This window comes from Streptomyces sp. AC602_WCS936 (assembly GCF_019049125.1).
Classification (GTDB): Bacteria; Actinomycetota; Actinomycetes; order Streptomycetales; family Streptomycetaceae; genus Streptomyces.
In genome coordinates this window covers 114008-171195 of the sequence record NZ_JAGMUF010000120.1, presented here as the reverse complement: position 1 = coordinate 171195, position 57188 = coordinate 114008, and the positions used below count along the sequence as shown (strand labels likewise).

General features: G+C 71.3%; 51 protein-coding genes and 1 pseudogene (1 of these 52 cut by a window edge). 36 read left to right on the top strand and 16 right to left on the bottom strand.

Annotated features, from left to right (window positions below; translation table 11 throughout):
• Positions 1 to 193 precede the first annotated feature (193 nt).
• Complete coding sequence (locus KUM03_RS33185; protein ID WP_217254279.1) at positions 194 to 619, top strand: Rieske (2Fe-2S) protein; 426 nt, start codon at positions 194 to 196, stop codon at positions 617 to 619.
• A gap of 44 nt (positions 620 to 663) precedes the next feature.
• Here KUM03_RS33185 and KUM03_RS33180 read toward each other — a convergent pair whose 3' ends face one another.
• The gene (locus KUM03_RS33180; protein WP_217254278.1) at positions 664 to 1614 is read right to left on the bottom strand and encodes a hypothetical protein; all 951 of its coding nucleotides are present in this window, start codon (positions 1612 to 1614) and stop codon (positions 664 to 666) included.
• Positions 1615 to 2011: 397 nt separating this feature from the next.
• Between KUM03_RS33180 and uvrC the strand changes: the two genes are divergently transcribed.
• The 11 genes and pseudogenes from uvrC (at position 2012) to pgi (ending at position 17122) form a co-directional block, all read left to right on the top strand.
• Positions 2012 to 4159, top strand: coding sequence for an excinuclease ABC subunit UvrC (uvrC, locus tag KUM03_RS33175; RefSeq protein ID WP_217254277.1), 2148 nt, complete (start codon positions 2012 to 2014; stop codon positions 4157 to 4159).
• Complete coding sequence (rapZ, locus tag KUM03_RS33170) at positions 4156 to 5172, top strand: RNase adapter RapZ (RefSeq protein WP_217254276.1); 1017 nt, start codon at positions 4156 to 4158, stop codon at positions 5170 to 5172. The genes uvrC and rapZ overlap by 4 nt, the downstream gene beginning before the upstream one ends.
• Entirely contained in the window at positions 5169 to 6260 is a 1092-nt protein-coding gene (gene yvcK, locus KUM03_RS33165; RefSeq protein WP_217254275.1) for a uridine diphosphate-N-acetylglucosamine-binding protein YvcK, read from the top strand. Before rapZ ends, yvcK begins: the two co-directional genes overlap by 4 nt.
• The gene (gene whiA, locus KUM03_RS33160) at positions 6251 to 7243 is read left to right on the top strand and encodes a DNA-binding protein WhiA (RefSeq protein WP_217254274.1); all 993 of its coding nucleotides are present in this window, start codon (positions 6251 to 6253) and stop codon (positions 7241 to 7243) included. The genes yvcK and whiA overlap by 10 nt, the downstream gene beginning before the upstream one ends.
• An 886-nt stretch (positions 7244 to 8129) precedes the next feature.
• A pseudogene (locus KUM03_RS33155) lies at positions 8130 to 11092 on the top strand (M14 family zinc carboxypeptidase).
• A 227-nt stretch (positions 11093 to 11319) separates the two neighbouring features.
• Positions 11320 to 12327 (top strand): type I glyceraldehyde-3-phosphate dehydrogenase, encoded by a 1008-nt coding sequence (gene gap, locus KUM03_RS33150; protein WP_073721661.1) that lies wholly within the window; start codon positions 11320 to 11322, stop codon positions 12325 to 12327.
• Between the two features lie 142 nt (positions 12328 to 12469).
• Complete coding sequence (gene pgk / locus KUM03_RS33145) at positions 12470 to 13687, top strand: phosphoglycerate kinase (protein WP_217254273.1); 1218 nt, start codon at positions 12470 to 12472, stop codon at positions 13685 to 13687.
• A 5-nt stretch (positions 13688 to 13692) separates the two neighbouring features.
• On the top strand, positions 13693 to 14469 hold the full coding sequence (tpiA, locus tag KUM03_RS33140) for a triose-phosphate isomerase (protein WP_217254272.1): 777 nt from the start codon (positions 13693 to 13695) through the stop codon (positions 14467 to 14469).
• Positions 14470 to 14601: 132 nt separating this feature from the next.
• Positions 14602 to 14832: a preprotein translocase subunit SecG gene (gene secG / locus KUM03_RS33135; protein WP_055416354.1), complete on the top strand. Its 231-nt coding sequence runs from the start codon at positions 14602 to 14604 to the stop codon at positions 14830 to 14832.
• 247 nt (positions 14833 to 15079) lie between these two features.
• A complete protein-coding gene (locus tag KUM03_RS33130; protein WP_007448238.1) occupies positions 15080 to 15367 on the top strand; it encodes an RNA polymerase-binding protein RbpA in 288 nt (95 codons plus the stop codon).
• A 102-nt stretch (positions 15368 to 15469) separates the two neighbouring features.
• On the top strand, positions 15470 to 17122 hold the full coding sequence (gene pgi / locus KUM03_RS33125; protein WP_217254271.1) for a glucose-6-phosphate isomerase: 1653 nt from the start codon (positions 15470 to 15472) through the stop codon (positions 17120 to 17122).
• 34 nt (positions 17123 to 17156) lie between these two features.
• On the opposite strand, the gene KUM03_RS38735 is transcribed toward pgi, so the two are convergent.
• From KUM03_RS38735 to KUM03_RS33105, 3 genes are read right to left on the bottom strand one after another with little or no spacing between them, the layout of a single operon-like run.
• On the bottom strand, positions 17157 to 20030 hold the full coding sequence (locus KUM03_RS38735; RefSeq protein WP_308406470.1) for an FtsX-like permease family protein: 2874 nt from the start codon (positions 20028 to 20030) through the stop codon (positions 17157 to 17159).
• Positions 20031 to 20090: 60 nt separating this feature from the next.
• Positions 20091 to 20858, bottom strand: coding sequence for an ABC transporter ATP-binding protein (locus KUM03_RS33110; protein WP_217254270.1), 768 nt, complete (start codon positions 20856 to 20858; stop codon positions 20091 to 20093).
• Positions 20855 to 21370 (bottom strand): PadR family transcriptional regulator, encoded by a 516-nt coding sequence (locus KUM03_RS33105; RefSeq protein WP_073721647.1) that lies wholly within the window; start codon positions 21368 to 21370, stop codon positions 20855 to 20857. The genes KUM03_RS33110 and KUM03_RS33105 overlap by 4 nt, the downstream gene beginning before the upstream one ends.
• 107 nt (positions 21371 to 21477) lie before the next feature.
• Here KUM03_RS33105 and KUM03_RS33100 point away from each other — a divergent pair, with 107 nt between their 5' ends.
• The 5 genes from KUM03_RS33100 to KUM03_RS33080 all read left to right on the top strand — a co-directional run bounded on the left by KUM03_RS33100 (position 21478) and on the right by KUM03_RS33080 (position 28134).
• Positions 21478 to 22743 carry an ABC transporter substrate-binding protein gene (locus KUM03_RS33100; protein WP_217254269.1) on the top strand — a complete coding sequence of 422 codons (1266 nt, stop codon included), beginning with the start codon at positions 21478 to 21480 and terminating at the stop codon, positions 22741 to 22743.
• Positions 22744 to 22912: 169 nt separating this feature from the next.
• A complete protein-coding gene (locus tag KUM03_RS33095) occupies positions 22913 to 24538 on the top strand; it encodes a glycoside hydrolase family 13 protein (RefSeq protein WP_217254268.1) in 1626 nt (541 codons plus the stop codon).
• 47 nt (positions 24539 to 24585) lie between these two features.
• Positions 24586 to 25917: an ABC transporter substrate-binding protein gene (locus KUM03_RS33090; protein ID WP_217254267.1), complete on the top strand. Its 1332-nt coding sequence runs from the start codon at positions 24586 to 24588 to the stop codon at positions 25915 to 25917.
• A 13-nt stretch (positions 25918 to 25930) separates the two neighbouring features.
• Positions 25931 to 27298: an ABC transporter permease subunit gene (locus KUM03_RS33085; protein ID WP_217254266.1), complete on the top strand. Its 1368-nt coding sequence runs from the start codon at positions 25931 to 25933 to the stop codon at positions 27296 to 27298.
• Positions 27295 to 28134, top strand: coding sequence for a carbohydrate ABC transporter permease (locus KUM03_RS33080; protein WP_217254265.1), 840 nt, complete (start codon positions 27295 to 27297; stop codon positions 28132 to 28134). The genes KUM03_RS33085 and KUM03_RS33080 overlap by 4 nt, the downstream gene beginning before the upstream one ends.
• A 132-nt stretch (positions 28135 to 28266) precedes the next feature.
• On the opposite strand, the gene pgl is transcribed toward KUM03_RS33080, so the two are convergent.
• Genes pgl through tkt form a run of 5 tightly spaced genes read right to left on the bottom strand, consistent with a single transcriptional unit; the run spans position 28267 to position 34874 of the window.
• Positions 28267 to 29049, bottom strand: a complete 783-nt coding sequence (pgl, locus tag KUM03_RS33075) for a 6-phosphogluconolactonase (RefSeq protein WP_217254264.1) — start codon at positions 29047 to 29049, stop codon at positions 28267 to 28269.
• The gene (gene opcA / locus KUM03_RS33070; protein ID WP_217254263.1) at positions 29046 to 30110 is read right to left on the bottom strand and encodes a glucose-6-phosphate dehydrogenase assembly protein OpcA; all 1065 of its coding nucleotides are present in this window, start codon (positions 30108 to 30110) and stop codon (positions 29046 to 29048) included. The genes pgl and opcA overlap by 4 nt, the downstream gene beginning before the upstream one ends.
• Positions 30107 to 31630: a glucose-6-phosphate dehydrogenase gene (gene zwf, locus KUM03_RS33065; protein ID WP_217254262.1), complete on the bottom strand. Its 1524-nt coding sequence runs from the start codon at positions 31628 to 31630 to the stop codon at positions 30107 to 30109. The genes opcA and zwf overlap by 4 nt, the downstream gene beginning before the upstream one ends.
• Before the next feature lie 3 nt (positions 31631 to 31633).
• A complete protein-coding gene (gene tal, locus KUM03_RS33060; RefSeq protein WP_217254261.1) occupies positions 31634 to 32752 on the bottom strand; it encodes a transaldolase in 1119 nt (372 codons plus the stop codon).
• Between the two features lie 34 nt (positions 32753 to 32786).
• Positions 32787 to 34874 (bottom strand): transketolase, encoded by a 2088-nt coding sequence (gene tkt, locus KUM03_RS33055; RefSeq protein ID WP_217254260.1) that lies wholly within the window; start codon positions 34872 to 34874, stop codon positions 32787 to 32789.
• Positions 34875 to 35250: 376 nt separating this feature from the next.
• Between tkt and KUM03_RS33050 the strand changes: the two genes are divergently transcribed.
• From KUM03_RS33050 to KUM03_RS33040, 3 genes are all read left to right on the top strand, one after another.
• Positions 35251 to 36204: a heme o synthase gene (locus tag KUM03_RS33050; protein ID WP_217254290.1), complete on the top strand. Its 954-nt coding sequence runs from the start codon at positions 35251 to 35253 to the stop codon at positions 36202 to 36204.
• Between the two features lie 86 nt (positions 36205 to 36290).
• Positions 36291 to 36638, top strand: coding sequence for a hypothetical protein (locus KUM03_RS33045; protein ID WP_217254259.1), 348 nt, complete (start codon positions 36291 to 36293; stop codon positions 36636 to 36638).
• Positions 36639 to 36720: 82 nt separating this feature from the next.
• Positions 36721 to 37830 carry an amidohydrolase family protein gene (locus KUM03_RS33040; protein WP_217254258.1) on the top strand — a complete coding sequence of 370 codons (1110 nt, stop codon included), beginning with the start codon at positions 36721 to 36723 and terminating at the stop codon, positions 37828 to 37830.
• 117 nt (positions 37831 to 37947) lie between these two features.
• On the opposite strand, the gene KUM03_RS33035 is transcribed toward KUM03_RS33040, so the two are convergent.
• The 4 genes from KUM03_RS33035 to KUM03_RS33020 form a co-directional block, all read right to left on the bottom strand.
• Positions 37948 to 38964: a heme A synthase gene (locus KUM03_RS33035; RefSeq protein ID WP_254400232.1), complete on the bottom strand. Its 1017-nt coding sequence runs from the start codon at positions 38962 to 38964 to the stop codon at positions 37948 to 37950.
• A 55-nt stretch (positions 38965 to 39019) separates the two neighbouring features.
• Entirely contained in the window at positions 39020 to 39793 is a 774-nt protein-coding gene (locus KUM03_RS33030; protein ID WP_217254256.1) for an ABC transporter permease, read from the bottom strand.
• Positions 39790 to 40713 (bottom strand): ABC transporter ATP-binding protein, encoded by a 924-nt coding sequence (locus KUM03_RS33025; RefSeq protein WP_217254255.1) that lies wholly within the window; start codon positions 40711 to 40713, stop codon positions 39790 to 39792. The genes KUM03_RS33030 and KUM03_RS33025 overlap by 4 nt, the downstream gene beginning before the upstream one ends.
• 295 nt (positions 40714 to 41008) lie before the next feature.
• A complete protein-coding gene (locus tag KUM03_RS33020; protein WP_217254254.1) occupies positions 41009 to 41797 on the bottom strand; it encodes an aminoglycoside N(3)-acetyltransferase in 789 nt (262 codons plus the stop codon).
• 160 nt (positions 41798 to 41957) lie between these two features.
• On the opposite strand from KUM03_RS33020, the gene KUM03_RS33015 reads away from it, so the two are divergent.
• The 11 genes from KUM03_RS33015 (at position 41958) to dapD (ending at position 50574) form a co-directional block, all read left to right on the top strand.
• On the top strand, positions 41958 to 42719 hold the full coding sequence (locus tag KUM03_RS33015; RefSeq protein ID WP_217254253.1) for a metalloregulator ArsR/SmtB family transcription factor: 762 nt from the start codon (positions 41958 to 41960) through the stop codon (positions 42717 to 42719).
• Positions 42716 to 44137: a Fe-S cluster assembly protein SufB gene (gene sufB / locus KUM03_RS33010; RefSeq protein ID WP_007448284.1), complete on the top strand. Its 1422-nt coding sequence runs from the start codon at positions 42716 to 42718 to the stop codon at positions 44135 to 44137. The genes KUM03_RS33015 and sufB overlap by 4 nt, the downstream gene beginning before the upstream one ends.
• 59 nt (positions 44138 to 44196) lie before the next feature.
• Positions 44197 to 45381 carry a Fe-S cluster assembly protein SufD gene (gene sufD / locus KUM03_RS33005; protein WP_217254252.1) on the top strand — a complete coding sequence of 395 codons (1185 nt, stop codon included), beginning with the start codon at positions 44197 to 44199 and terminating at the stop codon, positions 45379 to 45381.
• Complete coding sequence (locus KUM03_RS33000; protein WP_073721582.1) at positions 45378 to 45695, top strand: non-heme iron oxygenase ferredoxin subunit; 318 nt, start codon at positions 45378 to 45380, stop codon at positions 45693 to 45695. Before sufD ends, KUM03_RS33000 begins: the two co-directional genes overlap by 4 nt.
• 7 nt (positions 45696 to 45702) lie before the next feature.
• Entirely contained in the window at positions 45703 to 46467 is a 765-nt protein-coding gene (gene sufC / locus KUM03_RS32995; RefSeq protein ID WP_217254251.1) for a Fe-S cluster assembly ATPase SufC, read from the top strand.
• The gene (locus KUM03_RS32990; protein WP_217254250.1) at positions 46464 to 47720 is read left to right on the top strand and encodes a cysteine desulfurase; all 1257 of its coding nucleotides are present in this window, start codon (positions 46464 to 46466) and stop codon (positions 47718 to 47720) included. The genes sufC and KUM03_RS32990 overlap by 4 nt, the downstream gene beginning before the upstream one ends.
• A gap of 17 nt (positions 47721 to 47737) precedes the next feature.
• Positions 47738 to 48208, top strand: coding sequence for a Fe-S cluster assembly sulfur transfer protein SufU (gene sufU, locus KUM03_RS32985; RefSeq protein WP_019329253.1), 471 nt, complete (start codon positions 47738 to 47740; stop codon positions 48206 to 48208).
• Positions 48205 to 48537: a metal-sulfur cluster assembly factor gene (locus tag KUM03_RS32980; RefSeq protein WP_007448279.1), complete on the top strand. Its 333-nt coding sequence runs from the start codon at positions 48205 to 48207 to the stop codon at positions 48535 to 48537. Before sufU ends, KUM03_RS32980 begins: the two co-directional genes overlap by 4 nt.
• Before the next feature lie 95 nt (positions 48538 to 48632).
• Positions 48633 to 48953 (top strand): multidrug efflux SMR transporter, encoded by a 321-nt coding sequence (locus tag KUM03_RS32975; RefSeq protein WP_217254249.1) that lies wholly within the window; start codon positions 48633 to 48635, stop codon positions 48951 to 48953.
• A complete protein-coding gene (locus KUM03_RS32970; protein ID WP_217254248.1) occupies positions 48953 to 49531 on the top strand; it encodes a TetR/AcrR family transcriptional regulator in 579 nt (192 codons plus the stop codon). Before KUM03_RS32975 ends, KUM03_RS32970 begins: the two co-directional genes overlap by 1 nt.
• 53 nt (positions 49532 to 49584) lie before the next feature.
• Positions 49585 to 50574, top strand: coding sequence for a 2,3,4,5-tetrahydropyridine-2,6-dicarboxylate N-succinyltransferase (gene dapD, locus KUM03_RS32965; protein ID WP_217254247.1), 990 nt, complete (start codon positions 49585 to 49587; stop codon positions 50572 to 50574).
• Between the two features lie 72 nt (positions 50575 to 50646).
• On the opposite strand, the gene KUM03_RS32960 is transcribed toward dapD, so the two are convergent.
• A complete protein-coding gene (locus KUM03_RS32960; protein WP_217254246.1) occupies positions 50647 to 50835 on the bottom strand; it encodes a hypothetical protein in 189 nt (62 codons plus the stop codon).
• 171 nt (positions 50836 to 51006) lie between these two features.
• Here KUM03_RS32960 and KUM03_RS32955 point away from each other — a divergent pair, with 171 nt between their 5' ends.
• The gene (locus KUM03_RS32955; RefSeq protein ID WP_217254245.1) at positions 51007 to 51237 is read left to right on the top strand and encodes a hypothetical protein; all 231 of its coding nucleotides are present in this window, start codon (positions 51007 to 51009) and stop codon (positions 51235 to 51237) included.
• Here KUM03_RS32955 and dapA read toward each other — a convergent pair.
• Positions 51222 to 52142, bottom strand: a complete 921-nt coding sequence (gene dapA / locus KUM03_RS32950; RefSeq protein ID WP_217254244.1) for a 4-hydroxy-tetrahydrodipicolinate synthase — start codon at positions 52140 to 52142, stop codon at positions 51222 to 51224. The genes KUM03_RS32955 and dapA overlap by 16 nt on opposite strands.
• 156 nt (positions 52143 to 52298) lie before the next feature.
• Between dapA and KUM03_RS32945 the strand changes: the two genes are divergently transcribed.
• The 3 genes from KUM03_RS32945 to KUM03_RS32935 all read left to right on the top strand — a co-directional run bounded on the left by KUM03_RS32945 (position 52299) and on the right by KUM03_RS32935 (position 54119).
• Complete coding sequence (locus tag KUM03_RS32945; RefSeq protein WP_217254243.1) at positions 52299 to 52721, top strand: phage holin family protein; 423 nt, start codon at positions 52299 to 52301, stop codon at positions 52719 to 52721.
• A complete protein-coding gene (locus KUM03_RS32940) occupies positions 52718 to 53278 on the top strand; it encodes a DUF3618 domain-containing protein (protein ID WP_217254242.1) in 561 nt (186 codons plus the stop codon). Before KUM03_RS32945 ends, KUM03_RS32940 begins: the two co-directional genes overlap by 4 nt.
• A 136-nt stretch (positions 53279 to 53414) precedes the next feature.
• Complete coding sequence (locus KUM03_RS32935) at positions 53415 to 54119, top strand: antibiotic biosynthesis monooxygenase family protein (protein WP_217254241.1); 705 nt, start codon at positions 53415 to 53417, stop codon at positions 54117 to 54119.
• Between the two features lie 22 nt (positions 54120 to 54141).
• Here the strand turns inward: KUM03_RS32935 and KUM03_RS32930 are convergent, their stop codons facing one another.
• On the bottom strand, positions 54142 to 55971 hold the full coding sequence (locus KUM03_RS32930; protein WP_217254240.1) for an endonuclease/exonuclease/phosphatase family protein: 1830 nt from the start codon (positions 55969 to 55971) through the stop codon (positions 54142 to 54144).
• A 287-nt stretch (positions 55972 to 56258) separates the two neighbouring features.
• On the opposite strand from KUM03_RS32930, the gene KUM03_RS32925 reads away from it, so the two are divergent.
• Positions 56259 to 57188: the 5' portion of a hypothetical protein gene (locus tag KUM03_RS32925; RefSeq protein ID WP_217254239.1), read on the top strand. The gene runs 498 nt beyond the window's last position; the window shows 930 of its 1428 coding nt (coding positions 1-930); the start codon lies at positions 56259 to 56261; its stop codon lies off the right edge, out of view.

Genomic DNA, 57188 nt, shown 5'->3' with positions numbered 1-57188 from the left:
CACACCGCACCGCGCGCGTACTGGCCGGGACCGTACCGCATCCCCAGCGGGCACGTAAACGCTTGCGCAATCGCTTGCGGGACCCGCTCCGAGGGCCGCCGGACCCGCGCCACGTCCGCGCCACCCACCCTGCGGCGCGGCCCCGGCCGCCGGATATCGTCGCCCTGCACACCCTCTGACCAGTGGAGCCCGCATGCCCGGCCGTCCCGCCCCGAGCCGCCGTACCGTCCTGCGTACGGCGGCCCTCACGCCCGTCGCCGGACTCGGCGCGGCCGCCTGCTCACCGGGCGACGACGGTGCCGCGCCCGCCCGGCCGACCGCACCCGTCGACCTCGGCGCGGACGGGGCGGTCGCCAAGGGGGCGACGAAGCTGGACCGGGATCACAACGTGGTGGTCAGCCGGGCCGAGGACGGCTCCCTGAAGGCGTTCAGCACGGTGTGCACGCACGCGGGGTGCCCCATCAGGAAGCTGGAGGGGACGAAACTCGTCTGCCCCTGTCACGGCAGCGAGTTCGACGCCCGGACCGGCGAGGTGCTGCACGCCCCGGCGACCGTGCCGCTCATCGAGCTGCCGGTCGAGGTGAAGCAGGGCCGGATCGTCGCGAGCCCCGGAACCTGACCGGTCGGGACCGCGGCCGCCCGTTCACTCCCGGTCCCGCCCGATCACTCCCAGTCCCACCCGATCCCCAGCAATCCCGACCGCATCCGCGGTTCCACGAGGTGCACCGAATGGTGCCGCCCGCTGAGGACGAGCTCCTGCCGGCCGCCGCGCGGAGCCGCCGGCGAGTGCTGCGTGAACCGGTGGCAGCGCACCGGCAGGGCCGCCGCGTCGAACCGCACCTGGAGGGCGTACTGCCCGCCCGCCGCGCCGAACCCGCGGACGTACTCGCGGCTCACCCCCGCCGTGCCGTCCTCGACGCCGTAGCGGAAGAGATGGGTGTCGCCGGTCCGCAGACGCGTGTCGAAGAGCAGCTCGGTCACCAGCACACCGGTGTCGTGGTGGGTGCGGACCCGTCCCGTGCGGCAGTTCTCCAGCGCGTGGACGGCCATCCGCGCGGGAGCGCATCCCGGGTCGCCGTGGTGGACGGCGACGAAGCGGTCGACGCCGTCGCGGTGGGCGCGGACGATGTGGTGCGACTCGCGGGCGGCGAGCTCGCGGCGGGCCCCGATCCGGATCCGTTCGTGGTGGCCGAGGACGTGCACCCCGCCGTCCGCCGAGGGATGGTCCAGATCGGCCAGCAGCCGCTCCAGGACGCCGGAGGCCTCCACGTGGGCGCGGTAGGAGCGGGCGGCGGGCCGCCGGTCCGAAGGGTCCTCCTCGGCCTCGGCCAGCAGGCGTATCAGCGACTCCTCGGGGAGCTGGAGTATCTCCTCCAGGGCCCGCACGGCCCGCAGCGACTCCGGGCGCTGCGGGCGCCGGGCGCCCTGCTGCCAGTAGCTGAGGCTCGTGACGCCCACCTTCACCCCGTGGCGCGACAGATGGTGCTGCACGCGCTGCAGCGGCAGTCCGCGAGCGGCGATCGCGGCGCGCAGGGCCACGTGGAAGGGGCCACCGCGCAGGGCCGAGTCGAGTTCCGCGGTGGCGACGTCCAGGTGCTGGGTGGCGTGCGGCATGCAGGGGCCTTTCTGTGAAGGACACGACGGCTGGTCAGACCGTTCGACGCGGATCGACCGGGGCCGCCCCCCGGCCGCGGCGCAGGGGTCTGCACATCCGTACGCCGCGCTTCAGGGCCCCGAGTCCCCCCGCATTGAAGCGTGTTGGCCTGGTCCCGACAACACCTGGAGCCCGACCGTGACGCGCTCCTGGCCGAGAACGCACGGGCCGGGCGTCCCAAGGGCACCCGGCGTGACCGGCCGGCCCCGGACCGTCTCTCCCCGGCCGTGCGCCGGGGCCTCCACGTGCCCCCGCGAACGGTGTCCACAGGCCCCGGCGAAGGGTTGTCCACAGGTCTCCCGGCCCGTCGTCCACAGCCCCGCCGGAGTGTCGGTCCCCGCCAGTAGGGTGTGAGTCATGGCCGACCCCTCCAGCTACCGCCCCAGGCCGGGTGAGATCCCGGACTCCCCGGGGGTGTACAGGTTCCGTGACGAGCACCGCCGGGTGATCTACGTCGGAAAGGCGAAGAGCCTGCGCCAGCGCCTGGCGAACTACTTCCAGGACCTGGCGAACCTGCACCCCCGCACCCGCACCATGGTCACCACGGCCGCCTCCGTGGAGTGGACGGTGGTGTCCACGGAGGTCGAGGCGCTGCAGCTGGAGTACTCCTGGATCAAGGAGTACGACCCCCGGTTCAACGTCAAGTACCGCGACGACAAGAGCTACCCGTACCTCGCGGTGACGATGAACGAGCAGTTCCCGCGCGTGCAGGTGATGCGCGGCCACAAGAAGAAGGGCGTGCGCTACTTCGGGCCGTACGGACACGCCTGGGCGATCCGCGACACGGTCGACCTCCTGCTGCGCGTCTTCCCGGTGCGCACCTGCTCCGCCGGAGTCTTCAAGAACGCGGCCCGCACCGGCCGCCCCTGCCTGCTCGGCTACATCGGCAAGTGCTCCGCGCCCTGCGTGGAGCGGATCTCCCCCGAGGACCACCGGGAGCTCGCCGAGGAGTTCTGCGACTTCATGGCCGGCCGCACCGGCACCTACCTGCGCCGTCTGGAGCGGCAGATGGCCGACGCGGCCGAGGACATGGAGTACGAGCGGGCGGCACGCCTGCGCGACGACATCGGCGCCCTGAAAAAGGCCATGGAGAAGAGCGCGGTCGTGCTCGCCGACGCGACCGACGCCGACCTGATCGCGGTCGCCGAGGACGAGCTGGAGGCGGCCGTCCAGATCTTCCACGTGCGCGGCGGACGGGTGCGCGGCCAGCGCGGCTGGGTCACCGACAAGGTCGAGGAGATCACCACCGGCGCCCTCGTCGAGCACGCCCTCCAGCAGCTCTACGGCGAGGAGACAGGGGACGCCGTCCCCAAGGAGGTCCTGGTCCCCGCCCTGCCCGACCCGGTGGAGCCGGTCCAGCAGTGGCTGGCCGAGCGCCGGGGCTCGGGCGTCTCGCTGCGCATCCCGCAGCGCGGCGACAAGAAGGCACTGATGGAGACCGTCCAGCGCAACGCCCAGCAGGCGCTCGTCCTGCACAAGACCAAGCGCGCCTCCGACCTGACCACGCGCTCGCGCGCGCTGGAGGAGATCGCCGAGGCCCTGGACCTGGACAGCGCCCCGCTGCGCATCGAGTGCTACGACATCTCGCACCTCCAGGGCGACGACGTCGTGGCCTCCATGGTCGTCTTCGAGGACGGGCTGGCCCGGAAGAGCGAATACCGCCGGTTCCAGATCAAGGGCTTCGCGGGACAGGACGACGTCCGTTCCATGCACGAGGTCATCACCCGCCGCTTCCGCCGCTACCTCGCCGAGAAGGAGAAGACCGGCGAGTGGGCCGACGGCCCGGACGCGGACGCGGCGGAAGCAGGTGGTGCCGAGCGGCGCGCCGACGGCCGGTCGCTCACGGACGGCCAGGCCGTCCCGGACGACGGTGAAACCCTCGTGGACGGCCCCGCCCTCAAGGACGACGACGGCCGCCCCAAGCGCTTCGCCTATCCGCCCCAGCTCGTCGTCGTGGACGGCGGCCAGCCGCAGGTCGCGGCGGCCCAGCGGGCGCTGGACGAGCTGGGGATCGACGACATCGCCGTCTGCGGCCTCGCCAAACGCCTGGAGGAGGTATGGCTGCCCGGCGACGACGACCCGGTCGTCCTGCCCCGCACCAGCGAGGGTCTGTACCTGCTCCAGCGGGTCCGTGACGAGGCCCACCGCTTCGCGATCACCTACCAGCGCGCCAAGCGCGCCAAGCGCTTCCGCTCGAGCCCCCTGGACGACGTGCCCGGACTGGGGGAGACCCGCAAGCAGGCGCTGATCAAGCACTTCGGTTCGGTGAAGAAGCTCAGGTCGGCGACGATCGACCAGATCTGCGAGGTGCCCGGCATAGGCCGCAAGACGGCGGAGACCGTCGCCGTGGCCCTCGCCCGGGCCACTCCGGCCGCGCCCGCCGTGAACACGGCGACCGGAGAGATCATGGATGACGAGGACGGGGCACCCGAGACGACGGCGGATGCCCCGGGGGAGCCCGTGTCCGCGGGTACCCCGGACGAACGACGGGGGCAGGAGAGATGACCGAGCACGAGGCACAGCCCACAGCGGGACGAGAACAGGCCCACGGCACGGCCGGCGAGGACGCGGACCCGCGGACGGCCGGACCGGACCCGCGCCAGAACGACGGAGCACAGGTGAGTACGGGCAAGGAAACAGCCGGGGCGCACGAGGCGGCCATCCCCGAGCTGGTGATCATCTCCGGCATGTCCGGGGCCGGCCGCTCGACGGCCGCCAAGTGTCTGGAGGACCTCGGCTGGTTCGTGGTCGACAACCTGCCGCCCGCGCTGATCCCCACCATGGTGGAGCTCGGCGCCCGCTCGCAGGGCAACGTGGCGCGCATCGCGGTCGTCGTCGACGTCCGCGGCCGGCGCTTCTTCGACAACCTCCGCGAATCACTCGCGGACCTCGACGCCCGCGGCGTCACCCGCAGGGTCGTCTTCCTGGAGTCCTCCGACGACGCCCTGGTGCGCCGCTTCGAGTCGGTGCGCCGCCCGCACCCCCTCCAGGGCGACGGCCGGATCGTGGACGGCATCGCCGCCGAGCGGGAGCTGCTGCGCGAGCTGCGCGGCGACGCCGACCTGGTGATCGACACCTCCAGCCTCAACGTGCACGAGCTGCGCGCCAAGATGGACGCCCAGTTCGCCGGCGACGAGGAGCCCGAGCTGCGGGCCACCGTCATGTCCTTCGGCTTCAAGTACGGCCTCCCGGTCGACGCCGACCTGGTCGTGGACATGCGCTTCCTGCCCAACCCGCACTGGGTACCGGAGCTGCGCCCGTTCACCGGCCTGAACGAGGAGGTCTCCTCCTACGTCCTGAACCAGCCCGGGGCCAAGGAGTTCCTCGACCGCTACACCGAGCTGCTCCAGATGATCGCCGCGGGTTACCGTCGGGAGGGCAAGCGCTATGTGACCGTCGCCGTCGGCTGCACCGGCGGCAAGCACCGGTCCGTGGCCATGTCGGAGAAGCTCGCCGCCCGGCTCGCCGCCGAGGGCGTGGAGACGGTGGTCGTCCACCGGGACATGGGACGGGAATGACAGGACGTACTCCGCGGCTGAGCAGGCTGCGCCGGGTGGTGCCCGAAGGGCGCGGTGGCAGACCCGCCGATGCCCGCGCCGCCCGGCCCGAGCAGGCGCGCGGCGGCAAGCCGCGCCGCCGGGGCACCCAGCCGAAGGTCGTCGCCCTCGGCGGCGGCATGGGCCTGTCCGCCTCGCTGGCCGCACTGCGCCGGATCACCGGCGACCTCACCGCCGTCGTCACCGTGGCCGACGACGGCGGTTCCAGCGGGCGCCTCCGTGACGAGCTGGGTGTCCTGCCGCCCGGCGACCTGCGCAAGGCGCTGGCCGCGCTGTGCGGCGACGACGACTGGGGCCAGACCTGGGCCCGCGTCATCCAGCATCGCTTCCAGTCCCAGGGCGACCTGCACGAACACGCGGTCGGCAATCTGCTGATCGTCGCCCTGTGGGAGCAGCTCGGCGACCACGTCCAGGCCCTCGACCTGGTCGGCAAGCTGCTCGGCGCGCACGGACGGGTGCTGCCCATGTCCGCCGTGCCGCTGGAGCTCCAGGCCCTGGTCAAGGGGCACGACCAGGAGCGGCCCGACGAGGTGGACACCGTGCGGGGTCAGGCGACGGTGGCGCTGACGCCCGGCGAGGTGCAGTCCGTGCACCTGGTGCCGAACGACCCGCCGGCCGTCCCCGAGGCGGTGGACGCCGTCCTGGACGCGGACTGGGTGGTGCTGGGCCCCGGCTCATGGTTCTCCTCGGTCATCCCGCACCTGCTCGTGCCCGACCTGCTGGACGCGCTCGTCGAGACGAAGGCGCGCCGGGTGCTCTCCCTGAACCTCGCGCCGCAGCCCGGGGAAACCGAGGGCTTCTCACCGCAGCGTCATTTGGAGGTTTTGGGACGACACGCCCCTAAACTCGCCCTGGACGTGGTGCTGGCCGACGAGGCCGCCGTGCCCGACCGTGACTCGCTCACCGATGCCGCGAAACGGTTCGGCGCCGCGGTCGAGCTGGCTCCGGTCGCCCGGACCGACGGGACCCCGAGGCACGACCCGGAGCAGCTGGCCGCCGCGTACGACCGTATTTTTCGGATGCATGGAAGGATCGGCCCATGGCGATGACGGCAGCGGTGAAGGACGAGATCTCCCGGCTCCCCGTCACCCGGACCTGCTGCAGGAAGGCGGAGGTCTCCGCCCTCCTGCGGTTCGCCGGCGGCCTTCACCTGGTGAGCGGGCGCATCGTGATTGAGGCGGAGCTGGACACGGCGAATGCGGCGCGCCGGCTCAAGCGGGACATCCTGGAGATCTTCGGGCACAGTTCCGAGCTGATCGTGATGGCGCCCGGCGGGCTGCGCCGCGGTTCGCGTTACGTCGTTCGGGTGGTCGCGGGTGGTGACCAGCTCGCCCGGCAGACCGGCCTGGTCGACGGGCGGGGCCGGCCGATCCGCGGTCTGCCGCCGCAGGTGGTCTCGGGGGCCACCTGCGACGCGGAGGCCGCCTGGCGGGGTGCGTTCCTGGCGCACGGTTCGCTCACCGAGCCCGGCCGGTCCTCCTCCCTGGAGGTCACCTGCCCGGGCCCCGAGGCCGCGCTCGCCCTGGTCGGCGCCGCCCGCCGGCTGTCGATCGCCGCCAAGGCCCGCGAGGTGCGCGGCGTGGACCGGGTCGTGGTCCGCGACGGCGACGCGATCGGTGCCCTCCTCACCCGGCTCGGCGCCCACGACTCGGTGCTGGCCTGGGAGGAGCGGCGGATGCGCCGCGAGGTCCGGGCCACCGCCAACCGCCTCGCCAACTTCGACGACGCCAACCTGCGCCGCTCGGCCCGCGCGGCCGTCGCCGCCGGGGCCCGGGTCCAGCGGGCCCTGGAGATCCTCGCCGACGACGTCCCGGAGCACCTCGCGGCCGCGGGCCGGCTGCGGATGGAGCACAAGCAGGCCTCGCTGGAGGAGCTGGGCGCCCTCGCCGACCCGCCGCTGACCAAGGACGCGGTCGCCGGCCGCATCCGCCGCCTGCTGGCCATGGCCGACAAGCGGGCCTCGGACCTCGGCATCCCCGGCACGGACGCCAACCTCGGCGAGGAGGAGCTGGCCGACAACCTCGTCGGCTGACCGAACGCGCAGGGCCTGTCGGCTGACCGGGTTCGCAAGCCGGCTGGCTGACGGGGCCCGCAGGCCCGCTGGCTGGCCGGGTTCGCAAGTCTGTCGGCTGACGGGGCACGCAAGCCTGTTGGCTGACCGAACGCGCAGAGCCTGTCGGCTGACCGGGTTCGCAAGCCGGTTGGCTGACGGGGTCCGCAGGCCCGCCGGCTGGCCGGGTTCGCAAGTCTGTCGGCTGACGGGGCACGCAAGCCTGTTGGCTGACCGGACGTGCAGAGCCTGTCGGCTGACCGGGTTCGCAAGCCGGTTGGCTGACGGGGTCCGCAGGCCCGCCGGCTGGCTGGGTTCGCAAGTCTGTCGGCTGACGGGGCACGCAAGTCCGTCGGTCGACCGGGTTCGCAAGCCGGTTGGCTGACGGGGTCCGCAGGCCCGCCGGCTGACCGGGGCCGCAAACCTGTCGGCTGACGGGGCACGCAAGTCCGTCGGTCGACCGGGTCCGCAAACCGGTTGGCTGATCGGGCCCGCAAGCCCGCCGACTGATCGGGCCCGCAAGTCCGCCGGCTGACCGGGCCGCAAGCTCCTCGGCTGACCGGGCCCGCAAGCCCGTCAGCCGACCGGGCCCGCAAGCCCCTCGCCCAACCCGGCAGGCAAGCCCCGCGCTCAACCCGGCAGGCAAGCCCGCCGACCGACCGAACACGCAACGGCCCACCGCACCCCCCCGCCCCGTCACGCGCGAGCCGTCAACCAGCTGGTGCGGGCGCCCACTTGGGTGACCCGTACCGGCTTTCGCGTGTCCTTCCCGCGCTCTTGACTCGATCATGAGCTGTCATGAGCCTGGCATCTGTTCGCTGCTGTGGCGAACCCAGGCCTGTCGGACAGGCCCCACCTAGGGGGGTTCATGAGACGAAGAGCGAGATCGATCCTCGCTGTCGGCGCGCTCCTGATCGGCGGAGCGAGCTTCGCACCCATCGCCCAGGCACAACCCTCGGACACCGCGGACACCAACGCGAACGAGGCCAACGAGGTCAAGGTCTTCCGCGCCGACGTCACCCAGGAGCAGGTACCCCTGCTGCTGGCCGCCGGTCAGGACGGCCACGAACTCGGTGAGCAGGTCCCCGACAAGGGCACCGCCACCGTAGAGGTCTACCTCACCGACCAGCAGGCCGGAAAGCTGGAGAAACAGGGCGTCGACCTCAAGGAGCACACCCTCTCCACCCGGGCCGAGAAGCGGGTCGAGGACGCCGCCGAGGGCGTCTTCCGCCCCTACAGCGGCAGCGGCGGCCTCAAGGAGGAGATCCTCCGCACCGCGCAGGAACACCCCCGCCTCACCAAGGTCGTCTCCATCGGCAAGACGGTGAACGGCCAGGACATCCTCGCCCTCAAGCTCACCAAGCACGCGGACAAGACCCGCGACGGCTCCAAGCCCGCCGTCCTCTACATGTCCAACCAGCACGCACGCGAGTGGATCACCCCGGAGATGACCCGGCGGCTGATGCACCACTACCTGGACAACTACAAGAAGGACCGGCGGATCAAGAAGCTGGTCGACCGCACCGAACTGTGGTTCCTGCTGTCGGCCAACCCTGACGGCTACGACTACACGTTCCAGGACGACGACAACCGCCTGTGGCGCAAGAACCTGCGCGACAACAACGGCGACGGCACCATCGGCACCGGCGACGGCGTCGACCTCAACCGCAACTTCGCCTACAAGTGGGGCTACGACGACGAGGGCTCGTCCCCGAACCCCACCAGCCAGACCTACCGCGGCGCCGGCCCGAACTCCGAGCCCGAGACCAAGGCCCTGGACCGCTTCCAGAAGCGGGTCGGCTTCGCCTACGGCATCAACTACCACTCCGCCGCCGAGCTCCTCCTCTACGGCGTCGGCTGGCAGGTCGCCACCCACACCCCGGACGACGTCCTCTACAAGGCGCTCGCCGGCACGCCCGAGAACTCGGCGATCCCGGGCTACCGCCCGCAGGTCTCCTCGGAGCTGTACACCACCAACGGCGAGGCGGACGGCCACGCGGCCAACGTCAACGGCGTAGCGATGTTCACCCCGGAGATGTCGACCTGCCAGACCATCTCCGACCAGTACCCGGACGACGAGTGGAACGCGGCCGACTGCCAGTCCGGCTTCAACTTCCCCGACGACGAGAAGCTGATCCAGGAGGAGTTCGAGAAGAACATCCCCTTCGCGCTCTCCGTCGCCGAGTCCGCCGCGCACCCCGACCGGCCGTCGTCGTCCGTCGGCATCGAGGCCGCCGACTTCACCCCGGCTCCCTTCACCACCTCCTACTCGCGCGGCGCCGACCAGGAGGTCTCCGTCGTCGTACGCAAGTCGGTGCGCGACAAGGAGCTGAAGTACCGCGTCAACGGCGGACGCGTTCACGACATGGCGCTCAAGCCCTGGCGCGGCGGCGAGACGTACGGCGGTGAGGACAACCTGTACTTCGACGAGTACCGCGCCAAGGTCAAGGACGGCGACCGCGGCGACAAGGTCGAGGTCTGGTTCACCGGCGAGACGAAGCGCGGCAAGCGGACCGAGAGCGAGCACTTCACGTACACGATCGCCGAGCGGCCCCGCGCGGACGTCCTCGTCGTCGCCGAGGAGGGCGCGAAGGCCACGCAGACCAAGACTTACACGGACGCCCTCAAGGCCAACGGCAAGCGGGCGGCCGTCTGGGACGTCGCCACCCAGGGCGCGCCGGATGCGCTCGGCGTCCTCGGCCACTTCGACACCGTCGTCCACTACACCGGCGCGGCGAACCCGGGCAACGCCACCCAGCTCCAGCTCCGCGCCTACCTCAACGAGGGCGGCAGGCTGATCGAGGCGGGCGAGCGGGCAGGCGGCAGCGTCGACCTCGGCGACGGCACGCTGTCGAATGACTTCAGCCAGTACTACCTGGGTGCCTACACCCGCACCTCGACCCCCGGAGCCACCGGATTCACCGGCTCCGGCAAGCTCGGCGGCACCACCGGCACGCTCGGCGGCGCCCCCGGCAACCCGCTGGACGCCGCCGGTACCTACAGCGTCACCTCGGACCAGTTGTCGCCCGACACCTACCCCCAGTTCGCCAGCGCGGGCGCGGGCAAGTTCGCCGGGACGGTCAACCCGTACGGGCCCTACGCGGGCGAGTGGATGGCCGCCGCCGTCCACACCGACGACGCCTACAAGCGCCTCACCCGCACCATCGACCTCACCGGCGTCACCGCCGCCGACCGTCCCACGCTCCGCACCCAGCTCCTGTGGGACACCGAACGCGGCTACGACCACACCTCGTCGAGGCCCACACCACCGGCGCCGACGACTGGACCACGCTCCCCGAGGCCGGCGGCGCGACCGGCACCGCCGTACCGTCCGAGTGCGGGGCCGGCTTCTACATGGGCGAGCACCCCTGGCTGGAGCACTACCTCACCCTGTCCGACGACGGCTGCACCGCCACCGGCACCACCGGGCAGTGGAACAGCCTCACCGGCTCCTCCGGAGGGTGGCGGCAGGTCGAGTTCGACCTGAGCGCCTACGCCGGGAAGTCCGTCGAGGTGTCGATCGCCTACGTCACCGACCCCGGCAGCGGCGGACGCGGCGTCCTCGCCGACGAGGCCTCGCTGGTCGTCGGCGGCACGGCGACGCAGACCGAGGGCTTCGAGACCTCGCTCGGCGCCTGGCAGGTGGCCGGACCGCCGGCCGGCAGCCCCGCCGTACTGAAGGACTGGACCCGCACCGGCACCCTGTTCCAGACCTACGGCGCCATCACCACGGACGACACCGTGCTGCTCGGTTTCGGCCTGGAGCACCTCACCGAACCGGCCGCCCGGACGGCACTGGTCCGGCAGGCGCTGCGTGCCCTGGACGAGTGAAAACCGGGACGCGGGGGACTGACCCGGTGTAGCTAAATCGGGTGATCGGTCCCCGTCACCCCGGGCGGCCCGTACCCCTACTGGCGGGTACGGGCCGCCCTGCCGGGAATGGGGCGTCTCGATGTCACCCCCGAGGCCCCGGAGAGGTAGGGTCGGTGGTGGTCGGGGACATCCCAAATACAGCTCGCCGGCACATCGGGTCGGCGTACCAACGAGGAGATCGGTTCGTGACGATCCGCGTAGGCATCAACGGCTTTGGCCGCATCGGTCGTAACTACTTCCGCGCGCTGCTGGAGCAGGGTGCAGACATCGAGATCGTGGCTGTCAACGACCTGGGTGACACCGCGACCACCGCCCACCTGCTGAAGTACGACACCATCCTCGGGCGCCTCCCGTACGAGGTCTCGCACACCGAGGACACCATCACCGTCGGCGACAAGACCATCAAGGTCCTCGCCGAGCGCAACCCGGCCGACATCCCGTGGGGCGAGCTGGGCGTCGACGTCGTCATCGAGTCGACCGGCATCTTCACGAAGAAGGCCGACGCCGAGAAGCACATCGCGGGCGGCGCGAAGAAGGTCCTCATCTCGGCCCCGGCCAAGGACGAGGACGTCACCATCGTGATGGGCGTCAACCAGGACAAGTACGACCCGGCGAACCACCACGTCATCTCCAACGCCTCCTGCACCACCAACTGCGTGGCGCCGATGGCCAAGGTCCTCGACGAGAACTTCGGCATCGTCAAGGGCCTGATGACGACGGTCCACGCGTACACGAACGACCAGCGCATCCTGGACTTCCCGCACAAGGACCTGCGCCGCGCCCGTGCCGCCGCGGAGAACATCATCCCGACCACCACGGGCGCCGCCAAGGCCACCGCGCTGGTCCTCCCGCAGCTCAAGGGCAAGCTGGACGGCATCGCCATGCGCGTCCCGGTCCCGACCGGCTCGGTCACCGACCTCGTCCTGGAGCTCGGCCGCGAGGTCACCAAGGAAGAGGTCAACGCCGCCTTCCAGAAGGCCGCCGAGGGCGAGCTCAAGGGCATCCTGGAGTACACCGAGGACGCGATCGTCTCCTCGGACATCGTCAACGCCCCGGCGTCCTGCACCTTCGACTCGTCCCTGACCATGGTCCAGGACGGCAAGAACGTGAAGGTCATCGGCTGGTACGACAACGAGTGGGGCTACTCCAACCGCCTCGTCGACCTCACGGTCTTCGTCGGCAACCAGCTCTGATCCAGCCGGACCCAACAGGCACCTCGCATGCGACAGCAGGGCTCGGGCAGCGCAAGGGCGCGCTGCCCGGGCCCTGCGTCGCGTCCGCGGCTGCCCGCCCTCGTAGGATCACGAGCGATCCGAGAACCCAGGAGCCCACTGCATGAAGACGATCGACGAACTGCTCTCCGAAGGCGTCACCGGCAAGCGCGTCTTCGTCCGCGCCGACCTCAACGTGCCGCTCGACGGCACCACCATCACCGACGACGGCCGCATCCGCGCCGTGGTGCCCACCGTCAAGGCCCTGGCCGACGCGGGCGCGCGCGTGATCGTCGCCTCGCACCTGGGCCGCCCCAAGGGCGCCCCGGACCCGGTCTTCTCCCTCGCCCCGGCCGCCGCCCGCCTCGGTGAGCTGCTCGGCGAGGGCACCGCCGTCGCCTTCGCCGAGGACACGGTCGGCACCGCCGCCGAGTCCACGGTCGCCGGCCTCGCGGACGGTCAGGTCGCGGTCATCGAGAACCTGCGCTTCAACGCCGGCGAGACCAGCAAGGACGACGCCGAGCGCGCCGCCTTCGCCGACAGGCTGGCCGGCCTCGCGGACGTGTACGTCGGCGACGGCTTCGGTGCCGTGCACCGCAAGCACGCGTCGGTCTACGACCTGCCGAAGAAGCTCCCGCACTACGCCGGCTACCTCATCGCCACCGAGGTCGGCGTCCTGAAGAAGCTCACCGACGACGTCCAGCGTCCCTACGTGGTCGCCCTCGGCGGCGCCAAGGTCTCCGACAAGCTCGCAGTCATCGACCAGCTGCTCGGCAAGGCCGACCGGCTCCTCATCGGCGGCGGCATGGCGTACACCTTCCTCAAGGCCAAGGGCCACGAGGTCGGCATCTCCCTCCTCCAGGAGGACCAGATCCCGGTCGTCAAGGAGTACATGGAGCGCGCCGAGAAGAACGGCGTCGAGCTGGTCCTCCCCGTCGACGTGCTGGTCTCGTCCGAGTTCCCGGACCTGAAGACCAAGGCCCCGGCCAACCCCACCACCGTCGCCGCGGACGCCATCCCCGCCGACCAGGAGGGTCTGGACATCGGTCCCGAGACCCGCAAGCTGTACGCCTCGAAGCTCGCCGACGCCGCCACCGTCTTCTGGAACGGCCCGATGGGCGTCTTCGAGCACCCCGACTACGCCGAGGGCACCAAGGCGGTCGCCCAGGCCCTCGTCGACGCCCCGGGCTTCACCGTGGTCGGCGGCGGCGACTCCGCCGCGGCCGTCCGCACGCTCGGCTTCGACGAGAACGCATTCGGCCACATCTCGACCGGCGGCGGCGCCTCCCTCGAATACCTCGAGGGCAAGACGCTCCCCGGCCTCGCCGCACTGGAGGACTGACCCCGATGACCACCCGCACGCCGCTGATGGCGGGCAACTGGAAGATGAACCTCAACCACCTCGAGGCCATCGCCCACGTCCAGAAGCTCGCCTTCGCCCTCGCGGACAAGGACTACGACGCCGTCGAGGTCGCCGTCCTCGTCCCCTTCACCGACCTGCGCTCGGTGCAGACCCTGGTCGAGCACGACAAGCTGAAGATCAAGTACGGCGCCCAGGACGTCTCCGCCCAGGACGGCGGCGCCTACACCGGCGAGATCTCCGGCCCGATGCTGGCCAAGCTCCGCTGCACCTACGTCGCCATCGGCCACTCCGAGCGCCGGCAGTACCACGCCGAGACCGACGAGCTGGTCAACGCCAAGGTCAAGGCCGCCTACAAGCACGGCCTGACCCCGATCATGTGCGTCGGCGAGGAGCTGGAGGTCCGCGAGGCGGGCAACCACGTCGCCCACACCCTCGCCCAGGTCGAGGGCGGCCTGAAGGACCTCCCGGCCGAGCAGGCCGAGACGATCGTGATCGCCTACGAGCCCGTGTGGGCCATCGGCACCGGCAAGGTCTGCGGCGCGGAGGACGCCCAGGAGGTCTGCGCGGCCATCCGTGGCAAGCTCGCCGAGCTGTACTCCGAGGAGCTGGCCGACAAGGTCCGCATCCAGTACGGCGGCTCGGTCAAGTCCGGCAACGTCGCCGAGATCATGTCGCAGGCCGACATCGACGGCGCGCTGGTCGGAGGGGCCTCGCTGGACTCGGACGAGTTCGTCAAGATCGTCCGCTTCCGCGACCAGTAGAACCGCCGGTCACATCGACCGGTGAGTATGCGCTAGCGGCGATACGTCGTACCCTTGCGGGGGCATGGTGGCCTGCTGTCACCGTGCCCCCGTCGTTCATCCGAAGCCGAGGAAGTTGGTCCAGCCGTGGTTATGGGGTTCTCGATCGCCCTGATCGTCTTCAGCCTGTTGCTGATGCTGCTGGTGCTGATGCACAAGGGGAAGGGCGGCGGCCTCTCCGACATGTTCGGTGGCGGCATGCAGTCGTCCGTCGGCGGCTCCTCGGTCGCCGAGCGCAACCTCGACCGGATCACCGTGGTGGTCGGTCTGCTGTGGTTCGCGTGCATCATGGTGCTCGGCCTGCTGATGAAGGCGAACAACTGACACGTCACGCACTCGATCACGTAAAGCCCCATGTTCGGTACGCGCCGCAAGGCGCCGCCTATCATGGGGCTTGCGTCTGAGCGCTGGAGCTTGTAACTCCAATCACTGGACGCGCGTTGGGCCTTACGTAGACTGAGGCGCTCGCAGCGAAGCGAAACGCCGACTCGCTTCGCGGCACCATCACGCAGGGAGTTACACCGTGGCAAGTGGCAACGCGATCCGGGGAAGCCGGGTCGGGGCGGGGCCGATGGGCGAGGCCGAGCGCGGCGAGTCCGCGCCGCGTCTGCGCATCTCCTTCTGGTGCTCCAACGGACACGAGACACAGCCGAGCTTCGCGAGCGACGCACAGGTCCCCGAGACCTGGGACTGCCCGCGCTGCGGCTTCCCCGCCGGACAGGACCGGGACAACCCGCCGGACCCGCCGCGCACCGAGCCCTACAAGACGCACCTCGCGTACGTGCGCGAGCGTCGCAGCGACGCGGACGGCGAGGCGATCCTCGCGGAGGCGCTCGCCAAACTGCGGGGCGAGATCTAGCCCCCGTCGCTGTCGGTCTTCTTCCGTACTGACCGTACTGATCAATTAGGTTGGACCAGCCGGGACAGCTGGGACACCCAAGGAAGAAGGCTGACGTCCGACATGAACGCAGACGGCCGTACCAGGCTCGACCAGACGCCCGAATGGACCGCGCTGGCCAAGCACCGCGACCAGCTCGGCGAGGTGCGGCTGCGCGAACTCTTCGCCGCCGACCCGGACCGCGGCACCGGCTGCACGCTCCGGGTGGGAGACCTGTACGTCGACTACTCCAAGCACCTCGTCACCGACGAGACCCTGCGGCTGCTGCGAGAGCTGGCCGCCGCCACCGACGTCTTCGGCCTGCGCGACGCGATGTTCCGCGGCGAGAAGATCAACACCACCGAGGACCGGGCGGTCCTGCACACCGCGCTGCGCGCCCCGCGGGACGCGGTGATCGAGGTCGACGGCGAGAACATCGTCCCCAAGGTGCACGCGGTGCTGGACAAGATGGCCGCCTTCGCGGACCGGATCCGCTCCGGCGAGTGGACCGGCCACACCGGCAAGCGCATCCGCAACGTCGTCAACATCGGCATCGGCGGCTCCGACCTCGGTCCGGCGATGGCGTACGAGGCGCTGCGCGCCTTCACCGACCGGGACCTGACGGTCCGTTTCGTCTCCAACGTCGACGGCGCCGACCTGCACGAGGCGACCCGTGACCTGGACCCGGCCGAGACGCTGTTCGTCATCGCCTCCAAGACCTTCACCACCATCGAGACGGTCACCAACGCCACCTCCGCCCGGACCTGGCTGCTGAACGCCCTCGGTGACAATGCCGCGGTCGCCAGGCACTTCGTCGCCCTGTCGACGAACGCCGGGAAGGTCGCCGAGTTCGGTATCGACACGGCCAACATGTTCGAGTTCTGGGACTGGGTCGGCGGCCGGTACTCGTACGACTCGGCGATCGGGCTGTCCCTGATGATCGCCATCGGCCCGGGCCGCTTCCGCGAGATGCTCGACGGCTTCCACCTCGTCGACGAGCACTTCCGCACCGCCCCCGCCGAGTCCAACGTGCCCCTGCTGATGGGGCTGCTGGGCATCTGGTACGGCAACTTCCTGGGCGCCCAGTCGCACGCCGTACTGCCGTACAGCCACTACCTGTCGCGGTTCACCGCCTACCTCCAGCAACTCGACATGGAGTCCAACGGCAAGTACGTCGGCCGGGACGGACGCGAGGTGGAGTGGCAGACCGGCCCGGTCGTGTGGGGCACGCCCGGCACCAACGGTCAGCACGCCTACTACCAGTTGATCCACCAGGGCACGAAGCTGATCCCGGCGGACTTCATCGGCTTCGCCCAGCCGGTCGCCGAGCTCAGCGACGAGCTGAAGGCCCAGCACGACCTGCTGATGGCCAACTTCTTCGCCCAGACCCAGGCGCTGGCCTTCGGCAAGACGCCCGACGAGGTGCGCGCCGAGGGCGTCCCGGAGGAGCTCGTCCCGCACAAGACGTTCAAGGGCGACCATCCGACGACCACGATCCTCGCCCGCGAGCTGACCCCGTCGGTGCTCGGACAGCTCGTCGCCCTCTACGAGCACAAGGTGTTCGTCCAGGGCGCCGTCTGGAACATCGACTCCTTCGACCAGTGGGGCGTCGAACTGGGCAAGGTGCTTGCCAAGCGCGTCGAGCCGGCGCTCACCGAGGGTGCCGGGGTCCCCGGCCTGGACGCCTCCACCAAGGCGCTGGTCGCCGCCTACCGGGAGCTGCGCGGCCGGCAGTGAGCGGAGCGCGTGCGCGGTGGCCCGGCCCCTCCGGTCAGGCCACCGCGCTGAGCGTGTCCGCGAGACGGCGCCGGGCCGCACGGGCCGACGGCACCGCGGCCAGCGCCGCCGCACCGAGCACGGCAGCCGCACCCACCAGCACCAGGAGCACGGGGGAGGGGGCCCGGGCGATCCCCGCGCCGATGCCGCTGGAGGCGCCCTGGGCGTCGATCAGCCAGTGGGCGAGCGGCAGCCCGAGGGCGGCGGCCAGGAGCACGGCCGCCAGGGCGGTGCACCCGGTGGCCGTGACCGTGATGCCGGTGATCTGGCGCGGGGACAGTCCGATCGCCTTGAGGGCGAGCAGGTCCCGTTCGCTCTCCCGGACGGTGCCGCCGATCGCGGTGAGCAATTCGATCAGCCCGACGAGGGCGAGGACGGCGATCAGCCCGAGGACCACTCCGCGCAGCGGGGACAGCCCGTCGGCCGGGTTCGCCACGGCGTGCACGTCGAGCCGTCCGTGCCCGGCCTCGGCGAGCCGGCCGGCGACCTCGTCCGGGTCGGCGCCGGCGTGCAGGCGCAGCTGGTAGAGGGCCGGTTCGAGCCGCGGGTCGTTCTCCCGGAGGGTGTCCAGGGACGTCGAGATGACCCGGCCCGCGTTCTCCGGCTCGATGCTGCGGCCCACGATGTGCAGGATCTGCGGCCGGTCCCCGACGGTCATCCGCACCCAGTCGCCGACCCCGACCTCCAGCAGGTCCAGCAGCCCCTGCCCGGCTACCGCCTCGTCCGGCCCGTGCGCGCGGCGGCCCTCGGCCAGCGCGTACGGGTAGGGGGCCTCGCGGGTGCCGAGCCCGCGCAGCGCGATCGTCGCGGTCTGGCCCGGCACCAGGGCGGCCACCTCGACGCCCGGGTAGGCGGCGGCGACCCCGGGGTCGCGTTCCAGCAGGGCCCGGATGCCGGCCGTACCGGCACCGGCCTCGGCGCGGACGGTGAGCGCGGTCGGCAGGCCGATCTGCTCGGGGCGGTCGTGGAAGCGGTCGATGGTGGTCCACGCGCTCATCGCGACCACGATCAGCAGCAGCGGCAGCGTGAGGCGCGCGACCGTGGCGAACGAGCGCGGGCGGCGGGCGAACGCCTTGTGCCAGCCGAGCACGAGCGCGGGCGGCACCCGCACCTCCAGCTCGCGCGTGCCGGATGCCCACTCGCCGGCCGCCCCGCGGCGACCGGTGCCGGCTCCTCGGCTGCCCGGGCCCCTGGCCTCGGCACGGCTCGGGCCGTCGACCTCTCCGGCCTCCGGGCCGTTGCCGCCTCCGCTGCCCGAGGGGCCGGCGTCCCCGTGGCCCGGGGTGCCGGGCTTGGTTGGGGTGGGTGTGCTGGGGGCTGTGGTGGTCCGGGCGTCGGGCTCTCCGGCCCCCGGGCCGTTGCTGCCTCCGCTGCCCGAGGGGCCGGCGTCCCCGTGGCCCGGGGTGGCGGGCTTGGTCGGGGTGGGCGTGCTGGGGGCTGTGGTGGTTCGGGCGTCGGGTTCTCCGGCCCTCGGGCCGTTGCTGCCTCCGCTGCCCGAGGGGCCGGCGTCCCCGTGGCCCGGGGTGGCGGGCTTCGTCGGGGCGGGCGTGCCGGAGGCCGCGGTGGTCCGGACGTCGAGCTCCCCGGCACCCCGGTCCCCGGCACTCCGGTCCCCGGCACTCCGGTCCCCGGCACCCCGGTCACCTCGCCCCCGTACCCGCACCGGCACCGGCACCGGCACCGGCACCCGGAACACCCGCAGCCCCAGCACCCGTCGAGCCGCCCTCGACAGCCCGCCGCCCTGCGCCGCAGCCGGGCGTGGCACCGGAACCGGCGGTACCCGGCCCGCCCGCCACGCCGCGAGGCCGGTGGTGGCGCCGATGAACAGGACCACGCACGCCGGTACGGCGAACAGCGCGACGGTGTGCCCGGGCAGCCCCTGCCACACGCCGAGCGCGTCCCCGAGCCGCCCCGGGACCCGGCTGCCGAGGGCCTGGGTGAGCCCGGCGGCGGCCACCGCGCCGAGCAGCGCGTACGCCAGGTGCTGGAGCAGGAAGACCCGCACCACCTGGCCCGGCGTGAAGCCGATCGCCTTCAGCACCGAGATGTCCCGCAGATGACCGCGGATACGGGTGCCGATCGCCCCGTGCACCGCCAGCCCCGCGGCCAGCAGCGCACCCAGCCCGAACAGACCGAGCACCTGACCGAGCAGCCGGTTGTCGCCCTGCGCCTCCGCACGGGCCTGCTCCCAGGTGGAGACCTGCCCGATCGCACCGGCGCCCAGCACGGTCACCGCCCGCTGCACGGCGTAGTCCGTCTCCCCGGGATCGGTCAGCCGCAGCCCGATCACCTGCCCGCCCGGGTCGGGCACCGCGTCCGGCGGCGCCCACACCAGGCCCGGCTGCTCGCCCGGCCGGTAGCGGCGTTCGGGGCTGTCGGCGATGCCGAGCACCGTGAGGGTGCGCGCCGTGCCGGGCAGGGTGAGGGTGTCGCCGGGCTGGGCCAGCAGCGCGCGGGCGAGGCGGCTCTCCAGGACCACCCCGTCGGGATCGGCCGGGTCGAGCCAGTGCCCTGCGGTGATCAGTGGCCGCCCCACGTCGGGCTGCTCGGCGGTGCCGCGCAGCTCGACGGAGGCGCGGGTGCCGCGTACGGCGACGGTGGTGGAGGCGGTGGGGTAGGGGCCGGCGACGGACTGGACGCCGTCCAGCGCGGCCAGCTCCCCGGTGTCGGCGGCGCGGTCGGTGTGCAGCCAGACGTGCGCGCCGCGGGCCTCGGTGAAGACCCGCTGCCACGGGTTGGTCGCGTACCCGAACAGGGCCGTGGCCAGCAGCAGCGAGGCGACGATCCCGGCGGTGGCGAGGACGAGGAACAGCGCCTCGCCCCGGTGCGTGCGCAGATCGGAGTGGGCCCAGCGCAGGGTGGCTCGCACGGGCCTCAGCCCTCCGGTGAGCGGTGCACGCGGTGCACGCGGTGGTCGTACGCCCGCATGTCAGTCCCTGAGTTCCAGCACGGCGGACGCCCCCGGGCGGCGGCGCGGCGGCGCACCCGCGTCCAGTTCGGCGTCGTCGGCTATCCGCCCGTCGAAGAAGCTGATCACCCGGTCCGCGGCGCTCGCGAGCCGTGCGTCATGCGTGACCAGCAGGATCGTCTGGCCCCGCTGGTGGAAGCGGGACAGCAGCCGCATCACCTCGCGGGTGCCCTTGCTGTCCAGGCTGCCCGCGGGCTCGTCCGCCAGCAGCAGCGGCGGATGGTTCACCAGGGCCCGCGCCAGCGCCACCCGCTGCTGCTCGCCGCCGGACAGCTCACCGGGCATGCTGCGCTCCTTGCCCGTCAGGCCCAGCTCGGCCAGCAGCTCCTCCCGCTCGGCGCGCGCCCGCTTCGGCGGCAGCCCGGCGAGCAGGGCGGGCAGCTCGACGTTGTCGGCGACGGACAGGTCGGAGACCAGGTTGAAGAACTGGAAGACGATCCCGATCCGCTTCCTGCGCTCGACCGCCCAGCGTTTCTCGCTGTACGCGTCCGTGCACGCCCCGTCCAGCCAGAGGCGGCCGGAGTCCGGCCGCTGGAGCCCGCCGAGCAGATGCAGCAGCGTCGACTTCCCGGCACCGGACGGCCCGGTGATCGCCACGAACTCGCCCCGCCGCACGCACAGGTCGACCCCGCGCACGGCGTGCGCCGGGGCGCCCTCGCCGTGGTGCGTCTTGACCAGGCCCTCGGCGCGCAGCACGGGAGCGGGATCGGCACTCGTACCAGCGCTCACTCCAGCTCCTCCAGCTCTTCCTGGCACCGTTCCAGCCAGTCGAGGTCGGCCTGCAGGTGCAGCATCGCGCCCTCGATGAGGAGGTGGGCGACGCGGTTGTCCCGGTCTTCGGCGGCGGCCAGCTTCGACAGCTGCCGCATGGTGTTCAGGTACTGCCGCCGCTGCTTGTTGATCAGGGCGATCTGGTCGGCGAGCCCGGTCTGCGGAGCCAGGGCGAGCTTCATGAAGAACTCGTCCCGCACCCGCGGCTCGTCCGCCGTCTCCTCGTACCAGGCCCGCAGCTCCTCGCGCCCGGCCTCGGTGAGGTGGTAGACCTTCTTGTTGGGCCGGCTCGACTGCTCGATGTCCTCGCCCTCGATCAGTCCCGTCTTCTCGAGACGGCCGAGGGTGACGTAGATCTGGCCGACGTTCGGCTGAGGGTACGCGGAGCCCAGCAGTTGCTCAAGGTCCTGCTTCAGCTCGTAGCCGTGGGCCGGGCCGCGGGCCAGGAGAGCCAGGAGGTGCAGGCGCACTCAGCCGTCCCTCCCTTCTGGTCATGTGCTCCAGGCCCTAGTATCGCGCATACCTAACAGGTATACATGGCCTCTGACCGGTGTACGAGGGTGTACAGGAGGAACCTATGCGGTGGATCGACGCCGCCGGTAGGGGCCTCCTCGTCCTCCTCGTCATCCTGACCGGGTACGCCGCCTCCGGCGCCCGCGCGGAAGAGGGTGCCGCGAGCGGTCGCGGCCCGCTCACCCTGGCCACCGCCGGTGACCTCACCGGCTACCTCGGCCCGCTGCTGGAGGGCTGGAACCGCGCCCACCCCGGCGAACGCGTCACCCTCGTCGAACTGCCCGACTCCGCCGACGAGACCCGCGCACAGATGGCCACCGATCTGCGCGACGGCGGACGGCACCGCTTCGACGTCCTCAACATCGACGTCAACTGGACCTCCGAGTTCGCCGCCGCCGACTGGATACGCCCGCTGCCCCGCGACCGCTTCCCGCTCGGCACCTTCCTGCCGCCCGTCGTCGACACGGCGACCTACGACGGCCGTCTCTACGCCGTCCCGTACGTCACCAACGCCGGCCTGCTCCTGTACCGCAAGGACGTCCTGGCCGCGGAGGGCGTCCCGCCGCCGCGCACCTGGGCGGAGCTGGAGCGGTACGCCGAGACCATCGCCCCCAAGCACGGGCTGGACGGCTACGCGGGCCAGTTCCTGCCCTACGAGGGCCTGACCGTGAACGCCGCCGAGGCCGTCTACTCGGCCGGCGGCAGCATCCTCGGCGACGAGGGCGAACGCGTCACCGTGGACTCGGCGGCGGCCCGCGAGGGCATCGGGTTCCTGGCGCGCGGGGTGCGCGAGGGCTGGATACCGCGAGAGGCGCTGACCTACAAGGAGGAGGAGTCCAAGCAGGCCTTCCAGGACGGCCGCCTGCTCTTCCTGCGCAACTGGCCCTACGCCTACGTCAGTGCCTCCGCCCCGGACTCCGAAGTCGCCGGGAACGTCGGCGCCGTGCCGCTGCCGGGGCCCCACGGACCCGGCACCAGCGTCCTCGGCGGCTCCAACCTGGCCGTGGGCGCCCACGCCCGGCACCCCGACTCCGCCGCGCGCCTCATCGCGTACCTCACCAGCGAGCGCGTCCAGCGCCAGGTCCTCACGCGCGGCGCACTGCCGCCCGTACGGGCCGACCTGTACGAGGACCCCGCGCTCATCGAGGCGTTCCCCTACCTGCCGACCCTGCGCGAGAGCGTGCTCGCCGCCGCCCCGCGCCCCAAGAGCCCGCGCTACGACCAGGTCAGCCTGGCCGTGCAGGCGGTCGTGCACGACGCGATGGCCGGGCGGCAGACGCCCGAGGCCGCGGTGCGACGGCTGGCGCGCGAGCTGGCCGCCATCTCCTAGTTACGCGTTAGGTAACACCAGCGTCTCATCTGTGTCTGCTGTGGGGTGAAAAGTCGGCATATAAAGGCCCAACTATTCAGTAGTCTCTGTTCCGTTCATTGACACTCTCGCGTCACCGCTACCTAACATGCATGCATAACAGCGACCCCTCTACAGACAGGTTCCCGGGGTGAACAGGCACCACTGGTGGCGTGACGCGGTGATCTACCAGGTCTACGTCCGCAGCTTCCTCGACAGCACCGGCGACGGCGTCGGCGATCTCGCCGGTGTCCGGGCGGGACTGCCGTACCTGCGCAAACTCGGCGTGGACGGGATCTGGCTGAGCCCCTTCTACCCCTCACCTCAGCACGACCACGGTTACGACGTCGCCGACTACCGGGGCGTCGACCCGCTCTTCGGCGACCTCGACGAGTTCGACGCGCTGGTCGCCGCGGCCCGGCGGCTCGGCATCCGGGTCCTGCTCGACATCGTCCCCAACCACTGCTCCAGCGAGCACCCGTGGTTCCGCGAGGCACTTCGGGCGGGCCCCGGCGGCGAGGCGCGCGCCCGCTTCCACTTCGCCGACGGCCGCGGACCGGACGGCGACGAGCCGCCCAACAACTGGCACGCCATGTTCGGCGGCCCCGCCTGGACCCGCGTGACGGAGCCCGACGGCCGCCCCGGCCAGTGGTACCTGCACATGTTCACGCCCGAGCAGCCGGACTGGAACTGGCGCACCCCCGAGGTCGCCGCCGAGTTCGACCGGATACTCTGCTTCTGGCTGGACCGGGGCGTCGACGGCTTCCGCATCGACGTCGCCGCCGGCCTCTACAAGCACCCCGAACTGCCCGACTCCCCGGACCCGGAGGCCGACGCCCGCACCCGCGACTCGGTCAACCCGCTCGCCTGGAACCAGCCCGAGGTCCACGACGTCTGGCGGCACTGGCGCGCGGTCTGCGAGGAGTACACCGCCCGCGACGGCCGCGAACGCCTCCTCGTCGGCGAGGTGTCGGTCCCCAGCGCCCGCGAACACGCCCGCTACGTCCGCCCCGACGAACTCCACCAGGCCTTCTTCTTCGACCTCCTCGGCGCCCCCTGGGACCCCGACGCCTTCCGCAAGGTCATCTCCGAGGCCATGCAGGACATCGCCGGCACCGGCTCCACGGTCACCTGGGTCCTCAACAACCACGACCAGGTCCGCACCGTCACCCGCTACGGCGAACCCGCCACCGACGGCAGCGGCCTCGGCACCGCACGCGCCCGCGCAGCCGCGCTGCTGATGCTGGCGCTGCCCGGCGCCGCGTACATCTACCAGGGCGAGGAACTGGGCCTGCCCGAGGTCGTCGACCTGCCCGACGACGTGCTCACCGACCCGATCTTCCACCGCACCGGCAGCCGTGCCCGCGTCCGCGACGGCTGCCGCGTGCCGCTGCCCTGGTCGGGACAGGCGTCCCCGTTCGGCTTCACCGCCGGCGACGGGACCGCCAAGCCCTGGCTGCCGCAGCCCGAGTACTTCGCCGAGTACGCCACCGACCGCGCCCTCGCCGACACCCGCTCCTTCTGGCACCTGTACCGCGACGGCCTGCAACTCCGCTCCGAACTGCCCCAGCTGGGCGAGGGCACCCTGCGCTGGCTGGACACCCCGCCCGGCGTGCTCGCCTTCGTCCGCGGCGACGGCCTGGTCTGCGCCGTCAACTTCGGCACCGCCCCCACACCCGCCCCCGTCTCAGGCGCCCCGCTGCTCGCCAGCGACGGGCCCTGCCCGCCCGGCATCCTGCCCGGCTCCACCGCCGCCTGGTGGATCGCCGACCTCTGACCTCGTCTCCGACCTTTTCTCGCCCGACCCTCGAAGGGACATCAACGATGATGCGACGACGTAGCACCACCCTGCTCACCGGCTGCACCGCCCTGGTCCTCGCCCTCGGCGCCACCGCCTGCGGCGGCTCGGGGCCCGTCACGGCCGGTGGCGGCGACAAGGCGCTCGCCGGGCAGTCGGTCACCGTGGCCGGCGTCTGGTCCGGCACCGAGCAGGAGAACTTCCAGAAGGTGCTGGACGCCTTCACCGAGAAGACCGGCGCCAAGACCTCCTTCGTCTCCACCGGCGACAACGTCTCCACCGTCGTCGGCAGCAAGATCGAGGGCGGCAACGCCCCCGACGTCGTGATGGTCCCGCAGGTCGGCGTGCTCAAGCAGTTCGCCGGCAACGGCTGGCTGAAGCCGCTGTCCAAGACGGCCCAGAAGTCCGTCGGCACCAACTTCGCGGACGTCTGGCAGACGTACGGGACCGTCGACAACACCCTCTACGGCCTCTACTTCAAGGCCGCCCACAAGTCGACCGTCTGGTACAGCCCCGACGCCCTCGCCCAGGCCGGGGTCGAGCCGCCGAAGACGTACGACGAGATGCTGAAGGTTGGGCAGACCGTCTCCGACTCCGGGCTCGCCGCCTTCTCGGTCGCCGGGCAGGACGGCTGGACGCTGACCGACTGGTTCGAGAACATCTACCTCTCCCAGGCCGGACCCGAGAAGTACGACGCCCTCGCCGCCCACGAACTGAAGTGGACCGACGCGAGCGTCGTCGAGGCACTCACCACCCTCGGCAAGCTTTTCAAGGACAAGCAGCTCATCGAGGGCGGTCAGAAGGGTGCCCTGAACACCGACTTCCCGGGCTCCGTGGAGAAGGTCTTCGGTCCGGAGCCCGAGGCCGGCATGGTCTACGAGGGCGACTTCGTCGCCGGGGTCGCCAAGGACCAGTTCGGCAAGGAGATCGGCGAGGACGCGAACTTCTTCCCCTTCCCGGCGGTCGACGGCGGCGAGGCGCCGGTGGTCAGCGGCGGTGACGCGGCCGTCGTCCTCAAGGACGGCAAGAACTCCAAGGCCGGCATGGCGCTCCTGGAGTACCTCGCGACGCCGGAGGCCGCGGCCGTGTGGGCGAAGGCGGGCGGCTTCCTCTCCCCGAACAAGAACCTCGACCTCGCCTCCTACGGCGACGACGTCACCCGGGCCACCGCCGAGTCCCTCGTCGGCGCCGGGAACTCGGTCCGCTTCGACATGTCCGACCAGGCACCGGCGGCCTTCGGCGGCACCAAGGGCAAGGGCGAGTGGAAGATCCTCCAGGACTTCCTGCGCGACCCGTCCGACCCGAAGGCCACCGCCGCCGAGCTGGAAGCCGCGGCGGCCAAGGCCTACAAGGGCTGAGGGCTGACCAGTCATGACCTCCACCTTGGTGAAAAAGGCGAGCCCGCCCGCTGCCCCCGGTCCGGCGCCCGTACGGCGCCCCCGGCGGCGCCGGGCGGCCGTCGCCCTGCTCTTCGTGCTGCCCGCACTGCTGCTGCTGGGCGCCCTCGTCGTCTACCCCGTGCTGTTCTCCGTCGGCCGCAGCTTCTTCGACGCCTCCGGGACCCGCTTCGTGGGCGGCGACAACTACACCGAGATGTTCCGCGACCCGGCCACCCTCAAGGCCATCCGCAACACGGCGATCTGGGTCGTCGTCGCGCCCACCCTGCTGACCGGCCTCGGCCTGATCCTCGCCGTCCTGGTGGAGAAGGTCCGCTGGGCCACCGCCTTCAAGCTGCTCCTCTTCATGCCGATGGCGGTCTCCTTCCTCGCCGCCGGCATCATCTTCCGGCTCGCCTACGACCACGACCCGGACAAGGGCGTCCTCAACGCCGCCGTGACCGGCGTGCACGACGCCTTCGCCGGTACGTCGGGCTACCCGGGCGCCCGGGCACGGGAGGGGCAGGGCGGTGGCGGCCTGGTCAGGGCGGCGGACGGCTCGTACCGGACGAGCGTGGGCGTGTCCCCGGGTGACACGGTGGCCCTCGGCCTGGTCGGCGTGGCGCCCGATGACCTGCCGTCCGGCGCGAAGACCGCGTACGGGGCGGCGGGACAGGACGCCGCCGCCGACGAGGTGAGCGGTGTCGTCTACCTGGACTTCACGCCCGGCGGGGGAGGGGAGCAGGGCCGGGTGGACCGGCGGGAGAGCGGGCTGCCCGAGATGACGGTCGAGGCCGTGCGCGACGGCCGTACGGTCGCGACCACGACCACCGGGGACGACGGCTCCTTCCGCTTCGAGGGGCTGGACGAGGACTCCTACACCGTGAAGCTTCCCGCCTCGAACTTCGCCCCGCCCTACGAAGGCGTCTCCTGGCTCGGGCCCGCCCTCGTCACTCCCGCGATCATCGGGGCGTACCTGTGGATCTGGACCGGGTTCGCGATGGTGCTGATCGGCGCCGGGCTGTCCTCGCTGCCGCGGGACGCGCTGGAGGCGGCGCGGATGGACGGCGCCAACGAGTGGCAGATCTTCCGGCGGATCACCGTGCCGCTGCTGGCCCCGGTGCTCACGGTCGTCTTCATCACCCTCGTGATCAACGTGATGAAGGTCTTCGACCTCGTCTACATCATCGCGCCCGGCCCCGTGCAGGAGGACGCGACGGTGCTCGCGACGCAGATGTGGCTGGTGTCGTTCGGCGGCGGCAACAACCAGGGGCTCGGCAGCGCGCTCGGCGTACTGCTCCTGCTGCTCGTCGTGCCGGCCATGGTCTTCAACGTCCGCCGCTTCAAGAGGAGTCAGCGATGAACGCCGTCCGGCGGTATCTGGGCAACGGGATCGTCCAGGCCTTCCTCGTGCTCATCGGGCTGGTGTGGATGACGCCGCTGGCCGGGCTGTTCATCTCCTCGCTGCGGTCCTCCGAGGACACGGCGAAGGGCGGTTGGTGGACCGCCCTGGCCAGCCCCGGCCAGCTCTCCCTCGACAACTACTCCGCGCTGCTCGGCAACTCGGGCATCACCCAGGCCTTCTGGAACACGGTGCTGATCTCCGTGCCGACGACCGTGCTCGTCGTGGTCGTCGGAGCGCTCGCCGGGTACGCCTTCGCCTGGCTGGACTTCCCGGGGCGCGAGGCGGTCTTCCTGGTCGTCGTGGCGCTGCTGGTGGTGCCCGTACAGATCGGGCTGCTGCCGGTCGCCAAGCTCTTCGGCCAGCTGGGCCTGTTCGGGACCATCCCGGGCGTGGTCCTGTTCCACGTCGCGTACGGGCTGCCGTTCGCGGTCTTCCTGCTGCGGAACTACTTCGCCGAGATGCCCAAGGAGATGCTGGAGGCCGCGCGCATGGACGGCGGCAACGAGTGGCGGATCTTCACGCGGCTGGTGCTACCGGTCGGCAAGCCGGCCATCGCCAGCCTCGCGATCTTCCAGTTCCTGTGGGTGTGGAACGACATGCTGGTCGCGCTGCTGTTCGCGGACAGCTCGTCGCAGCCGCTGACGGTGGAACTCCAGTCGCAGATCCGGCAGTTCGGCAGCAACATCGATGTGCTGGCGCCGGGGGCGTTCCTGTCGCTGATGGTGCCGGTGGTGGTGTTCTTCGCGTTCCAGCGGCATTTTGTGCAGGGGGTTATGGCGGGGTCCGTTAAGTGACGGCGGGGGGTGGGGGCAGCGGGGAGGGTTTTCGCCCCCGCCGCCCCTTCCCGTTCCCGTCCCGGGGGCTGCGCCCCCAGACTCCCGCTTTCGGCCTGAACGGCCTCGTCCTCAAACGCCGGACGGGCTGGATCAGGCCGACGCCGGTGGATAGAGGGATCTCGGCAGTTGTGATGCCGCCGCCGTGTCCAGGAGCCACAGGGTGCGGGCGCGCCCCCGCGCCCCGGCCGCCGGGGCCTGGATCTCGCCCGCTCCCGAGAGGGCCATCGCCACCGCGTTCGCCTTGTCCTCGCCCGCCGCCAGCAGCCACACCTCGCGGGCCGTGCGGATGGCGGGCAGGGTGAGGGAGACGCGGGTGGGCGGCGGCTTCGGGGAGCCGTGGACGCCGATGACCGTGCGGTCGGTCTCCCGTACGCCCGGGTGTTCCGGGAAGAGCGACGCCACGTGCGTGTCCGGGCCGACGCCCAGCAGCAAGACGTCGAAGGACGGGACCGCCCCGTGGTTCTCGGGGACCGACGCCTCGGCCAGTTCCCGTGCGTACGCGGCGGCCGCCGCCTCCGCGTCCTCGCCGTGCGGGCCGTCGGACGCCGGCATCGCGTGCACCCGCTTGGGGTCCAGCGGCACCGAGTCCAGCAAGGCCTCCCGCGCCTGGGTGACATTGCGCTCCGGGTCGCCCTCCGGAAGGAAGCGCTCGTCGCCCCACCACAGGTCGAGACGGGACCAGTCGACGGCGTCCCGGGCCGGGGAGCCCGCGATCGCGGTCAGCAGGCCGTTGCCGTTGCGGCCGCCGGTGAGGACCACGGACGCCGAACCCCGGGAGGCCTGCGCGTCCACGATCTTCGTGATCAGCCGTGCCGCCGCGGCCTCGGCCATCAGCTCCTTGTCGCGGTGCACGACCAGCTGGGGAGTACTCACTTCGCCGCCGCCTTCTTCACCGGTGCCTTCTCCCGCGCCGCCTTCTTCGCGGGAGCTTTCGCGGCCGTCTCGACGGGAGCGGGGACGGCGACCGCAGAGGCCTCGTCACCCTTCTCCCCGTCGGCCGGGTCGCCCGCCGCGTTCAGCCGGTTCACCCCGTACCGCAGCGCCGACGCGTACGTGTCGTCCGGGTCGAGGCGCCGCAGCTCCTCCGCGATCAGCTCGGCCGTCTCACGCCGCTTCAGCGCCACCGCCCGCGCCGGCTGGCCCTTGATGGACAGCGTCGCCAGCGAACCGTCGGCCCGGTCCAGGACGACCGGACCGCAGTCGGTGTCCATGCGGACGGCGGTCAGGCCGGGGCCGTCGGACGCGGTGCGCCGCACCGGGACGTCCAGTCGGTCCGCCAGCCACATCGCCAGCAGCTCGCAGCTCGGGTTGTACTCCTCGCCCTCCACCTCGACCGACTGCACCTCGCAGTCGACCTGGTCCAGGGCCGCCGCCAGCATTGAGCGCCACGGCGTGATGCGGGTCCAGGACAGGTCGGTGTCGCCCGGCGCGTAGGCCTCCGCGCGGGCTGCCAACTCCCGTACCGGCTCCTCGCAGGCGTAGGTGTCGGTGACCCGGCGCTGCGCCAGGGCGCCCAGCGGGTCGCCGGCCGGGTCCAGCGGCGCGTTCACCGGCCACCAGACCACGACCGGCGCGTCCGGCAGGAGCAGCGGCAGGACGACCGACTGGGCGTGGTCGACCACGTCCCCGTACAGCCGCAGCACGATCGTCTCGCCGGTCCCGGCGTCGGCGCCGAGGCGGACCTCGGCGTCCAGGCGGGACTTCGTACGGTCCCGGGGGGAGCGGGAGACGCGCTTGATGACGACCAGCGTGCGCGAGGGGTGCTCGTGCGCGGCGTCGCTCGCGGCCCTCAGCGCGTCGTAGGCGTTCTCCTCGTCGGTGACGATGACCAGCGTGAGCACCATGCCGATGGCCGGGGTGCCGATCGCCCGGCGGCCCAGCACCAGCGCCTTGTTGATCTTGCTGGCCGTGGTGTCCGTGAGGTCTGTCTTCATGGGCGGCGCCAGCTCCGTCCGTCTCGTTCGAGCATTTCGTCCGCCTCGACGGGTCCCCAGGTGCCGGCCGGGTACCGGGCAGGCACGCAGTGCTCGTCCCAGTACTCCTCGATCGGGTCGAGGATCTTCCAGGACAGCTCGACCTCCTCCGTGCGCGGGAAGAGGTTGGCGTCGCCCAGGAGGACGTCCAGGATCAGGCGCTCGTACGCCTCCGGGCTGGACTCCGTGAAGGACTCGCCGTACGCGAAGTCCATCGATACGTCCCGGATCTCCATCGACGTGCCCGGCACCTTGGAGCCGAAGCGGACGGTGACGCCCTCGTCGGGCTGGACGCGGATGACGATCGCGTTCGAGCCCAGCTCCTCGGTGGCCGTCGTGTCGAAGGGGGAGTGCGGCGCCCGCTGGAACACGACCGCGATCTCCGTGACGCGGCGGCCCAGGCGTTTGCCGGTGCGCAGGTAGAAGGGGACGCCCGCCCAGCGGCGGTTGTCGATGCCGACCTTGATCGCGGCGTAGGTGTCGGTCTTCGACTTGGCGTCGATGCCGTCCTCGTCGAGGTAGCCGATGACCTTCGCGCCGCCCTGCCAGCCCGCCGCGTACTGGGCGTGGACGGTGTCCCGGCCCAGGTCCTTCGGGAGCCGGACCGCGCCGAGCACCTTGGTCTTCTCGGCGGCCAGCGCGTCCGCGTCGAAGGAGGCGGGCTCCTCCATCGCGGTCAGCGCGAGGAGCTGGAGCAGGTGGTTCTGGATGACGTCGCGGGCGGCGCCGATGCCGTCGTAGTAGCCGGCCCGGCCGCCGATGCCGATGTCCTCGGCCATCGTGATCTGCACGTGGTCCACGTAGGACCGGTTCCAGATCGGCTCGAACATCGTGTTGGCGAAGCGCAGCGCCAGGATGTTCTGGACGGTCTCCTTGCCCAGGTAGTGGTCGATGCGGAAGACCTGGTCCGGGGCGAAGACCTCGTGGACGATCGCGTTGAGCTCCTCGGCCGACCTCAGGTCGTGGCCGAAGGGCTTCTCGATCACCGCGCGGCGCCAGGAGCCGTTCGACTGGTCGGCCAGCTGGTGCTTCTTCAGCTGCTGGATGACGACCGGGAAGGACTTCGGCGGCACCGACAGGTAGAAGGCGAAGTTGCCGCCCGTGCCCTGCGCCTTGTCCAGGTCGTCGATGGTGGCGCGCAGCCGCTCGAAGGCGTCGTCGTCGTCGAAGGTGCCCTGGACGAAACGCATCCCCTGGATGAGCTGCTGCCAGACCTCCTCACGGAACGGTGTGCGGGAGTGCTCCTTGACGGCGTCGTGCACGACCTGGGCGAAGTCCTCGTGCTCCCAGTCGCGGCGCGCGAACCCGACGAGCGAGAAGCCCGGCGGCAGCAGACCCCGGTTGGCGAGGTCGTACACGGCGGGCATGAGCTTCTTGCGGGAGAGGTCACCGGTGACGCCGAAAATGACCAGACCCGACGGCCCCGCGATACGCGGGAGCCGTCGGTCTGCGGGGTCACGCAGCGGGTTGCTGCTTGACAATTTTTAGCCCTCCGAGGGAGCGAGGCGCTTGAGCTCTGCCTCCGTCGACTTGAGCAGGTCGTTCCAGGAGTCCTCGAACTTGTCGACGCCCTCCTTCTCCAGGAGCTGGACCACCTCGTCGTAGGAGATCCCCAGCTTCTCGACCGCGTCGAGGTCCGCGCGGGCCTGCTCGTAGGTGCCGGCGACGGCGTCACCCTTGATCTCGCCGTGGTCCTCGGTGGCGAACAGCGTCGCCTCCGGCATCGTGTTCACCGTGTTGGGCGCGACCAGGTCGGTGACGTACATGGTGTCGCTGTACGCCTTGTCCTTGACGCCGGTCGACGCCCACAGCGGGCGCTGCTTGTTGGCGCCGGCCTTCTCCAGGGCGGCCCAGCGGTCGGAGGCGAAGACCTCCTCGTACGCCTGGTAGGCGAGGCGGGCGTTGGCGACGGCGGCCTTGCCGCGCAGCGCCTTGGCCTCGTCGGTGCCGAGCGCGTCGATCCGCTTGTCGATCTCCGTGTCCACGCGGGACACGAAGAAGGACGCCACCGAGTGGATCTGGGAGAGGTCCAGGCCGCGCTCCTTGGCCTTCTCCAGGCCGGTCAGGAAGGCGTCCATGACCTTGCGGTAGCGCTCCAGCGAGAAGATCAGCGTGACGTTGACGCTGATGCCCAGGCCGATGGTCTCGGCGATGGCCGGGAGGCCCGCCTCGGTGGCCGGGATCTTGATGAAGGTGTTGGGCCGGTCCACCAGCCAGGCCAGCTGCTTGGCCTCGGCGACCGTCGCGTGGGTGTTGTGGGCCAGGCGCGGGTCGACCTCGATGGAGACCCGGCCGTCCTTGCCGCCGGTGTTGTCGTACACCGAGCGCAGGATGTCGGCGGCGTCGCGGACGTCCGCCGTGGTGATCATCCGGATGGCCTCTTCGACCGACACCCGGCGGACGGCGAGGTCCGAGAGCTGCTGGTCGTAGCCGTCGCCCTGCGAGATCGCCTTCTGGAAGATCGACGGGTTGGTGGTGACGCCCACGACGTGCTGCTGGTCGATCAGCTCGGCGAGGTTGCCGGACGTGATCCGCTTGCGCGACAGGTCGTCCAGCCAGATCGCGACGCCTTCATCGGAGAGGCGCTTGAGTGCGTCTGTCATGGAAAATGCATCTCCTACGTGTCGTGTGTGAGCGTCAGCGCTGGGCTGCGGTCAGCGATTCCCGGGCAGCGGAGGCCACGTTCTCGGCAGTGAAGCCGAACTCCTGGAAGAGCACCTTGCCGTCGGCCGAAGCACCGAAGTGCTCCAGGGAAACGATGCGGCCGGCGTCCCCCACGTACTTGTGCCAGGTCAGACCGATCCCGGCCTCGACCGCGACACGAGCCCTCACGGACGGGGGCAGGACGCTGTCCCGGTACCCCTGGTCCTGCTGCTCGAACCACTCGACGGACGGCATCGACACGACACGCGTCGGCACACCGTCGGCCTGGAGCGCCTCACGGGCCTCGACGGCCACGTGCACCTCGGAACCGGTGGCGATCAGCACCACCTGCGGCTCGCCGCCCTCGGCCTCGAACAGGACGTAGCCGCCCTTGGCCGCGTCCTCGTTCGGCTCGTACGTCGGCACGCCCTGGCGGGTCAGCGCCAGACCGTGCGGCTGGCCCTTGCCGAACTCCTTCGTCCAGCGGCGCAGGATCTCGCGCCAGGCGATCGCCGTCTCGTTGGCGTCGGCCGGACGGACCACGTTCAGGCCCGGGATGGCGCGCAGCGAGGCGAGGTGCTCGACCGGCTGGTGGGTCGGGCCGTCCTCGCCGAGGCCGATGGAGTCGTGCGTCCACACGTACGTCACCGGCAGGTGCATCAGCGCCGACAGGCGGACGGCGTTGCGCATGTAGTCGGAGAAGACCAGGAACGTTCCGCCGTAGATACGAGTGTTCCCGTGCAGCGCGATGCCGTTCATCTCCGCGGCCATCGCGTGCTCGCGGATGCCGAAGTGGATGGTGCGGCCGTACGGGTCCGCCTCCGGCAGCGGGTTGTCCGCCGGGAGGAAGGACGACGTCTTGTCGATCGTCGTGTTGTTCGAGCCGGCCAGGTCGGCCGAGCCGCCCCACAGCTCCGGGATCACCGCGCCGAGCGCCTGGAGCACCTTGCCGGACGCGGCACGCGTGGCGACGCCCTTGCCGGTCTCGAAGACCGGGATCTTCTCCTCCCAGCCCTTGGGGAGGTCACCCTTGGCGACGCGGTCGTACTCGGCGGCGCGCTCGCGGTTGTTGTCCCGCCACTGCTGGTACGCCTTCTCCCACACCGCGCGGGCGGCCTGGCCCTTCTCCAGCGCCTTGCGGGTGTGCCCGATGACCTCGTCGGAGACCTCGAAGCTCTGCTCCGGGTCGAAGCCCATGACCCGCTTGGTCGCCGCGACCTCGTCGTCGCCGAGCGCCGAGCCGTGGGCGGCCTCGGTGTTCTGCGCGTGTGGGGCGGGCCAGGCGATGATCGAGCGCATCGCGATGAAGGAGGGGCGGTCGGTGACCTTCTTCGCCGCCTCGATCGCGTCGTAGATCGCGTTCGGGTCCAGGTCGCCGTCCGGCTTCGGGGCGACGCGCTGCACGTGCCAGCCGTAGGCCTCGTACCGCTTGCAGGTGTCCTCGGAGACGGCGGTCTCGGTGTCGCCCTCGATCGAGATGTGGTTGTCGTCCCACAGCAGGACCAGGTTGCCCAGCTTCTGGTGGCCCGCCATCGAGGACGCCTCGGCGGAGATGCCCTCCTGGAGGCAGCCGTCACCGGCGATGCAGTAGACGAAGTGGTCGAACGGCGACTCGCCCTCGGCGGCCTCCGGGTCGAACAGACCGCGCTCGTAGCGGGCGGCCATCGCCATGCCCACCGCGTTGGCGACACCCTGGCCCAGCGGACCGGTCGTGGTCTCCACGCCGGTGGTGTGGCCGTACTCCGGGTGGCCGGGGGTCTTGGAGCCCCACGTCCTGAAGGACTTCAGGTCGTCCAGCTCCAGGCCGAAGCCGGCCAGGTACAGCTGGGTGTAGAGGGTCAGGGACGAGTGGCCGGCGGACAGCACGAAACGGTCGCGCCCGACCCAGTTCGCGTCGGCGGGGTCGTGCCGCATCACCTTCTGGAAGAGGGTGTAGGCGGCGGGCGCCAGGCTCATCGCCGTACCCGGATGGCCGTTGCCAACCTTCTGTACGGCATCGGCGGCCAGGACGCGGGCGGTGTCCACGGCCCGCTGGTCCAGTTCGGTCCACTCGAGGTCTGTGGTGGTCGGCTTGGTGCTCACCCTGAGTCAGGGCTCCTCTCCACATGTCGGATGCCGGTGCACGTGGGCGCCCACCGGCTGCCGGCGCGTCCGTGAGATCGGCCGGCCGTTGCTGAGCCTACCCCCGTAAGTACGTGCGTTTTTCCGCTGGAAACCAGACTGCCGGGACTCTTCACGATCCGCCTGTCGACTGGGCGAAACCGCATTCGGCAAGTGAATACGGAGGCGCTCATCTGACCGCTCAATCGACTCGCCCGACGCACGTCGGAGCACCCTTCTCAACACGACCCCACCCCCGCGAAGGCCGAGGTATGGGCAACGTCTAAAGTGGCGTGGTACGCGCGAGCCTTTACCGCCACTTCACACGGTCAGGCTTGCTGGGATGTCTCTGTCAGGGGTGTGCGTGACGGCCGTTGAATCCCGTCCTGCGGGGGTAATCGGGACGAGCCAGAGCCCGAGTCACCGGCCGTTCGGGGCCCGTGTCAAGGCGTTCGTGGCGCTGACCAAGCCGCGGATCATCGAGCTTCTGCTGATCACCACCGTTCCGGTGATGTTCCTCGCCGAGCAGGGTGTTCCGGATCTGAAGCTGGTGCTGCTGACCTGCGTCGGCGGCTACCTGTCCGCGGGCGGCGCCAACGCGCTGAACATGTACATCGACCGCGACATCGACGCGCTGATGGACCGGACCTCGCAGCGGCCGCTGGTGACCGGCATGGTCAGCCCGCGCGAATGCCTCGCTTTCGGCATCACCCTGGCGATCGTCTCGACGCTGCTGTTCGGCCTCACCGTGAACTGGCTGTCGGCCTGGCTCTCGCTCGGCGCGCTCCTCTTCTACGTCGTCGTCTACACGATGATCCTCAAGCGCCGCACCTCGCAGAACATCGTCTGGGGCGGCATCGCGGGCTGCCTGCCGGTGCTCATCGGCTGGTCCTCCGTGACGAACTCGATGTCCTGGGCGCCGATCATCCTCTTCGGGGTCATGTTCTTCTGGACGCCGCCGCACTACTGGCCGCTGTCCATGAAGGTCAAGGAGGACTACGCGCGCGTCGGCGTGCCGATGCTCCCGGTCATCGCCTCCAACAAGGTCGTCGCCCGGCAGATCGTCATCTACAGCTGGGTGATGGTCGCCGTGTCGCTGCTGCTGCAGCCGCTGGGCTACACCGGCTGGTTCTACACGGCGGTCGCCCTGCTGGCCGGCGGCATGTGGCTGTGGGAGGCGCACGGCCTGCAGAACCGCGCCAAGGCCGAGGTCACCGGCGGCAAGCTCAAGGAGATGCGGCTCTTCCACTGGTCGATCACCTACGTGTCGGTGCTCTTCCTGGCGATCGCGGTGGACCCCTTCCTGCGCTGAAGCGACTTCGGACGGGCGGGGTGCGTGGCCAAGGCCACGCACCCCGCCCGTCGCCGTTCGATCTACCCGTCGGTAGCATCCTGTCCATGGCAGACACGCAGCAGTCGGACACCCAGCAGGCTGACGCGAGGACGGAGCGCGAGACCACGCGCCTCGTCCGGCGGATCGACTCCTTCTCCAAGGCGCACGGCGGTGCCGAGGGCCAGGTGGCCTACCTCGGCGAGCGCGGCGCCCGGATCGTGCTGGTCGGCGAGGACGGCGCCTGGGGGGACGTGGTCGCACGCTCCTACGCGACCGCGCTCAAGGCCGTGGAGAAGTCCGGGATCACCGTCCACGAGGACTTCGACGGCGAGTTCGCGGCCAAGGTCGAGACCGGCCCCTACGAGTGGTCGCGCATGGCCGGCATCCAGGTCGGCGGGCCGAGCAACACCTGAGACCGGGTTCACCCGTTAGGACCGTAGGAAGCCGCACGGCGTACGAGCCGTACGGCGAACGGTCCCGTCACGGGGAGTCCGGATGATCGAAACGCCGTCCCTGGTGGACCAGTACTGCCACGGCGTACTGAGAACGGAGCTGGGCCTCGGAACCTTCGAGGCCCAGCTGGCCCGCACCGAGGGCCCGCCCGCCCCGGGCACCACCCTCTTCGACACCCAGACCGGCTTCGCGGTACGCCGCTGGTGCCCGCCCCTGCTCGGCCTGGAACCGCACTGCCCGCCCGCCCGCTACCTGGCCCGGCGCCGCGAACTCGGCGTCCTGGAGGCCGACCGCCGGCTGCTGCGCGGCAGCGGCATCACGACCTACCTGGTCGACGCGGGCCTGCCCGGCGACCTCACCGGCCCCGACGAGATGGCCTCGGCAGCCGCGGCCGACGCCCACGAGATCGTGCGCCTGGAGCTGCTGGCCGAGCAGGTCGCCGACACCTCCGGCACCGTCGAGTCCTTCCTCGCCAACCTCGCCGAGGCCGTCCACGGCGCAGCCGCCCACGCGGTCGCCTTCACCTCGGTCGCGGGCGTACGGCACGGTCTGGCGCTGGCGCCCGAACCACCGGGGCCGGGGGAGGTGCGCGGTGCCGCCGCCCGCTGGCTGACCGGACGCGAGGTCGGCGGCGAGCTGAGCGACCCGGTGCTGCTGCGGCACCTGCTCTGGATCGCCGTGGCCTCCGGACTGCCGCTCCAGCTGCACGCGGGTCTCGGTGAGCCCGGCCTGCGCATCGACCGTACCGACCCGGTCCTGCTCACCGACTTCGTGCGGGCCACCGCCGGCCTCGGCACCGACCTGGTCCTGCTGCACGGCTACCCGTACCACCGCCACGCCGCCCACCTCGCCGGCGTCTTCCCGCACGTCTACGCCGACTCGGGCGCCGCCCTGGTGCGCACCGGCGCCCGCGCGGCGACGGTCCTCGCGGAGATCCTGGAGCTGGCCCCCTTCGGCAAGATCCTTTTCTCCAGCGGGGCACAGGGCCTGCCCGAGCTGCACGTGGTCGCCGCCCGCCTGTTCCGCGAGGCCCTGGGACGGGTGCTGGGCACCTGGGTGGCCGAGGGGGCGTGGTCCCTGGGGGACGCGCAGCGGGTGGCGGGGATGATCGCGGCGGGGAACGCGGGGCGGGTGTACGGGGTGGGTGACTGAGGCGGGGTCGGCTCGTTATTCACCGGGCGTGCGCCGCCTGCGGGGATGTTCCGTACTGCACGTAACCGATCACGCCTTGGGCGAGATCTTCCCCGCCCCGTGCGGCGCACGCTCTGGTCAGCTGGCTGCGGACGTCAGTCGCGCGGAGCCGGTCGAGATCTGAACGTCAGCGATGCCCTCGTGAGGTCGTTCGCGCAACGCCAGCAGGACCCGCAGTGTTGCGATCCACATCACGCACGAGCCGAACATGTGCAGGCCGACCAGGACCTCGGGCAGGTCGGTGAAGTACTGGATGTAACCCACCGCACCCTGCGCGAGCAGCACCAGGAACAGGTCCCGGGTACGGGCCAGCGGACCCTTGGGCGCGTCGACCGCCTTCAGCACGAACCACAGCGCGAACGTCAGCGTCACCACGACCCACGCGAGCACGGCGTGCACCTTGCTCACCGTCTCCCAGTCGATCGGCATCCGCTCGACCTCGCTGGAGTCGCCCGCGTGCGGGCCCGCGCCGGTCACCACGGTGCCGACCGCGATCAGCAGTACGGAGACCCCGACCAGTACCCACACCAGCTGCTGGATCGCCTTGCCGACCAGGGGGCGCGGTGCCGCGTCGCCCTCCCCGGTGCGCCGCCACATCACGGTGGCGACCGCGATCAGCGCGGTGGAGAGCAGGAAGTGCGCGGCGACCGTATACGGGTTGAGGCCGACGAGGACCACGATGCCGCCGAGGATCGCGTTGCCCATCACGATCCAGAACTGCGCCCAGCCCAGCCGCGTCAGGCTGCGCCGGAACGGCTTCTGAGACCGCGCGGCGATGATCGCCCAGCCGACCGCCGCGCACAGCACGTAGGTCAGCAGGCGGTTGCCGAACTCGATGACGCCGTGGACGCCCATCTCGCTGGTGTTGGTCAGCGAGTCCTCGGTGCACTTGGGCCAGGTCGGGCAGCCGAGGCCCGAACCGGTCAGGCGCACCGCTCCACCGGTGACCACGATGACCACCGACATGACGAGTGCGACGAGGGCCGCCCGCCGGACCGTCCGGGGGTCCGGGGTCCAGCGTGCGGCGATGAAGGCGAGCGGGTTGCGCACGGCGGCTGCGGCGTCGGCGCGGGTCACGTTTGGCACGCCGTCCATCGTAGGCGCCCGCTTGTGCACGCTTTCACGAGGGTCGGTTCCAGGCATCGCGGCCCTACTCCCAGCGGAAGAACTTCCCGGCGGCCGCGATCCCGACGACGCCCCATGCGGCGAGGATGCCCAGGTCGCCCCAGGGCATCGAGGCGCCGTGCTGGAGGACGTCCCGCAGGCCGTCCGACAGGGCGGAGATCGGCAGCAGCCCCAGCACGCTCTGTGCCGCGTCCGGGAACTTGTCCAGCGGCACGATCACCCCGCCGCCGACGAGCAGCAGCAGGAAGACGAGGTTCGCGGCGGCCAGCGTCGCCTCGGCCTTCAGCGTGCCCGCCATGAGCAGCCCGAGCCCCGAGAAGGCGGCCGTGCCGAGGACCAGGAGCAGCAGCACGGCGAACGGGTTGCCCTGCGGCGACCAGCCCAGCGCGAAGGCGATCACGGTCAGCAGGACGATCTGGAGCACCTCGGTGACCAGCACGGCCACCGTCTTCGCGGTCATCAGGCCCCAGCGGGGCAGCGGTGAGGCGGCCAGCCGCTTGAGCACCCCGTACCGGCGCTCGAAGCCGGTCGCGATGGCCTGTCCGGTGAACGCCGTCGACAGCACGGCGAGCGCCAGGATGCCGGGCGCCAGGAAGTCGACGGCCTCGCCCGCCCCGGTGTCGACGATGTCGACGGTGCTGAAGAGCACCAGCAGCAGCGTCGGGATGATCACCGTGAGCAGCAGCTGCTCGCCGTTGCGCAGCAGCATCTTCGTCTCGAGCGCGGCCTGCGCGGCGATCATGCGGCCGAGCGGCGCGGCGCCGGGCTTCGGCGTGTAGGTGCCGGTGGTCGTCGTCATGAGCGCAGTTCCTTGCCCGTCAGTTCCAGGAAGACGTCCTCCAGGGTGTGCCGCTCCACCGAGATCCGGTCCGGCATCACCCCGTGCTGGGCACACCAGGACGTCACGGTCGCGAGGAGCTGCGGGTCGACCTTGCCGTTGACGCGGTAGGTGCCCGGCGTCAGCTCGGCGGCCGAGGAGTCGGCGGGCAGCGCCTTGAGGAGCGAGGCGACGTCCAGTCCGGGGCGGCCGGTGAAGCGCAGGGTGTTCTCGGCGCCGCCTCGGCACAGTTCCTCGGGGGAGCCCTGGGCGATGACCCGGCCGGTGTCGATGACGGCGACGTCGTCGGCGAGCTGTTCGGCCTCGTCCATGTGGTGGGTGGTGAGGATGACGGACACGCCGTCGGTGCGCAGGTCCCGCACCAGGTCCCAGGTGGCGCGGCGGGCCTGCGGGTCCAGTCCGGCGGTCGGCTCGTCCAGGAACACCAGCTCGGGGCGCCCGACCACGGCCATCGCGAGGGCGAGCCGCTGCTGCTGGCCGCCGGAGAGCCTGCGGTACGTGGTCCGGCCGCACGAGCCGAGTCCCAGCCGCTCGATCAGGGCGTCGACGTCCAGCGGGTGGGCGTGGAGCTTCGCGACGTGGCGCAGCATCTCGTCCGCGCGGGCGCCGGAGTAGACGCCGCCGGACTGGAGCATCACGCCGATCCGGGGCCGCAGCTCGCCGCCCTGCCGTACCGGGTCGAGGCCCAGGACGCGCACCGTGCCGGAATCCGGCCTCCGGTACCCCTCGCAGGTCTCGACCGTGGTCGTCTTGCCGGCTCCGTTGGGGCCGAGTACGGCGGTGACACCCGCCCGGGCCACCAGGTCGAGGCCGTCCACCGCGGTCTTCGTGCCGTACCGCTTCACCAGGGCCTGGACCTGGACCACGGGCTCGCTTCGCATGGGTCACGAGTCTAGGTAGGCGGGGGAGGGGCCGGGCGCGGGGGTGCGGGATCTCCTCCGGAGGGGTGGTGGCGGGGTCCTCCTCGGCGGAGGCGGGACCGTCCGGAGCGCGGCGCGGGCGTGGGGAGCGCGCCCCTCGGGGTGAGGGGGCGAGGGGGCGGGAGGGCGAGAGCGGGCGCGGCGGTGACGGCGTACGGGCTCGCGGGCGGAGTCCGCCCGCAGCACCGGCCCGCGGCGCGCGTTCCTCGTACGAGTCACCGCCCGGGGCGGTGCCCCGCACCGGCGCCCGGCGCCCTCACTCCCGCGGCCGGTGGACCGGCAGCCACCGTTCCGCGTAAGCCACCGCGTCCGCCAGCGGGAACAGCCGCGTCACCGCCGCGCCGACCCGGCCGCGCAGGACGGGCCGGTCGCGTTCGAAGTCGTCTCCCAGTTCGTCGAACCGCTCGGAGGTGATCGACACCTCGGTCACCCGCTCCCACCCCACCGGCCCCGGCCGCCCCACCTCCACCAGCGGGGAGGGAATCCGGTACTCGGCGAGGTGGAAGCCGGTGCACGCCTCGTAGCCGGCGCCGAGCAGCAGCACCCGGGCGGCCATCCGTTCCAGGGCCGCCAGGGGACTGCGCTCACCGAGCCGACAGTCCGTCGCGTGCCCGGCGACCACCTCGGCGGCGCGCGGGCCGACGGCGGCGAACGACGTCTGCGGGTGCGCGCTGCGCAGGGCGCCCGGCCAGGTGCGCACGGTCTCGGGGATCACCCCGACCCCGCGCGAGGGCGTGATCAGCGGGTCGTAGGCGGGCATCGCCGCGCGGACGGTCTCCCACCACTCCTCCGGCACCGGCGGGCTGCGCCACAGTGCCGGGTCCGAGAGGTCGCCGGTCTGGGTGGGGACCACCAGGGTGCCGTCCGGGCCGAGCGCGTCGAGCAGCCCCTGGACCACCGCGACGGGCCCTCCGCAGACCCATCCGAGGGAGCTGAGGGACGAGTGCACGAGGAGCGTGTCGTCACTGCGCACACCCAGCTCGCGCAGTCCGGCGGCGATCGCGCCGCGGGTGACGAGTGGGCCGGTGGGAGGGGGTGCGGGCATGCCGGGGAGTGTCCCGCAGCGGCGGCCCGGGCGCCACCGGATTGATCGATCAAAGATCGTTTCCGCAGGTCAGATTAGGTATACCTAAGTGACGCAGGGCACCGTCCGATGATCCGGACGCGGCTTGCCCGGCTCCGAGGAATTACGCAACAATGGCGTTGTGAAAAACGTTGGCGAGGCTCCGCAGGAGGAACTCGCGACCGGTGAGCGGTCCACCCGCAACCGCGTCGCGCGCTCCATCCTGGACCACGGGCCGTCGACCGTCGCCGAGCTCGCCGGGCGTCTGGGGCTGACCCAGGCAGCCGTCCGGCGCCACCTCGACGCGCTGGTCGCCGACGACGTGGTCGAAGCCCGCGAGCAGCGGGTCTACGGCACGCGCACGCGCGGACGGCCGGCCAAGGTCTTCGCGCTCACCGACTGCGGCCGGGACGCCTTCGACCAGTCGTACGACAAGCTGGCCGCGGACGCCCTGCGCTGGATCGCCGAGCAGGAGGGCGGGGAGAAGGCCATCGCCGCCTTCGCCCGAGCCCGCATCGCCGGCCAGACGGGCGCGTACCGCAAGGCGGTCGAGTCCGTGCCGCCGGAGCAGCGTACGGAAGCGCTGGCCAAGGCCCTGAGCGCGGACGGGTACGCTGCTACCGCGCGGAGCGCACCCCACCCCCAGCAGGGCGAGCAGCTGTGCCAGCACCACTGCCCGGTCGCCCACGTCGCAGAGCAGTTTCCGCAGCTGTGCGAGGCGGAGACGGAATTTTTCGCCGAGCTGCTCGGTACACATGTACAGCGGCTCGCGACCATCGCGCACGGCGACGGGGTCTGCACCACGTTCATTCCGAAGACTTCGCACGCGCCGCCCACGGCGGCGCAAGCGCCCACGAACACCGCTAACGCATCTGCAAGCACGGCCGGGAGGAACCCCGCATGACTCTCCCCACGGAGACTGCTCACCCTGAGCTCGAGGGCCTGGGCAAGTACGAATACGGCTGGGCCGACTCCGACACGGCCGGCGCCTCTGCCAAGCGCGGCATCAACGAGGACGTCGTCCGCGACATCTCCGCGAAGAAGAACGAGCCGGAGTGGATGACCAAGCTCCGCCTCAAGGGCCTGCGCCTCTTCGAGAAGAAGCCCATGCCGAACTGGGGCTCGGACCTGTCGGGTATCGACTTCGACAACATCAAGTACTTCGTGCGCTCCACGGAGAAGCAGGCGGCGTCCTGGGAGGACCTGCCCGAGGACATCAAGAACACGTACGACAAGCTCGGCATCCCCGAGGCGGAGAAGCAGCGCCTCGTCGCCGGTGTCGCCGCGCAGTACGAGTCGGAGGTCGTCTACCACCAGATCCGCGAGGACCTGGAGGAGCAGGGCGTCATCTTCCTCGACACCGACACCGCCCTGAAGGAGCACCCGGAGCTCTTCAAGGAGTACTTCGGCACCGTCATCCCCGTCGGTGACAACAAGTTCGCGTCGCTGAACAGCGCCGTGTGGTCCGGCGGCTCCTTCATCTACGTGCCGAAGGGCGTGCACGTCGAGATCCCGCTCCAGGCCTACTTCCGTATCAACACGGAGAACATGGGCCAGTTCGAGCGGACCCTGATCATCGTCGACGAGGGTGCCTACGTGCACTACGTCGAGGGCTGCACCGCGCCGATCTACCAGTCGGACTCGCTGCACTCCGCCGTGGTCGAGATCATCGTCAAGAAGAACGCCCGCTGCCGCTACACGACCATCCAGAACTGGTCGAACAACGTTTACAACCTGGTCACCAAGCGCGCCGTGGCGTACGAGGGCGCGACCATGGAGTGGATCGACGGCAACATCGGCTCCAAGGTGACGATGAAGTACCCGGCCGTCTACCTGATGGGCGAGCACGCCAAGGGCGAGACCCTGTCCATCGCCTTCGCGGGTGAGGGGCAGCACCAGGACGCCGGCTCCAAGATGGTCCACATGGCGCCGAACACGTCCTCCAACATCGTCTCGAAGTCCGTGGCGCGCGGCGGCGGCCGCACCTCCTACCGCGGTCTCGTCGAGATCGGCGAGGGCGCCCACGGCTCCAAGTCGAACGTGCTGTGCGACGCGCTGCTCGTCGACACCATCTCCCGCTCCGACACGTACCCGTACGTGGACGTCCGTGAGGACGACGTGTCCATGGGCCACGAGGCGACCGTCTCCAAGGTCTCCGAGGACCAGCTCTTCTACCTGATGAGCCGCGGTCTGAGCGAGTTCGAGGCGATGGCGATGATCGTGCGCGGCTTCGTCGAGCCGATCGCCAAGGAGCTGCCGATGGAGTACGCGCTCGAGCTCAACCGGCTGATCGAGCTGCAGATGGAAGGCGCGGTCGGTTAAGACCCGCCCCCGAAGCAGTCGCCAGATTTCTGACGTAGGAAGAGAGCAGACCGACAGCCATGGCTGAGGCTCAGAACATCCCCGTGGGGTCCACCACCGCGGGCCAGATCGCGGTGGCCGCCGAGTCGACCGTCGCCACGCGCATGAGTGCGCCCGCGTCCTTCGACGTGGCGGACTTCCCGGTCCCGCACGGCCGCGAGGAGGAGTGGCGGTTCACGCCGCTGGAGCGGCTGCGCGGGCTGCACGACGGCACCGCGGTCGCCACCGGCGACGGCGTGAAGGTCGACATCGACGCGCCCGAGGGCGTCGTCGTCGAGACCGTCGGCCGCGACGACGCGCGCATCGGCAGGGCGGGCACCCCCGTGGACCGGGTCGCCGCCCAGGCCCACTCGGCGTTCGAGAAGGCCGGCGTGCTCACCGTCCCCAAGGAGACGGTCCTCACCGAGCCGATCCGTATCGCCGTGCACGGCGAGGGCGGCACCGCCTACGCCCACCAGGTCGTCGAGCTGGGCGCCTTCGCCGAGGCCGTGGTCGTCATCGACCACACCGGTGACGCGGTGCTCGCCGCCAACGTCGACTACGTCCTGGGCGACGGCGCCAAGCTGACCGTCGTCTCCGTCCAGGACTGGGACGACAAGGCCGTGCACGTCGGCCAGCACAACGCGCTGATCGGCCGGGACGCCACCTTCAAGTCCTTCGTGGTCACCTTCGGCGGCGACCTGGTCCGGCTGCACCCGCGTGTCGCCTACGCCGGTCCCGGCGGCGAGGCCGAGCTGTTCGGCCTGTACTTCACCGACCAGGGCCAGCACCAGGAGCACCGCCTCCTGGTCGACCACAACGTCCCGCACTGCAAGTCCAACGTCGTCTACAAGGGCGCGCTCCAGGGCGACGACGCGCACGCGGTCTGGATCGGTGACGTGCTCATCGAGGCCGCGGCCGAGGGCACCGACACCTACGAGATGAACCGCAACCTCGTCCTCACGGACGGCGCGCGGGTCGACTCGGTGCCGAACCTGGAGATCGAGACCGGCGAGATCGTCGGCGCCGGCCACGCCTCCGCGACCGGCCGCTTCGACGACGAGCAGCTCTTCTACCTGATGGCGCGCGGCATCCCCGAGATCGACGCCCGCCGCCTGGTGGTCCGCGGTTTCTTCGCCGAGCTGGTCCAGCAGATCGGCGTCGCGGACATCGAGGAGCGCCTGCTCGCGAAGATCGAAGAGGAGCTGGAGGCGTCGGTCGCATGACCTTCGTACGCGTCTGTGGAGCGGGCGAGCTGGAGGAGGACACCCCCAAGCGGGTGGAACTCGACGGCACGCCGATCTCCGTCGTGCGCACCGAGGGCGAGGTCTTCGCGATCCACGACATCTGCTCGCACGCGAACGTCTCCCTCGCCGAGGGCGAGGTCGACGACTGCCACATCGAGTGCTGGCTGCACGGCTCGCGCTTCGACCTCCGCTCGGGCAAGCCCGACAGTCTGCCGGCGACGCGCCCCGTCCCCGTATACCCCGTAAAGATCGAAGGGGACGACGTGCTCGTCTCCCTCACCCAGGAGTCCTGAGGCACCCATGGCAACGCTTGAAATCCGAGACCTGCACGTCACCGTCGAGGCCGACAACGCCACGAAGGAGATCCTCAAGGGCGTCGACCTCACCGTGAAGCAGGGCGAGACGCACGCCATCATGGGCCCCAACGGCTCCGGCAAGTCGACCCTCGCCTACTCCCTCGCGGGTCACCCCAAGTACACGATCACCGGCGGCACCGTCACCCTCGACGGCGAGGACGTCCTGGAGATGTCCGTCGACGAGCGTGCCCGCGCCGGCCTCTTCCTCGCCATGCAGTACCCGGTCGAGGTCCCCGGCGTCTCCGTCTCCAACTTCCTGCGCACCTCCGCCACCGCCGTCCGCGGCGAGGCCCCCAAGCTGCGCACCTGGGTGAAGGAGGTCAAGGAGGCCATGGAGCGCCTCAACATGGACCCCGCCTTCGCCGAGCGCAACGTCAACGAGGGCTTCTCCGGTGGTGAGAAGAAGCGCCACGAGATCCTCCAGCTGGAGCTGCTCAAGCCGAAGATCGCGATCCTCGACGAGACCGACTCCGGCCTCGACGTCGACGCCCTGCGCGTCGTCTCCGAGGGCGTCAACCGGGTCCATGAGTCGGGCGAGGTCGGCACCCTGCTGATCACCCACTACACGCGCATCCTGCGCTACATCAAGCCCGATCACGTCCACGTCTTCGCGAACGGCCGCATCGCCGAGTCGGGCGGCGCCGAGCTGGCCGACAAGCTGGAGGCCGAGGGCTACGAGGCATACACGAAGGGCGGCGCATCCGAGTGACACAGCTGCCGGGCCTCCTCGACACCGAGGCGATCCGCAAGGACTTCCCGATCCTGGACCGCGTGCTCCACGACGGTAAGAAGCTCGTCTACCTCGACAACGCCGCGACCTCGCAGACCCCGCGCCAGGTCATCGACGTGCTCGACGAGTACTACGAGCAGCACAACGCCAACGTCCACCGTGGCGTGCACGTCCTCGCAGAGGAGGCCACGGCGCTGTACGAGGGCGCGCGGGACAAGGTCGCGGAGTTCATCAACGCGCCCTCCCGCGACGAGGTGATCTTCACCAAGAACGCCTCGGAGTCCCTCAACCTCGTGGCCAACATGCTGGGCTGGGCCGACGAGCCCTACCGCGTGGACCACGAGACCGAGATCGTCATCACGGAGATGGAGCACCACTCCAACATCGTGCCGTGGCAGCTGCTCGCGCAGCGCACCGGCGCGAAGCTCCGCTGGTTCGGCCTGACCGACGACGGCCGCCTGGACCTGTCCAACATCGACGAGGTCATCACCGAGAAGACGAAGATCGTCTCCTTCGTGCTGGTCTCCAACATCCTGGGCACCCAGAACCCGGTCGAGGCGATCGTGCGCCGCGCCCAGGAGGTCGGCGCGCTCGTGTGCATCGACGCCTCCCAGGCCGCGCCGCACATGCCGATGGACGTCCAGGCCCTCCAGGCCGACTTCGTGGCCTTCACCGGCCACAAGATGTGCGGCCCGACCGGCATCGGCGTCCTGTGGGGCCGCCAGGAGCTGCTGGAGGACCTGCCCCCGTTCCTCGGCGGCGGCGAGATGATCGAGACCGTCTCGATGCACTCCTCCACCTACGCCCCGGCACCGCACAAGTTCGAGGCGGGCACGCCCCCCATCGCGGGAGCGGTCGGCCTGGGCGCGGCGATCGACTACCTGAACTCGATCGGGATGGACAAGATCCTCGCCCACGAGCACGCGCTCACGGAGTACGCCGTCAAGCGGCTGCTGGAGGTCCCGGACCTGCGCATCATCGGCCCCACCACGGCCGAGGAGCGCGGCGCGGCGATCAGCTTCACGCTCGGCGACATCCACCCCCACGACGTCGGTCAGGTCCTGGACGAACAGGGCATCGCGGTCCGGGTCGGCCACCACTGCGCCCGCCCCGTCTGCCTGCGCTACGGAATTCCTGCGACCACGCGAGCGTCGTTCTATCTGTACTCCACGCCGGCCGAGATCGACGCCCTGGTCGACGGCCTGGAGCACGTACGGAACTTCTTCGGCTGACGGGACGAGCGAAGAGCATGAAGCTGGACTCCATGTACCAGGAAGTCATCCTGGACCACTACAAGAACCCGCACGGGCGGGGCTTGCGGGATGGCGACGCCGAGGTCCACCACGTCAACCCGACATGCGGTGACGAGATCACCCTCCGCGTGAAGTACGACGGCACGACGATCAGCGACGTCAGCTACGAGGGGCAGGGCTGCTCGATCAGCCAGGCCAGCGCCTCCGTGCTGAACGACCTGCTGGTCGGCAAGGACCTGGCCCGGGCACAGCAGATCCAGGAGACCTTCCTGGAGCTGATGCAGTCCAAGGGCCGGATCGAGCCCGACGACGCGATGGAGGAGGTCCTGGAGGACGCGGTCGCGTTCGCCGGGGTCTCGAAGTACCCGGCCCGGGTCAAGTGCGCCCTGCTGAGCTGGATGGCCTGGAAGGACGCGACGGCCCAGGCACTGGACGGCGCCGACGCCGAGAAGGAGACGACGGCATGAGTGAGACCGTGGAAATGAAGCCGGCCTCCGAGGAGGAGGTTCGCGAAGCCCTGCTGGACGTCGTGGACCCCGAGCTGGGTATCGACGTCGTCAACCTGGGCCTGATCTACGGCGTCCACATCGACGACGCGAACATCGCGACGATCGACATGACCCTGACGTCGGCGGCCTGTCCGCTGACCGACGTGATCGAGGACCAGGCCAAGTCCGCCACGGACGGCCTCGTCAACGAGCTGCGGATCAACTGGGTCTGGATGCCGCCGTGGGGCCCGGACAAGATCACGGACGACGGCCGCGAGCAGCTGCGCGCGCTCGGCTTCAACGTCTGAGACGTCTGAGACACACCGCTTGAGAGAACGGCGGCGCCCGATGGGCGCCGCCGTTCTCGTGCGTGTGGACGCCTTCGTTATGTACGCTCGTACACATGGGATATCTGCTCCTGGCCGGAGCCATCGCCGCCGAGGTCGCCGGCACCACCGCCATGAAGTACAGCGAGGGCTTCACCAGGCTGGTCCCCTCGCTACTGACGGCACTCGCCTACATCCTCTCCTTCACACTGCTCGCCCAGACCCTGAAGACCCTCGCCGTCGGCACCGCCTACGCCATCTGGGCCGGTGTCGGCACGGCGGCCATCGCCGCCATCGGCGTGGCGTTCATGGGCGAGGGGATGACCACGGCCAAGGCCGCCGGCATCGCGCTGATCATCATCGGCGTCGTCGTCCTCAACCTGGGCGGAGCGCACTGATGCCGCGCCGCCACGACCCCGAGCGGCGTCAGCGGATCATCGACGCGGCGATCCGGGTCGTCGGGCGGCAGGGCATCGCGGGCCTCAGCCACCGCACGGTCGCCGCCGAGGCGGACGTCCCCCTGGGCTCGACGACGTACCACTTCGCCACCCTCGACGAACTCCTGGTCGCCGCCCTGCGCCAGGCCAACGAGGGCTTCGCCAAGGTGGTCGCGGGGCACCCGGCCCTCGCCGACCCCGGCGCGGACCTCCCCGCCGAGCTGGCCCGCGTCCTCGGCGAGTGGCTGGGCGGGGACCGCACGGGCGTCGAGCTGGAGTACGAGCTGTATCTGGCGGCCCTGCGCCGTCCCGCGCTGCGCCCGGTGGCCGCGGAGTGGTGCGAAGGGGTGGGCGCGCTCCTCGCCACCCGGACGGACCCGGTGACGGCGCGGGCGCTGGTCGCGGTCCTGGACGGGATCTGCCTGCAGGTGCTCCTGACGGACTCGGTGTACGACGAGGACTACGCGCGGGAGGTGCTGGCGCGGGTGCTGGGCCGAGACGGGCGGGCGCGGGCCGGGGTGGGGGCGACCGGCACGTGAGATGCCCGGCGGTCGGTTCGCAACCGGAGCCCCCGGCCGGTTAGGTTGCCCTCATGACCGACACGACTGCTTCCCGCACCACCGGCGCCGTGGCCGCCGGGCTCGCCACGATCGCCGCCGACGGCACCGTCCTCGACACCTGGTTCCCCGCCCCGGAACTCGCCGCCGAGCCCGGACCGTCCGGCACCGAGCGACTCACCGCCGAGCAGGCGGCCGAACTGCTCGGCGGCGGCGCCACCGCCGCGGTCGGTCCCGACGCCCGCCGCGGCGTCGAGGTGGTCGCGGTCCGCACGGTCATCTCCTCGCTGGACGAGAAGCCGGTCGACACGCACGACGTCTACCTGCGCCTGCACCTGCTCTCCCACCGCCTGGTCCAGCCGCACGGCCAGAACCTGGACGGCATCTTCGCCCACCTCGCCAACGTCGCCTGGACCTCGCTGGGCCCGGTCGCCGTCGACGACATCGAGAAGGTCCGCCTCAACGCCCGCGCCGAGGGCCTGCACCTCCAGGTCACCTCGGTCGACAAGTTCCCGCGCATGACGGACTACGTCGCCCCCAAGGGCGTCCGCATCGCCGACGCCGACCGCGTCCGGCTCGGCGCGCACCTGGCCGAGGGCACCACGGTCATGCACGAGGGCTTCGTCAACTTCAACGCCGGCACGCTGGGCACCTCGATGGTCGAGGGCCGCATCTCCGCGGGCGTCGTCGTCGGCGACGGCTCCGACATCGGCGGCGGCGCCTCCACCATGGGCACCCTCTCGGGCGGCGGCAACGTGCGCATCGTCATCGGCGAGCGCTGCCTGGTCGGCGCCGAGGCGGGCGTCGGCATCGCGCTGGGCGACGAGTGCGTGGTCGAGGCCGGTCTCTACGTCACCGCGGGCACCCGCGTGACCATGCCCGACGGCCAGGTCGTCAAGGCCCGCGAACTCTCCGGCGCCTCCAACATCCTCTTCCGCCGCAACTCGGTCACGGGCACGGTCGAGGCCCGCCCGAACAACGCGGTGTGGGGCGGCCTGAACGAGGTTCTGCACAGCCACAACTGACCGACCGAGGTCGCCGGCCCCGAACCGAACCGCCCTCCCGACGCGTCCGTCCACGGCGCGCCGGGAGGGCGTTCAGCGTTTCAGAGCCCGGTACCGCTTCAGCAGCGCGGTGATACGGTCCCGGTCGGCCGCGCCGTTCAGCTCTTGCAGGAGGTCGTCCGGGCACAGCTCGTAGTGCTCACCCCAGAAGCGGCCCCTGCGGTTGTCCCAGATCCGGTATCCGTCCGGAACGCCCCGGGCCACATAACGTCGTCTGCTCACCGCGCGACCCTAGGCTCGCGGGTGGTGTGGTGCCAACACGATTTGCCTCCGCGTGCTCCGAGCGCCCCCCGCACATACGGATGACGGCCGTGACCTTCCGGTGGTCTTGGCGGATGAACGGGTGGACGCAGAGTCCGATCAGACGCCGATCCGACGAAACGAGGACCTGGTATGACGAACGAGCGGGCGAGGACCGTGGCGCGTTGGCTGGCCGGGGCGGGCGCCGCCGTGCTGGTGTGCTGGGCCCCGGCGGGGGCCGCGCACGCCGACGAGACCACCACCGGTTCGCACAACGGCCCCCGGGTCGGCCTCCTCAACGTCAACGTGGGGCAGATCGACGACCCGGCGGAGGACGTACTGGAACACACCCTGCTGTTCGGCGACGGCTACACCTGGAGCTGACCGGCGCCGGCGACCAGCTCCTCGTAGGCGGTCAGCAGGGCGCCGGTCGTCTCCCGGTCCGCGGCCCGCAGCGGGGCCCGGACCGGGCCCGCGGGCAGGCCCAGCGCGCCCAGCAGCGCCTTCGCCGTGACCGTGCCGGGCAGACCCGCCGCCATCATCGCCTCGATCAGCGGGACCGCCCGGCGCTGCAGCAGAGCGGCCCGCCCCGTGTCGCCCGCGTCGAAGGCGTCGAGGACGGACCGGAACAGCTCCGGTACGACGTTCGCGACCGTGCTGACGTACCCCGCCGCGCCCACCGCGTACAGGGCTAGGACCTGCTCGTCGCAGCCCGCGTAGTAGGCCAAGTCGGTGCGGGAGAGGACCTTCTGGGTGCCGAGAAGGTCGTAGGAGCAGTCCTTGACGGCGACGATCCGCGGGTGGCCGGCGAGACGGACCAGCGTGTCGGGCTCGATGCGGGTGCCGGTGCGGCCGGGGATGTCGTAGAGCACGAGGGGCAGACCGGACGCGTCCGCGACCTCCCGGAAGTGTTCCTCCAGGGCGTCCTGCGGAGGCCTGCTGTAGTAGGGCGACACCACCAGCAGCCCGTCCGCGCCGGCCTTCTCCGCGGCCAGCGCCAGCTCCACCGTGTGCCGCGTGTCGGCGGTGCCCACCCCGGCGACCAGCGCCGCGCGGTCGCCGACCGCCTCCCGCACCGCCGTCACCAGCGCCGCCTTCTCGGCGTCCGTGGTGGTCGGCGACTCGCCCGTGGTGCCGGACAGCACCAGACCGTCACAGCCGGCCGACACCAGCCGGTCGACGAGCCGCTGGGCACCGTCCAGATCGAGCGCGCCGGACTCGGTGAAGGGCGTGACCATGGCGCACAGGGCGCGGCCGAAAGGAGCGGGGGAGCGGTGGTCCGTCGTCATGGAAGCAGTGTCGGCGCGACGACCGTGCAGCTCTACTTAAATCTGCTACGAGGTACCAGTAAGGGACGCTGCGAGATCGGTGGGCGGACACCGGCAGGGGTAGTGCCGGTCGGCCGGGGGTACCCGGGGTGCTCCGAACCGAGAGGAGGCGGAACCGTGACCGGGACCATGCACACCAGGCCGGTGCGCGACGAGCAGCAGCACTCCGTGGGCGATCTCGTCGGTCAGGCCACCGAACAGCTCTCCCGGCTCGTGCGCCAGGAAGTGGCCCTCGCCAAGATGGAACTGGCCGAGAAGGGCAAGCGCGCCGGGCGCGGCGGCGGGATGCTCGGCGCCGCGGGAGCCATCGCGTACGTCGGTCTGTTCGCGCTGGCCGGCACGGCCACCGCCGCGCTCTCGCTGGCGCTGCCCGTCTGGGCCGCGGCGCTCATCGTGACGGCGGTGCTCTTCGTGATCGCGGGCGTACTGGCCATGATGGGCCGCACTCAGCTCCGCCGCGCCGTGCCCCCGAAACCCGAGGCGACCCTCGGCAGCGTCAGGACCGACGTGGACGTGATCAGGGAAAGGGCGCATCGATGACCGACGCGACGAGCGGGGACGGCACGAGGGCCGGCTCCACCGCGCAGCCAGTGGGCGGGGCCAAGGGCCCCGACGAGCTGCGGCAGCAGATCGAACAGACCCGGAGCCAGCTCGGCGACACCGTGGAGGAGCTGGCCGGCAAGGCGGACGTGAAGGGCCGTGCCAAGGCCCGGGCCGCCGACCTCAGGGACAAGGCCGGCGCCATGACCGTGCAGCTGCGCAGTTCCGCCGCGCAGGCCGGGCACGCGGTGCAGGGCAAGGCGAGCCGGGCCGGTCACGCCGTGCAGGACAGGGCGGGTCAGGCCGGCCACACCGTGCAGGACAAGGCCGGGCAGGCGGGGCACGCCGTGCAGGACAAGGCGGGTCAGGCCGGCCACACCGTGCAGGACAAGGCGGGCAGGGCCGGCCACACCGTCGAGCGGCGCGTGCCGCAGCGGGCTCGCGGCGCGGTGCGGGCGGGGCTCGGGCATCCCCGGGCGGTGCTGGTCGCCGGGGCGGCGGCGGGCGCGGTCGTGGCGGCGGGCGTGCTGCGGCGCCGCCACCGCGGGCCCTGCTGAGGGCACGACGCGAGGAGGGGCCTGCGAACGGGCCCCTCCTCACGCATGTCCGGCCGGAGGGCACTTGACCTCAACCTTGGTCGAGCCCCGAGTGTGGTGCGTGCACCCGACGAACCACCGACCGATGGAGGCCGGCATGACCCGCCGTACCGACGCCCACCCCGAACTCGCCCGCCCCGACGTCCAGGCACCCTTCTTCAGCACCTGGCGGGTGGGCACCCCCGAACGGCAGCGGCAGACCGTCGACGTCATCGCCCGCACCTGGGAGCGCCGGCCCTGGCCCGCCGACGACCTGCTGGGCTACCACGTCTACACCGGCCACGACGGCAGCACGCTGCTGCACCACTCGCAGTGGGCCGACGAGCAGGCGTACGAGGCCTTCGTCAAGACCCACCGGCAGGAGCGCGTCGACGAGATCGACACCGCCGTGCCGGGCATCGAGCGACTGTGGCTCGGCAGGTACCGGCACTACCGCAGCCTCACCCGCGAGGACGGCACGGCGCCCGTCCCCGGCTGCGTCGTCATCGTCGACGTCGAGTTCGAGTCGCCCGACCCCGACCGGCAGCGCGCCTGGGTGGACGCCGTCCTCGAAGCCCTGGAGAGCGAGCCGGAGCAGCACCCCGGCGGCATCTCCGCCCACTTCCACCTCAGCACCGACGGCACCCGCGTCCTCAACTACGCCGAGTGGGAGAGCGCCCAGGCCCACATCGACGCCCTCGCCGCACCCGGCGACGGCGTCGGCTCGGGATCCGCCCGGTGGAAGCGGGTGCAGAACTGGCCCGGCCTCAAGAGCAGCACGGTCAACCGCTACGACCACGCCCTCGGCCTCGTGCCCCGCTGAACCCGCCCCCACGCGGTACGGGTTACGGACGGAACCGCAGCACCTGCGGGTCGTGGTCGCTGATCTGGTCGTGGAACTCGGCGTTGACGTGCACGCTGTCGTACGACAGCCGCCCGTGCCACCGGATCGACGGGCTGACCAGGATCTGGTCCAGGACCTGGCTGTTGCCCTGGTAGACGTACGAGTAACGCTCGCTCCTCGGCAGCGACTTGACCGCCGACCACAGGACGCCGTCGTCCTCCAGGAGACGGGTCGTCCTCGAGAACTCGAAGTCGTTGATGTCGCCGAGGACGACGACGTCCGCCTTCCGCTGGGTGGCCAGGATGTCCTTGACGAAGGTGTTCACCACCTTCGCCTGTGCGTGGCGCTGGGTTTCCGAGCTGCGCGACGGCGGCTGGTACTGCGCCGTCAGGCTCTGGTCGCCGCCCTTGGAGTTGAAGTGGTTGGCGATGACCACGACGGTCCGGCCGCGGAAGACGAACTCGCCGGCCAGCGGCTTGCGGCTGTCCTCCCAGGCCGCGTTCGCCGGGTCGACGCGGCCGGGGGAGTGGGTGAGCGCCGCCTTGCCGCGCACCTTCGTCACCCCGGTCGCGGTGGTCGCGTCGCCTGCCCCGCGGTCGGTGAAGGAGACCCGCTCGGGGTTGAACAGGAACGCCTGGCGGATGTTGCCGCCGGGCTGGCCGCCGTCCTCGCCGTCCACCGGGTCGATGCCGCGCCAGTCGTAGCGCGGGCCGCCGGCCGCGACGATCGCGTCGACCAGCTTGCCGACCGTCGCGCCGGCGGTCACCGTGCCGTCGTCCGTGGCGCCGTTGTCGTCCTGGATCTCCTCCAGGGACACGATGTCGGGCGAGGCGAGGTTGTGCACGATCGCCTCGGCGTGCGCCGCGAAGGTGTCGTCGGACGGGTCGAGGTTCTCGACGTTGTACGTCGCCACCGCCAGCTCGCGGCCGCTCTGCCGGCGCGTCGACTCCCGCTCCAGGCCCCCGCTCTCCAGGGTGCCGATCTCGCTCGCGACCATCGTGTAGCCGCCGTACTGGTTGTAGTCCAGCGGGCCCGCGGTGGTGCCGGCGAGGGTGTCGCCCACGTTGGCGTCGGGGAAGTCGGCCGGCTTGCCCAGGGACTGGATCTGGAGGCGGCCGGAGTTCTGGGAGTCGTACGAGCCGTACACCGTGCCGCCGCGGCGGTTGGCGTTCTCCCAGGGCTTCACCGTGACCCACAGCTCGGTGTACGGGTCGGAGGCGCCGACCACGCGGGCGTCGGCGACGCGGACGTTCATGCCCTCCAGGGACTCGTAGTGGTCCAGGGCGTACTTCGCGGGCCGCAGCGGCAGGCCGTTGACCGAGCCGTTCGCGTCCTCGTCGCCCTCGGGGGCGTACGCGCGCGGCACGGAACGGGCGGAGATCGTCGTCGCGGCCGGGACCTCGTTGCCGCTGGAGACGACCGTGAAGGTCGGGCGGGTGATCTCGGTCAGCGACTGGTTGCCGGAGGAGGTGCCGCCGGGCACGTACTCCGAGACCGTGCCGGAGACGGTGACCGCGTCACCTACGGCCACACCCTTCGGGGTGGAGCCGGTGAAGACGAAGACGCCCTCGCTGGTGGCCGGGTCGGCGTCGGGCCGCGGATCCTGGATCCAGAAACCTCTGGAGGAGCCGTAGCCGCGGACGCCGGTGACGATTCCGGCCACGTCGGTGACCTGCTCGCCCGCGTACGGCGACAGCCGCGTGCCGCCCTGGATGTCGTGGATGCGCACGGAGTCGGCGTGCGCGGGTGAGGTGAGGACGATCGTGGAGGCCGCCGAGCAGACGGCGGCGACGGTGAGCGCGGCGAGGCGCGCGGAGGACTTGCTGGCCAACGGAATCCCTCCGGGGACGTGACGGAGCGCCGGGACGAGGGTGGGAGTGGGACGTGGGACGCGAGGTGCCGCAGGGCACACGGAAACCTGAGTGGGCGGACCTGGGTGAACACTTGTCCCCCCGCTTTCTACGCGCGTCAATCTCCTGCCTGGCCAGGTCAGTTGTCAAGGTTTCGGCCATGTACTGCACCCGTCGGGGAGATGAACCGGGCGGCATGGGTGCAATTCCGTCTAGGCTGAGCGGCTGAGCCGTACGGCGTCCGGAACGCGCGAGGAGAAAACAGCCGATGTCAGACCGCTCCACCCTGCCGCCCGCACGGTTGCGCCCCGAAGCGGAGCTGGCTCGCGACGCGCTGTCCACGCCACTGCTCGCCCGGGCCGCCCGGCTGGCCCGCTGGACGGGCCCCGCCACCCGCGTCGACGCCGGCGGCGAACTCGTCGAGGAGCAGCTGCCGGCGGCGGCCGGAGAGCTCGGGCTGACCGGCGACGACGCCGCCGCGTACGCGAGCGAGGCCTGGCGGATCGCCGTGGACACCGGGCTCGTCGAGATCACCGACGAGGAGACGGGCACCGTCGCGCAGGGCGACGACCTCGCCCTGCTCACCGGCGGCTCCCCGCAGGACGTGCTCGGCGTGTGGCTCACCGCGCTGGAGACGGTGCTCGCGGACGCGAGCGTGCCCGACCTCGACGACCTGGTCGACGCGATGGCCGAGGGCGGCGCGGTCGACCTGTCGTCCCTGGACTGGGACCCGGAGGCCGAGGCGGAGTTCCTCGACGGGGTGCTCGGCAACCTCTACCTGCTCACCGTCGGCGAGGACGGGGCCGGGGACACCCCGGTGCCGCTGCCCGCGCTGGCCGCGTCGGTGATCGTGCCCAGCGACATGGGCGAGCCCACCAACGACGTCCTGGAACAGGTCTCCGACGCGATGATGCGGCTGGACGACCAGTTCCGGCTGCTGGAGCCCGTAGGCCTCGTCGCCTACCGGCCGGTCGACGAGGCCCTGATGGCCGACGCGGACGAGGAACCGGCGGCACCCGACGACGACGCCGACGTCACCCGCTACGGCATGGTGCGGCTCACCCCGCTCGGGCTGTACGGGCTGCGCACCAGGCTCCAGGAGGCCGGCTTCGACGCACCCGTCGTCGGAGACCTCGCCGACAAGGGCGCCGACGTCCTGCTCGACGGCACGGCACCCTTCCCGCCGGCCGCGGCCCAC

What these genes read in the sequence shown, in the direction of transcription:
- KUM03_RS33185 (WP_217254279.1), top strand. Translation starts at nt 194, where the DNA reads ATGCCCGGCCGTCCCGCCCCGAGCCGCCGTACCGTCCTGCGTACGGCG.
- pgk (WP_217254273.1), top strand. Translation starts at nt 12,470, where the DNA reads ATGAAGACGATCGACGAACTGCTCTCCGAAGGCGTCACCGGCAAGCGC.
- uvrC (WP_217254277.1), top strand. Translation starts at nt 2,012, where the DNA reads ATGGCCGACCCCTCCAGCTACCGCCCCAGGCCGGGTGAGATCCCGGAC.
- sufD (WP_217254252.1), top strand. Translation starts at nt 44,197, where the DNA reads ATGGCTGAGGCTCAGAACATCCCCGTGGGGTCCACCACCGCGGGCCAG.
- opcA (WP_217254263.1), bottom strand. Translation starts at nt 30,110, where the DNA reads ATGAAGACAGACCTCACGGACACCACGGCCAGCAAGATCAACAAGGCG.
- KUM03_RS33180 (WP_217254278.1), bottom strand. Translation starts at nt 1,614, where the DNA reads ATGCCGCACGCCACCCAGCACCTGGACGTCGCCACCGCGGAACTCGAC.
- pgi (WP_217254271.1), top strand. Translation starts at nt 15,470, where the DNA reads ATGAACGCAGACGGCCGTACCAGGCTCGACCAGACGCCCGAATGGACC.
- dapA (WP_217254244.1), bottom strand. Translation starts at nt 52,142, where the DNA reads ATGACGACGGACCACCGCTCCCCCGCTCCTTTCGGCCGCGCCCTGTGC.
- rapZ (WP_217254276.1), top strand. Translation starts at nt 4,156, where the DNA reads ATGACCGAGCACGAGGCACAGCCCACAGCGGGACGAGAACAGGCCCAC.
- KUM03_RS32955 (WP_217254245.1), top strand. Translation starts at nt 51,007, where the DNA reads ATGACGAACGAGCGGGCGAGGACCGTGGCGCGTTGGCTGGCCGGGGCG.
- KUM03_RS33090 (WP_217254267.1), top strand. Translation starts at nt 24,586, where the DNA reads ATGATGCGACGACGTAGCACCACCCTGCTCACCGGCTGCACCGCCCTG.
- KUM03_RS32980 (WP_007448279.1), top strand. Translation starts at nt 48,205, where the DNA reads ATGAGTGAGACCGTGGAAATGAAGCCGGCCTCCGAGGAGGAGGTTCGC.
- KUM03_RS32935 (WP_217254241.1), top strand. Translation starts at nt 53,415, where the DNA reads ATGACCCGCCGTACCGACGCCCACCCCGAACTCGCCCGCCCCGACGTC.
- KUM03_RS33030 (WP_217254256.1), bottom strand. Translation starts at nt 39,793, where the DNA reads ATGACGACGACCACCGGCACCTACACGCCGAAGCCCGGCGCCGCGCCG.
- sufC (WP_217254251.1), top strand. Translation starts at nt 45,703, where the DNA reads ATGGCAACGCTTGAAATCCGAGACCTGCACGTCACCGTCGAGGCCGAC.
- sufU (WP_019329253.1), top strand. Translation starts at nt 47,738, where the DNA reads ATGAAGCTGGACTCCATGTACCAGGAAGTCATCCTGGACCACTACAAG.
- tal (WP_217254261.1), bottom strand. Translation starts at nt 32,752, where the DNA reads ATGACAGACGCACTCAAGCGCCTCTCCGATGAAGGCGTCGCGATCTGG.
- secG (WP_055416354.1), top strand. Translation starts at nt 14,602, where the DNA reads ATGGGGTTCTCGATCGCCCTGATCGTCTTCAGCCTGTTGCTGATGCTG.
- KUM03_RS33085 (WP_217254266.1), top strand. Translation starts at nt 25,931, where the DNA reads ATGACCTCCACCTTGGTGAAAAAGGCGAGCCCGCCCGCTGCCCCCGGT.
- dapD (WP_217254247.1), top strand. Translation starts at nt 49,585, where the DNA reads ATGACCGACACGACTGCTTCCCGCACCACCGGCGCCGTGGCCGCCGGG.
- KUM03_RS32940 (WP_217254242.1), top strand. Translation starts at nt 52,718, where the DNA reads ATGACCGACGCGACGAGCGGGGACGGCACGAGGGCCGGCTCCACCGCG.
- whiA (WP_217254274.1), top strand. Translation starts at nt 6,251, where the DNA reads ATGGCGATGACGGCAGCGGTGAAGGACGAGATCTCCCGGCTCCCCGTC.
- KUM03_RS33020 (WP_217254254.1), bottom strand. Translation starts at nt 41,797, where the DNA reads ATGCCCGCACCCCCTCCCACCGGCCCACTCGTCACCCGCGGCGCGATC.
- KUM03_RS33080 (WP_217254265.1), top strand. Translation starts at nt 27,295, where the DNA reads ATGAACGCCGTCCGGCGGTATCTGGGCAACGGGATCGTCCAGGCCTTC.
- KUM03_RS33130 (WP_007448238.1), top strand. Translation starts at nt 15,080, where the DNA reads ATGGGCGAGGCCGAGCGCGGCGAGTCCGCGCCGCGTCTGCGCATCTCC.
- KUM03_RS33025 (WP_217254255.1), bottom strand. Translation starts at nt 40,713, where the DNA reads ATGCGAAGCGAGCCCGTGGTCCAGGTCCAGGCCCTGGTGAAGCGGTAC.
- KUM03_RS33035 (WP_254400232.1), bottom strand. Translation starts at nt 38,964, where the DNA reads ATGGACGGCGTGCCAAACGTGACCCGCGCCGACGCCGCAGCCGCCGTG.
- yvcK (WP_217254275.1), top strand. Translation starts at nt 5,169, where the DNA reads ATGACAGGACGTACTCCGCGGCTGAGCAGGCTGCGCCGGGTGGTGCCC.
- sufB (WP_007448284.1), top strand. Translation starts at nt 42,716, where the DNA reads ATGACTCTCCCCACGGAGACTGCTCACCCTGAGCTCGAGGGCCTGGGC.
- KUM03_RS33100 (WP_217254269.1), top strand. Translation starts at nt 21,478, where the DNA reads ATGCGGTGGATCGACGCCGCCGGTAGGGGCCTCCTCGTCCTCCTCGTC.
- KUM03_RS32975 (WP_217254249.1), top strand. Translation starts at nt 48,633, where the DNA reads ATGGGATATCTGCTCCTGGCCGGAGCCATCGCCGCCGAGGTCGCCGGC.
- KUM03_RS33045 (WP_217254259.1), top strand. Translation starts at nt 36,291, where the DNA reads ATGGCAGACACGCAGCAGTCGGACACCCAGCAGGCTGACGCGAGGACG.
- KUM03_RS33040 (WP_217254258.1), top strand. Translation starts at nt 36,721, where the DNA reads ATGATCGAAACGCCGTCCCTGGTGGACCAGTACTGCCACGGCGTACTG.
- KUM03_RS32970 (WP_217254248.1), top strand. Translation starts at nt 48,953, where the DNA reads ATGCCGCGCCGCCACGACCCCGAGCGGCGTCAGCGGATCATCGACGCG.
- tpiA (WP_217254272.1), top strand. Translation starts at nt 13,693, where the DNA reads ATGACCACCCGCACGCCGCTGATGGCGGGCAACTGGAAGATGAACCTC.
- KUM03_RS33000 (WP_073721582.1), top strand. Translation starts at nt 45,378, where the DNA reads ATGACCTTCGTACGCGTCTGTGGAGCGGGCGAGCTGGAGGAGGACACC.